Below are 57,671 nucleotides of genomic sequence, written 5' to 3'. Positions count from 1 at the left end.
ACGGGGCTTTCAATGAGTTCTGTTTTTTTGACTACACTTTGTAAATTCTTCTCCGCAGCATAGATATCTTCAATTGATATACAAGAGTTCGCTACATGAAAAATACTATTATTTTGCTTAAACATACATTACCTCCAATAATTTTGAATATAAAAAACTCGTCCTTGAATATATACAAGGACGAGTTATTACCCGCGGTACCACCTTATTTGCAAAGCTATGCCTCTTCAGTTCTATCAAACCTAAGCCCAATAACGTGGCTAACCCGGCATTTCTTACTAATGTTCAGAAATACAGTTCCGGAGGGATCTTCCTCCACCGCTCATTGTCGACTTTCACCATGTGCCGACTCTCTGAAAATTTGCAAGTGGTCTACTTACTCCGTCATTACTCTTCTCCATTATGCTTTGAAATGAATTCTACCATTTTACCTTTACTAATGTCAATATTTTTTTATTATTTACGGTATTTTTGTAACCTTATTCTCAATGTGTTTTATACAATAAAACATTTGTTTTTATATAATGGTTATCCCTGTGCTAATAAAACTTCTAGTTCATCCAATAACTGACTGAATTTAGCTAAGGTGATTTCAATCGGCTGAGGAGTGGACATATCAACACCAGCATTTTTTAATATACGGATTGGTGTATCAGAACCGCCTTTTTTTAGAAAATGATTCGTATATCGTTCTTGGGCAGCTTCGCCTTCGGTTTGAAGCTGCTTAGCAAACGCCGTTGCAGCAGAGTATCCTGTAGCATATTGATAAACATAAAAATTTCGATAAAAATGTGGAATCCGGGCCCACTCAATATCAATTTCTTTATCTACGATCATTTCTGGGCCAAAGTACTTCACATTAAGATCATGGTAGATCTCCTCCATAAGATCTGCAGTTAAGGTCTCGCCCTCTTCACTTCGGTCATGAATCTCTTTTTCAAATTCAGCGAACATTGTCTGCCGGTACAGAGTCGTACGAATATTTTCTAAGTATTGGTTCAGCAAATACATCTTTTCTTTTTTATCCGCTGTTTTTGCTAACATATAATCAATAAGCAATATCTCGTTTGTAGTTGAGGCAGTTTCCGCTGTAAAGATGACATAATCTGCGGTGGGATACGGCTGGCTTTTAGCACTATAAAAGCTGTGCAATGCATGCCCCATCTCATGAGCAAGGGTAGATGCATCACTAAAATGTCCATTATAATTTAAAAATACAAAAGGATGAACGCCATATACCCCCCAAGAATAAGCACCTGAACGTTTCCCTTGATTCTCATACACATCAATCCAATGAGAGGAAATGCCCTTATTAAAGTCTGCTATATAGTCCTCACCGAGAGGAGCCAAAGCATTTTTTACAAGCTCCAAAGCCTCAGGATACGATATCCGAATTTCTACATCCTTTACCACCGGAGCATATAAGTCATACATATGTATCTCCTCTAGACCTAGTGCCTTCTTCTTAAGGGACACATAGCGATGCAGAGGAGTCAGGTTGCGATTTACTGTGGCTACAAGATTATCATATACTTCTACAGGGATATGATTCGGCATAAGAGCTGCCTCTTGTGACGATTTATAGTTATGGGCTTGAGCAAAAAAGACATGCTGCTTGACGTGTCCATTTAGTGTTGCTGCCAATGTATTGCGATATTGACTATAAGAACCTAAAATTCCGTCAAAAGCATCCTGACGAACACGACGATCAGAAGAACGTAGATAATTACTGTAGCGACCTTCACTTAATTGAACTTCTTGCCCTCGTTCATCCTGAATTGAGGGAAATTTGACTTCTGCGTTTGCTAAAACATTAAAGATGGTTGCTGGTGCGGCAGCTACTTCTCCCGCCCTAGATAACAATGCTTCTTCCCGCGGTGAAAGCACATGCTGTTTTTGCTGCATCAAACTTTGTAAATAGAATGAATATACACCTAATCCCTTTACCTGCTTTTGCATTTTTTCCAGTCTCTCTGCTGGTATTCCCACTATTTCAGGTTCAATAAAGGCTATTGCAGTATTGACTTCAATATTTAAAGACTGAGCCTTGCCAGTTAATGCCTGATATTTATTATCTGCTGTATTTTCATCTTGATGCATTCGAGCATAAGGATATAGCTTTCCTGTAATCTTGGTGATATCATCTCTAAGCATAAGACAGGCTAACAGATTTTTTCCGGAACTATCCAGCTTCCCCTTATATTCACCGACCTTAGGCAACATTTTTTTCACCTTATTATAGTCAGTCTGCCACTCCTCGTCGCTTCCATATAAATCTTCAAGATGCCATTTATACTCAGCTGCAATTTCCTCACGACCGGGAATTTGGAACGACTCCACTTCTGCTCCCATAGCACTCGAAGTAGAAAATAGCATAAGGCTAAGAGCAAAAGGAACGAAATGAGGTTGTTTTGACATTAGCATACTCTCCTTTCATATCCGATCTAGTTTTTTTTACTACTTGAGCTCTGATCCACCCCCAGCCACTCCTGTCTGTTTTGACTCATATTCTTTGCATTGTGAATTAGAGCTTCAAGAGACGTCAAATCCCGCGTACTGCTTCCGTAACTGGCGGCAGTAACCATAGTACCATTCCCTACCTGGTATACGCGCTGCTCTAAGGTAATATAACTTGTATCTTTCTCATTTTTAATTTTATATGCTTGGATCTCAGGCACTACTACCAAATCACAGCTTGCAGCAACTGCTTTTTGAAAAATATCTTCATTTCCATCTTCTGTATCTAGTACATATCCTGGTAACGTATTTCGATATTCATCGTATAGAGCTTCCTTCATATAGGTAAATTCACTCTGCAGCTCTTTAGGCAATTGATTTTGTATCGGTGCAACATATACTCTTGCCTTACCAGGAGTCATCATTGTTTCATTTGGTATTGACAATTCTCCAGCTAATACAGCTTGTTCTCTTTTTTGATAATAATTTTTAATCGCTAAATCCAGATATAAGGCAATTTGATGCGGATCAGCATTTTGGTTACTTGGAGTCTGCCAGCGAATTTCTCTCCCAAACTGTTCATATCCTCCCACTAGCTTCTGCAGTGCTCCAGTAACAGGATCACCAGTAGTCACAACGCGAGTAAGATGCAAGGCAGGTTCAAACTTATCTCGAAATGCCTTATTGCCCACTGCTGGCGCACCAAAGGTAATCACCTCCACCTGCTCTGGTTTTACGCCCATATCAAGGAGCCTGGCTCCCCCAATGGTAGCTCCAGCACCACCTAAACTATGACCTACTAAATATACTTTCTTTTCCTTGTCTTCCAGCAGCATTTCCAGCAATGATTTATCGGAATTACTGTCTACAGCGAGCACTTCCCTATTTAATCCGGCTTGGACATATTGATTAAACCCTTTGTGCACCTTCGGAGCCGTATCTGGAATATTTCTAAGAAGGGAATTAGCAGTAAACTCTTCAGGGGTTCTTCCCGAAAAATAAACTTTACTTACACGCAGATCAACTTTTACATCTTTTACATTTTCAGTCCCCACTACAGAAAGCATATACGAAGGTACTGTATTCCCCTGCTGAATCTTTCTAGCTACCAAAAAACGAACATCTGCCTGAGCGGTTTTTTCGCGATACGACTCTATTTTCCAGCCATTCTGCTCCAGCGCATCCCGAGCAATATTTCCTTCACGATCACTATATGCAGCCGTACAGGCAACAGCAGCTAAATATAGATTCCTGGCCTCTTCATATTCTTCTAGTGCCCCTGCACTGCCAATAACAGGCTCAGAAAGCAGCAGCATACTAATTATATATAAACAACATATTATTTTTTTTAAACGCTCGTTTCCCACTACTACTAACCTCCTCTTTGTTTAACAATGGCAGCACTAAACTTAATGCCTATTGTTCAACATTATTATAAGGGTCCCATTCCGTCATCGTTGATAAATGCCCGATCGCTTTCTGACTATCAGCTAGTAATTTTTCTTTATCTTGTGGAAGTGTGCCTGCTAAAGCTACGTAATTGGATATATGATTGCTGCGAAAAAGGCAATGAGATTCAATCGGTAAATCAATTCCATGAATCAGTTCATACAATTCACCCATTATTTCAACTGGCGATAAAATTTCAAATTCTCCGCGCTCAAATTCTGCACGCAATTCACTTCCCCGGTACATCATCAACGTTAAAGCACTAAGCATTGTCGGTCGAATAGCATTTACTGCCTGAGCAGTATGATAAGCATGCTGCCTTGAGCCCACCTTTCCTCCAAGGCCAATTATGACCATTAGAGATAACTTAATGCCGGCAGCCACCACCTTCTGCCCCGCCTCAATGGATTGCTGTGCAGTAACCCCTTTATTCACATGACGTAATACTTCATCATCCCCCGACTCCATGCCATAATACACCAGTTTTAGTCCGGCTTTTGATAAATCTTGCAGTTCTTCAGGTGTTTTTCTTAAAATATCATTGGGTCCTGCATAACAGGATACTCTGCGCAATTTTGGAAAACTCTCTCTCAACAATTTTAAAATTTCCAAAAGTATATCGGTCGACAAAACAAGAGCATTGCCATCTGCTAAGAAGATACGGCGAATAAAATCCTTATATTGCTTGGCATGGTTAATTTGCTCCATAATTTCATCCATCGTTCTCGTACGGAAATTGACACTTCTGTACATATTACAATAGGTGCAGCGATTATGCGAACACCCAATAGTTACTCTTAAAATAAAACTTTCCGCCTCACTAGGCGGACGAAATACAGGCCCTCCCGCAGTATCAAAATACATACACTTTCCTCCATAATAAAAACATATAAAGTAGGACCTACAATACGATCTCCACTTTATCCCCGATTATAATTTCATCCTCACTGACTAAGGAGTCATACGCAAGCAGTGTAACTCCTTTTTGAGCGGCAAGTCGTAAAGCTGCAGCAAATCCCGGATCAGTTTTACAATTAGGACTAAAGCTTTTTACCTCTTTCATCTGAACCAGGAAAAAAATATATCCCTTATAGCCCTCTTCCACTGCCTTTACCATTTCAAGCACGTGTTTAGTCCCTCGGAGAGTAGGGGCATCAGGAAACATTACCAGACCATCCTCTTCTAACGTGACACCTTTTACTTCAATAAAACCTCGGCAATCAGCCGACTCAAAATAAAGATCAAATCTAGACTTTCCATAGGTTACTTCTCTTTTCACCATTTTTATATTTGTGATTTCCAAAATTCCTTTAGCCTGCAATGCTTCAAAAACAACAGCGTTGGGAACTTGCGAATCAATATTAATCAAACGATTTTCTTTGTAGATGCCAATAATCGAAAATCTGGTTTTTCGCTCCGGATTTTTGGCTCGCTCCAGTATTACGATCCTTCCAGCAATAAAAAGCTCTCGACATCTGCCTGTATTTTTGACGTGAACCACTTCTTCGATTCCATCAACTAGCACATGGGCAATAAATCGATTGACACGTTTTATAAAAATACCTTGCACAATATCACTATATTTCATGAATACCTGCCATTTATTTCTCCTTATTAAACAGTGGAACAAATTGCCCATATCCTGCTTTTTCTAACTCTTCTTTAGGGACAAAACGCAGCGCCGCCGAATTAATACAATAGCGTAATTTGCGAGGTGCAGGACCATCATTAAACACATGCCCTAAATGGGAATCTCCCTTCTTACTGCGTACTTCGGTACGAACCATGAAATGACTGACATCTTGTTCTTCTCTGATGACCTCTTCCATAATAGGCTTGGTAAAGCTAGGCCATCCGCAGCCAGAATCAAATTTGTCTAAAGAAGTAAACAAAGGCTCTCCCGATACAACATCCACATAAATACCATGCTGGGTATGATTCCAAAATTCATTTTGGAAAGCAGGTTCAGTTGCTTGATTTTGTGTTACCTCGTATTGAATTTGGGTGAGTGTACGCTTTAGTTCTTCCTTATCTTTCATTCATAACACTCCTCTTTTCAAATGCTGTCTTTCGTAATATCCTACCCTACTTTCATGAATTTAACCTATGTCTTTTATACCATACTATCAGGAACTACACAACCCTTGTTTTTAAACAAGAAGTCCCGCAACATCTTTATAATAAACTGCTGAAGGACTATCGTGTTATGTTCTTATTTTTTTATAATGTGACGAAGGTTACATGCTGCTTCATAAGGATCAGCAGAAGCAATAATCGCTGATACAACGGCTGCTCCATCTGCGCCAGCCTCCATTACATGCTTGATATTATCCTTAAGAATGCCGCCAATGGCAACAACCGGCACCGAGACTCCCTCTTTTATACTTCGAAAACCTGCTAAACTCACATGATCAGCATCACTTTTTGTCCTGGTAGGAAATACGGCGCCAACTCCTAAATAGTCTGCCCCTTCATCCTGAGCTTTCACAGCCTCTTCCAAAGTAGAGGCTGATACACCAATGATTTTAGTAGGACCGAGTAATTTTCGTGCTACAGTTAAAGGCATATCTTTTTGTCCGATATGTACACCGTCCGCATCAACCGCTAAAGCAATGTCAATCCGATCATTGATGATGAAAGGAACCTTATATTTTCCGGTAATCTGTTTTACTGCCAGGGCTAACTCAAAAAAATCTAAGGTAGATATATTCTTCTCACGAATTTGTACTAAAGTAGTACCTCCTTTAATAGCCTCTTCTACTGTTGCCGCTAAATCCTTGTTCCCCAGCAACTCTCGATCCGTTACTAAATATAAAGAATAATCAACAGCTTTTTTATCCATTAGAAATGATACCGCCTTCCTTAATAAGCTCAGGTGTCATAGTCCAAACAGCATCAAATAGCCGCATCCGAAACGTACCGATCCCTTCTCCTGCCTGCAAAGACTGCTGTGCCAATTCTCCGGCTAACCCCATAGTCATAATGCCAGCTGCCGCTCCTACAAACCAATCCTCATTTGCACCACAAAAAGAAGCAACCAATGATGTAGCCATGCATCCAGTACCTGTAACTTGAGATAAAATAGGATGCCCATTATCAATCAAGCAAACTTGATCTCCCTTAGCAATAATATCCTGCTTTCCGGTAATTGCAATTACACAATTAAGCTTTTTAGAAAGAATTTTAGCTACTCTTATTCCATCTTCTTCATCCGCAGTCGAATCAACGCCCTTAATCTGCGCATCCAATCCAGCCAAAATCTTTATTTCCGACATATTGCCGCGAATAACGGATGGCCCCACTTCTTCGATAATTCGCTTAGCAGTAGCAGTTCGAAGACTGGTTGCTCCCACTCCCACGGGATCAAAAACAATAGGAATCCCTCGTTCTCTCGCTTTTTTTCCAACCGCCAGCATGGACTCAATACTCCTCGAATTTAAAGTCCCAATATTTAACACCAAAGAAGACGCAAAGGAAACCATTTCATCTACTTCGCCTATATCATCTGCCATAACAGGAGAAGCGCCAATGGTCAGAGTTATATTGGCACAATCGTTCACTGTTACATAGTTTGTAATATGATGCACCAAAGGTTTTTTATTTTTTAGAGCGATGAGGCTGTCGGATATTTTTTGCAGGATTTCCATTCTTTTGTGTACCTCCAAGTGATTTTATAAAGTAACGACGTTAAGAGTAGAACCGGTATCGTTGCTCCCAGTACAAACTCCATGGTAATAAACTGATGATACATAATAACTCCTAAGACCCAAACTGCTAGAGCGCTCCAATTTACAAGCAGGTCGGGACGCAATTGCCTATTTTTAATAATAAAATACTCAGTTAATAATACCGCAAATAATGGAGCAAAAACAGATCCAATAGCAAGGAGAAAATTTTCGTACTGCTCAATATTCACCCATAAAGCGATACCCGTTCCAATCACCGTCATAACTAAAGCAATTCTCTTCTCATCTAGCTTTGGAAAAATGTTAGCGAGACTAACGCCAGCAGAATAAGCATCTAGAAAGGTAGTTGTCACTGTTGCCAGTACAACAATCCCTAAAGCTGATAAACCTAAATTAGCAGCCAGCATCATGGCGGAAGGTTCAGGATTTTCTGCAATAATAGCAGCGCCTAAGCCAATCAAATACATCCAGCAGCTGCCTATAAAATAGCCTAACCCGCTGCCCAAGGCTGCACTTGTTTTATCCTTGGCAAAGCGTGTATAGTCAGCAATCAGCGGCAGCCATGATAATGGCATAATAACACTTAATTCTAATGCCTCGCCAAAAGACATCCCTCCAATAGGTGGTGCACTTAAAGCAGTACTATCTTTAAATACGACATTGCTTAATAGTACCGTAATACCAAACAGCAAAAATACGGCCAGCATATTCATTTTTTTTAAGCCGCCTTCTCTGCCAAGAGCGATCCACAGGAGAACCAAGCCGCCAATCCCTATACTCCAAAGAGAAAGCTGATCCATTCCCCACAGCATTTTGCTGATTTCATTCGCTGACCGGGCAGCCGCAATAATCATGACTGCTGTCCACCCTACAAGCTGCAGCACATTTAACACTGAAAATATATAAGATCCATATATGCCAAAAGAAATGCGAGTAGAAACGATAGCAGGTATCCGTTCCTGGGTACCAATGATACCTCCTAACACCAAGATGATTGTTCCAACCATATGACCAATCACGATAGCCATCACTCCGGTTTGAAATCCAAGAGGAGCCAATAGTCCTCCTGTTAAGATTTCAGCTATGGATACTGCCGCACCAAACCACAAGAACAGAAAATGATTAAAACCTAATGTATTCTGATTTGTTTCATTAGTCATTTAACATACCCGCACCTTTGTATAAATTATAAAAATGATGAACGGGACCAACACCCTTGCCAATGGCAAAGGAGTGTTCAATCGCCGTATGAATATATTCTTTTCCCTGTGAAACCGCCTCTTGCGCAGAATATCCCTTAGCCAAATTGGCAGCAATTGCAGCCGACAACGTGCAGCCTGTACCATGGGTATTTTTTGTAGCAATTCGCGCTGTGCTCAAGTGCTGATAGCTTTCTCCATCAAATAAAATATCGGTAGCATCCTCTTCCCTATGCCCGCCCTTTAGCAATACATACTTCGGTCCTAACTGATGAATCACTGCAGCGGCTTTTTCCATATCTTTTAAGCTATCAATTTTTATACCAGTGATTTCTTCTGCCTCAGGAATGTTGGGCGTCACTACCGTTGCCAAGGGCATCAAATAGGAAATTAAAGCCTCTACCGCTTCAGGATGCAACAAATAGTAACCGCTTTTCGAGATCATTACAGGATCTACCACAATATTTTGAGCATAATATTTTTTAAGACCATTTGCGATAGCTTTAATCGTTTCCGTGCGAGATACCATGCCTATTTTCACAGCATCTACTGCAATATCATCAAAAATCGCTTCAATCTGTTTATCAATCACAGCTACATCAATATCCTGTACAGCAAATACACCTTGTGTATTTTGTGCTGTCACTGCTGTAATCACACTCATGCCAAATACTCCATGTGCCGAAAAAGCCTTCAAATCCGCTTGAATTCCAGCCCCGCCGCTTGAATCAGAGCCAGCTATCGTTAATACTTTCTTCATATAAATTCCCCCCTAAATCGTATTTAAAACATAAGTTCTTCTTTTGATATTCTCCTCATCGCTACTTTTAATTTTAAGCTGCGAATATATAAAAATAGCACATCCATAAGGATGCGCTATCACATATACAAAGACTCTATCGCTATCCCTCCGCTGGCATTACCCAGATCAGGTTAAAGGGTCATAGATTTCAGATCTATCTCTCAGCCGGCTCATCCAGCTCCCCTTGAAATAAAATATTCATTTTAGGCTCATCGTACCATATCTTACTACACTTTTCAACCAAAGTATTTGCAGTTGACTTATCCTTTAGCCATTTGTTGCTAAAAACCCGTTTACCAAAAGCGAGCTCTTTTTCTCGATCAAATACGTCCTAGATGGTAAAGAGACTAAGATTCAAATGAATCTTAGTCTCTTTACCATCTATTTTGCAAGACTTTTTACATTAAGAAACGTCAATCTCTTTTTTATGCTTCTTAAATTTTTGAATGGATCCTACCCCCCGCTCAATCAGAACAAAAAGTACAGGAATTAAGAATATTCCCAGGATGGTTGCTGCCAGCATGCCGCCAACAACTGCTGTCCCCATAGAATTTCTGGCGCCTGCACCAGCACCTGTAGCAACTACAAGAGGCAAGCATCCAATAATGAATGCTAATGACGTCATTATGATCGGACGTAACCTCAATTTAGCTGCCTCAATAGCTGCTGCAACAGGGTCCATTCCCTTATCAACCCTAACTTTTGCATATTCTACAATTAGAATTGCATTCTTAGCCGCTAATCCAATGAGCATAACCATCCCAATTTGCATATATACATCATTTTGCAGATTACGAACATATTGGAAGAAAAATGCTCCAAAGATGCCTGTAGGAACTGAGAACAGAACTGCAAAAGGGATACCAAAACTTTCGTAAAGAGCTGCTAAACATAAGAATACAAACAGCAGCGCAAAACCAAAGACATAAGGAGCACGACCAGCTGAAATTTTTTCCTCACGGCTCTGATCGGTCCATTCATAACCAAAATCCTTAGGTAATGTCTGTGCTGCCACTTCTTCCAATGCTGCTAACACTTGCCCTGAGCTATAACCAGCTGCTGGATTTCCCCCTACCTGAATAGCTCGATAACCATTAAAGCGTTTAATGGAAGAAGGAGCAGTGATTACTTGTGGTTTTAATAAGGTATTGAGCGGCACCATCACTCCAGAAGAGCTACGAACAAAGAAGAAACGAGTACCATCTACATCATTGCGGAATTTTTGTTCAGCTTGCATGACAACTTTATAGGATCGACCAAAGCGATTAAAATCATTGACCTGCACGCCGCCAAGAAATGTCTGTAATGCAGTAAATACACTGTTTACCGGAACACCTAACTGCTCTGCCTTTTCCCGATCCACTTCAAACCGATACCCAGGAGTATCAATGTTAAACGTAGAATAAATCATACCAATTTCTGGACGTTTTCTGGCAGCAGCCATAAACTCTTTGGATATTCGATCCATTTCCTCAATGGTATTACCGCCTTTATCCTCAATCATTATGGTAAATCCGCCTACTGTACCAATACCAGGCAATGAAGGAGCATTAAAGGAAGTAACCCTTGCTTCAGGTACATGAGCACTATTTGCTAACGTCTTCATAACTTGATCTTGAACACCCAAACCAGGTGCCTTTCGTTCATCCCAATCCGCAAGTTTTGTAAAAATAATTGCGGAATTGGCTTTAGCAGCACCAGCTAAAATATCATAACCTTGAATGACAATGGCATCCGATACGCCTTGCTGAGCACGCATATCATCAGCTATTTTATTCGCTACAGTAGCAGTACGATTCGCACTTGCAGCCTCCGGTAAGCTTACACTGGTAATAAAGTATCCTTGATCTTCACTAGGAACAAAGGAAGATGGCACCAATTGAAATAGCTTACCCGTTACAAGTAAGAGCACCGCCAAGAAAACAACACCTAAAATAGATCGTTTAATTAGTTTTCCTAAACCACTTCCATATTTCTCTACGGTTGCCTCAAATACATTATTAAATTTGTTAAAGAATCGTTCCAGCATACCTGAGTGAGCATTAGGATCATGAGGTTTTAGCACTAATGCACAAAGGGCTGGTGTCAAAGACAAAGCTACAATGGCAGACAAAGCCATGGATACAGCAATGGTCAAAGCAAACTGTTTGTATAAAACACCTGTAGTTCCGCCAAAGAAGGCTACAGGAATGAATACAGATGCCAATACAAAGGCAATGGCAACAACAGGGCCCGACACTTCGCTCATGGCCAATTTCGTTGCTTCTTTTGGACTAAGTCCCGTATAGCGCATATGATATTCAACTGCTTCAATTACAATGATCGCATCATCAACTACCAGCCCAATAGCCAATACCATGGCAAAAAGAGTCAGCGTATTGATCGAAAAGCCCATCACCATAAATGCAGCAAAGGTCCCAATCAAAGAAACGGGAATAGCGAGCATCGGAATCAGAGTAGCACGCCAGCTTTGCAAAAACAAAAATACGACTAGGAGTACTAGTACCAGCGCCTCTGCAAAGGTTTTAGCAACCTCTTTCATGGATTCACGTACATATTTGGTATTATCAACAATGGAATAATAAGCAACATCAGATGGAAATTTCTTTGATGCCGCTTCTAAGGTTTCCTGTACTTTTGTAATGGTTTCTAATGCATTTGCATCAGTAGTAAGCTGAACTGCAAAGGCTACTGATTCATGACCATTCAGGAAACTTTGAAAACCATAATCTTTAGCCCCCATCTCAACTTTGGCAATATCTTTTATACGGATAAAGTTGTTATCTTTAGAGCTGACAATAATGTTTTCAAATTCCTTAGGCTCAGTCAAACGACCTTGTACTCTTGCAGAATATTGAAATTCCTGCTGAGAAGAAGAGGGTCTTTGACCAATGGTTCCTGCTGGAGCCTGTACGTTTTGGGTAGTAATAGCACTAGAAATATCGCTTCCTGTGAGGCTTAACTGCGCCATTTTATCTGGCTGCAGCCAGATTCTCATCCCATAATCAGCGCCATATTCCATAATATTCCCTACACCCTTGATTCTTTTCAAGTCTTCAACAAGATAGATACTGCCATAGTTTTTCAAAAATGCACTATCATAACTTCCCTTAGGAGACCACAAGGAAAAAATCAAAGAATTATCAGGTGAAACCTTGCGGGTTGTAATACCTGTTGCAGTAACCTCGCTAGGCAGTGACGCATTGGCTTGCGCTACCCTATTTTGGGTTTGTACGGTTGCCATATCAGCATTTTTACTTAAATCAAACTTTGCTGTTAAAGAATATGATCCCGAATCAGAACTTGTTGACTGCATAGAAACCATATCCTCAGTTCCATTGACTTGCAGCTCAATCAATTGGGCCATTGTTTGTTCTACAACTTCAGCATTAGCACCAGTATAACTACCACTGACACTAACTTGTGGCGGCGTAATCTGCGGATATTGGGCTACTGGCAGATTAAATGCTGAGATTAAGCCAACTAATGTTATAACAATCGATAATACGATCGCAAAAATGGGACGTTCTATAAAAAACTTAGCCACCAGATTACCTCCTATTGCTTAGCCGGAGTTTGTAACTCATCCGGGCCGATCATAATTACAGATACAGGTGTTCCTGGCGGAGCTTTCAAAAAGCCTTCTACAACAATACGGTCGTTTTCAGTAACGCCCTCATCTACCACCCACATATTGCCCACTTTGGTACCCATCTTAACTACCCTTGTTTCTGCTTTATCACCTTCACCGACTACAGTTACAAGAGTCTTATCCAGCATCTGCTGAACGGCTCTTTGCGGAATTAAGAAAGCCCCTGGGCGCACTTCACTCTGTACCGCAATGCGAGCAAACATACCGGGAACCAGAAGCTTATCAGGATTGGCAAAAGATGCTTTAAAACTTAATGTACCTGTGCCAGTTGCTAAGCCCCTGTCGACTTGCTCAATTGTTCCAGTGAGAGGATAAGTAGATCCATCGCTGAGTATCAGCTTTAAATCTCGTCCCCATTCAGCTGGAGAAGCCCCTTTATTTTTAGCAAATTGTAAATATTCATTTTCACTCATACTAAACTTCACCATGACTGGATCAACAGAAGAAATCGTAGCCATAATGGTTGATCCTGCTGATACAAAGCTGCCAATACTTAAATCATTAATATCAATCCTGCCATTCAAAGGAGAAAGAATCGTTGTGTCCTCAATATCTTCTTGTGCTTGCTGCACCTTAGCCCAATTGGCATTGGCGGCAGCGGCATTTTGTCTTTCTTCTGCAACTGCATTATCTAATGTCTGCTGGGAAATAGCACCTTGAGATGCAAGCTGATTATACCTGCCAACATCTTTGCGAGATTTCGCCAGCAAGGCTTCTGACTGAGCAGCTGTTGCTTGATTTGTTAATAGTGCAGAATTATATTGACGGCTGTCAATGCGGAATAATGGCTGCCCTTCTAAAACTTCAGCTCCACCGACTACCATTTTATCCACAATATTGCCAGAAACCTTAGCCCTTACTTGGACTTCATTTTTTGCTTCTACGGTACCGACAAATTCATGTGCAATTAAAGTATCTTTTTTAACTACCTGCATTGCTTTTACTTCTACAGCCTGCGGTGCTGGTGCAGCCTGCTTGCTGCAGCCGCTTATTATCACCATACTAAAAATGATTAATGCCATATAATTGCGCCATCTTACTTTTGAACTAATACGAACCAAATTATTTACCTCCCTTAACTCTGCTAACCATAATTTTTACCTGCTTGTTACTCCACTGTTGTATTCATAGCATAAACACTTCTATGGAATATACCTTATGTAAGGTAGAAATTCCCTATATAGATCGAAATCACTCCTTTGCAAAATGACTATTCAGTCAATCTTATTTTTATTCGACGAATCTATTACAATCCCTTCCTGGAAATCATTTTTTTTATTTTTATATCGGTCTTTTTTTAAAGTTGAAGAGTCAAAAAAGATGTCAAACAAGACACCTTTTTCTGATTATTCTCCCATTAGAATTTTCTCATGAATTTTTAGTATCATTTGCCCATATGTCTTCCCAGGAACAGCCCATTTGCCATTTAAATCTGTCCAAGTAAAAGATTGCCCGAACTTATCTGTACTTTTCACCAGATTATATCGAGGATCAACAATCTCTAATGCTGGCGCCCTTGTTGTAGTGTAAGCCAATAAATGTTGAATCTGCGCCCTAACTCCAATTTGCGCCGAAGGGAACCATGCTCCCTTGACGCCATTACCTGTTGTTCCCAGCCCACAGTAGTTATTCTGCAATGGTATCACATCGCCACCATAGCGAAAATTGCCCGTTTCATGTAACGCTTGTGCAAAGGCCAAATCTGGACGTATTCCTTCTAAGCCTGCTTCCAGATAATAGTACTCAACCAATTGCTTAGGAGTAGTTGTAAGTAAAGGTAAGGGATTTCGCTTTTGAAGATACTTTACACATTGTTCCTGCGTTGCAATTGCTGATCCCATAATCGTAAAATCAACTACAACTTCACTCTGTAAATAATTTTTTTTGACCGTTGTAGGTTGGAAAAAAGCTAAGGCATTGGACATGGGGATTATCCAAAGGAACATTAACCCGAAACATATTTTAATAAAACTAAACTTCCTCACTTTCTACCTCCCATAAATCACATTCCTTCCATAATAGAACTATTTTACAAAGATCCATATAATCCTGCTGCCATCACTTCTTTTATTGTTCTAACCGAATCGTTAAAGAATCATGCTCGATCTCCTGCGCCTTTTTTCCCATAAGAGAAAAAGCCCATTGAACGGAAGGCCCCAAAGTCAAAGCGATAATGATGGTACCAATACCAATCGGCCCCCCTAGAAAATAGCCTAAAATTGCAATACTACTTTCAATGACAGTTCTAACTTTCCATACTGGATAACCAGTTTTAGTAACCGCTCCCACCATAAAGCTATCTCTAGGACCAGCTCCCAAAGCAGCAGAAAGATAAAAAAAACTTCCCCAGCCAATAATCAAGATACCTGCCAGCAAAAATCCTCCTTGAAATACCCAGTGGATGGGATCAGGAATCCACTTATTATCTATAATTACATCCATAAACAAACCGATGAAATACATATTAGCAATGGTCCCCCAACCTGGCTTCATTCCTAAAAAATAACTGATAACAATCACTATAACCCCTGTTAACTGTGATACTTGCCCTAAAGTCAATGGCAGATAGCGTATCAGCCCTATATGAAGAGCATCCCATGGTGAAGTTCCTAAATTGCTTTTAATCGTCATTACAATTCCAAAAGCAAAAAGAAACAATCCCCAAAGTAAAAAAATAAATCTTTTTATCATGCAACGATTTCCTCCTGTTACCGTCTCAACTCTACAAATTAAGCTCAATGCTATCATGTCAAATGCCGTACAAAAGTTATCAAACATGATGAGCTTCTTGCTTCAAGGTCTGCTGCTACGTAATTTATGAAATAAAAAAGCATTGCTGATTTTAATGAACAATGCTTCTTTGTATTTCTTATTTTCTTATCTTACTTCATGATTTGCTCAAGATCAAGAATAATATCTTAAAGATCTTTAACGCCAGCAGATAATACATTCCATCCGAAAACTAATATCAGTTAAAGCATACTCTTTTAGTAACCGATCCAGTCGCCTTTCCCCCCAACAACAACTGAATCAAGCATTAAAACGAATGAATTTTAAATATATACTTATGATGATTCTCCCAGTATCATAAGCTTTTTCTCCAGCCATTCTTGAGCCCAGCCCATAGCAATAACCATTCTCCAGTAAAATACGGCTAGAGTAAGAAAATAGGGCATAAAAAAATTTTTACTATATTGTATATCTTCTTCTCTTAAAGGAGATCCTATTTCCTTGTCGAAGTAAATAAAAATAGTTCCACCTATTTCCATCAAGACGCACAGCGCTTGGTGATTTACTAAATAACTAAAGGAGTGAGCACCTTGGCTAAACAGGAGCAGTTTCAAGTACAGATTGGCGACACAGAGAGAAATATCGAAGAAATCATCGACAGCATCCGTAAGTCCGACTTACCGATTACCCAAATAAAACAAACATCTGCTTCACCTAATCAAACAGGGCGCGGAGCAACACTTACTTTGCAGACAGCATCAGATACACTCAGTCAGGAGGACTTAAAGCGGCAATTAAATGAGCAAGGCGGCTGCATGTATCAAATCGAATCGGTTACAAAATCAACTAAATAAAGCATTACATAAAAATAACCGCTTCCTTAAAAGAAGCGGTTATTTTTATGTAATGCTTTATTTGTTCTTATATCATCAAATTTTTAAAATGCAAAATCTCCATTTTTAAATACTGGAATTTCTTTTCCATTTGCTGTTGTTCCAATGATTTCGAGATCTTTGGTCCCGATCATAAAATCTACATGTACCAAAGAATCATTAACTCCTAAAGCTTCTAATTCTTCTTTAGCCAAGTTTTCACCATTTTTAATGCACACAGGATAAGCTTTTCCTATAGCTAAGTGACATGAAGCGTTTTCATCAAACAACGTATTAAAATACAGGATATTAGAATTAGATATCGGTGAATTGTATGGTACCAAGGCCACTTCACCAAGATAATAAGACCCCTCATCTGTCTCAATTAACCCTTTTAGAATTTCATATCCCTGTTCGGCAGTAAAATCAACAATCTTCCCGTCTTTAAAAGTAAGAGAAAAATGATCAATGACATTGCCGTTATAATTTAGTGGTTTTGAACTCACTACTGTTCCTTGAATACCTGTTTTTTTAGGTAAGGTAAATACTTCTTCTGTTGGCATATTTGCGACAAATTCCAATCCTTCTGGAGTATATTCCGAACCCCCAAGCCATATATGATCTTCTGGAAGTTCAATCTTCAAGTCTGTACCTACTGAATTTTTATACTGCAGATATTGAAATTGATTGGAATTTAAGAAATCTGAACTTTTCTTTAAATTTTTCTTGTGCTCTTCCCAAGCTGCTACTGGATCTTGTGTATCGACTCTCACCGTTTTAAGAATAGCATCCCAGAGCTTGGCAACCGCTTCCTCCTCTGATAATTCGGAGAAAACTTTTTTAGCCCAAGATTTAGTAGGTATGGATACAACACACCAGGTATTTTTATTACTCATTAATCTTTCCCTATATTCTTTGAGTGCCGTGTTGCTTGCTTTCTGTACCTTTACTAATCGTCCTGGATTCACATCCTTAAGAAGTTCAGGATCATTAGCGGCAATGCTAACAAAAGCAGCTCCTTGCTTTACATACGACAAATAAAATTCTTTCTGCCATTCAGGAAATTCTTCAAACACCTCTTCTGGTGCCTGCAAGAATCGAATCTTTGACAATAACTCATCTTTCCAGGTAACAACAACATCCCTTGCGCCCTCTTCATAAGCATACTGGGCTATCATTCTGGCAAAAGAAGCACATTCAATGGGCGAAGCAATCACCAAAGTTTGCCCTTTTTGAATATTAACCCCTGTTTTTACGATAAGACGTGCATATTTTTCCAACATTGTATGATCCATCGTTTTCCGAAGCCAACTTCTATCTAATGCTAATCCTATAGGTATAATCGATAGAAATTGCTGCGTTTCACTCCCTTCTTCTTATGAATCCTGTGATGCCAGTAGTCCACCAAACCTAAATCCATGGTGTTCTTATCGCGCTATTTCTCGCCCAGCTTCGTTATCGTGACCTTACATATGCCCGATATGCGCAGCTCCTCCGCCTTGCTGGACGAAAAATCTCACACAATTCATTCCATAGCTTTAGTCTTGCGGACTACTAGTCATTTCTTATAAAACATTCCTCTTTGTAACTGCAAAAAAAATAATCTTCTACAGCATAAATAGCGGAAGGAACTTCATATTTTCCTTATTGTAACATTCTATGAAAGATGTAACAACTATTCCACAAAAACAATCATCATTCATAAGGCTGAACCTCTAATAATTCTGCAATGGTAACAAATGTATATCCTTGTTTTTTTAACTCTTCAATTATAACAGGCAAGGCTTCTACACTGCCGCCTAAATGCGGATTGACTCCATTGTGCTGTAAAATGATATAGCCATTTTTCACTTTAGGTATTACTCGCTCTTTAATCGTTGCAGCATTCGGCCCCTGCCAGTCATCTGTGTCCAATGACCATAAAATTATTTTATTATTCCTGGAGTAAATTGCTGTATCTGCTATTTCGTTATGAAAACCAAAAGGCGGACGCACTAGTGCAGGTGTTTTCCCAATGATGCGATTAATTACCAGCGCACATTCTGCGATTTCGTTTTTTACACTCGGAGCATTCAACTTTGTTAGGTCAGCATGATCAAAGGTATGATTACCAATAATATGCCCGTTTTCATCAATTTTCCTTACCATCTCTGGATATGCTTGCGCTTGCCTGCCAATCACGAAAAAAGTTGCCTTTACCTGCTGTTCTTTTAAAATAGCCAGAATTTTAGGCGTCCATTCATTCTCTGGTCCATCATCAAAGGTTAAGGCAATCTTTTTATCCTGAGCACTCCCCGCCCAATATAACTTTCCAGGAATGTTATGCCCTCTCTTATATTTATCCATATCAGCTGGAATTGTCTCTTGCCTCATCTCAGGATTTACCTGGGTTTCTGGTTTTTTCGCAGGAGTACAAGACGTTACTAAAAAAATGATACTAAGCAAAAAACAAATCAGTAAACGTTTTTGTTTGTTCATAGTTTCCCCCTTGTTAGCTTAGCTTAACACAGCCATCTGTCTTTTATACAACCAATTGCATCAACAGCTGCCAGAAAAGGATATAAAAAGAAGACTCCATCGGCGAATGAGTCTTCTTTTTATATCGTAAGTCACTCAATAAGATGATTGACTGTCTTCACTTGTTTTCTTTTTCCGTTGTAATCGCACTTTCCAATGTATGCCATGATAAAACTGCACACTTCACTCTTGCAGGCATATTGGAAATATTCTGTAAGGCAACTGCCTCATCTAATATTTCCAATTGGTCCTCCTCGGTAATCTCTCGCTTAATCATGCCTAAAAAAGTATCAATCAATATTTGTGCTTTTTCAATGGTTTGTCCGCGAACCAAATCAATCATCATCGACGTAGAAGCTTGAGAAATCGCGCAGCCAACCCCTGTAAACGAAGCATCTTGTATAATTCCCTTCTCTACCTTTAAGGCAAGTTCTATTTCATCGCCGCAGCTTGGATTCCTGCCCTTTAGAACCACTGTGGGATTTTCCATCTGTTTTTTATTTCGCTTTGATTTATTATGCTCTGCAATAATTTCCGTATAAATCTCACTAAGATCCATAACCAAGCACTCCCCTGACACGTCCTAGAGCATGAATCAATGCATCTACGTCTTCACGTGTATTATAAAAATAAAAACTAGCACGACACGTTGCATTCACTCCAAGATATTGCATTAAGGGATGGGCACAATGATGACCAGCTCGTATAGCAACCCCATCGGCATCCAAAATAGAAGATACATCATGAGGATGAATATCTTCGACATTAAAAGATATTACGCCAGTCTTTTTCGAAAGATCATTGCATCCATAAAGAGTAATAAAAGGGAGTTGTTGAAGCTTCGGTATCGCATAATGAATTAAATCTTCTTCAATCTGTTCTATATTGGAAAAACCGACCTTCTCAATATAATCTATGGCTGCTGAAAGTCCTAAAACGCCTCCCACATTTTGAGTACCCGCTTCAAATTTAGCTGGCAGTGGTGCAAAAGACGTATCCTGCTCCCATACATACTCAATCATATCGCCGCCGCTCAAGAAAGGCGGCATTTTATCCAGCAAATGCTCTTTGCCATATAGCACACCGACTCCCATAGGAGCCAGCATTTTATGTCCTGAAAAGACTAAGAAATCAACGTCCAATGCCCGCACATCCACAGCAAAGTGAGGAACACTTTGCGCGCCATCAACAATCACAACAGCCCCCACGCTATGCGCCTTACGTACAATCTTTTCAATAGGGTTGATAATACCAAGCACATTTGATACTTGAGTAACCGCTACTATTTTGGTTTTGGTGCTAATTTTCTTTTCGATTTCCTCGTCCGTCAGAATGCCTGCTTCATTCACATACAAATATTGTAACGTAGCACCCTTCGCTTTAGCTACCTGCTGCCAAGGTACAATATTACTGTGATGCTCAGCAATGGAAATAACAATTTCATCACCGGGATTAATGAAGGTCATACCATAGCTATAAGCCAATAAATTTAAAGATTCGGTGGCATTCTTAGTGAAAATAATTTCACTTGTTTTTTTTGCCCCCAAGAATTTTCTGGCCTTCTCTCGAGCATCTTCATAAATTTGAGTAGCCTTAACACTTAACTCGTAAGCACCTCGATGAGGATTGGCATTAAAGGCTGCATAATATTCTTGAACGGCATTGATGACTGAAAGAGGTTTTTGAGTGGTAGCTCCATTATCAAGATAAACCAGTCGTTTTCCATTCATCGTTTTTTGCAAAATAGGAAAATCATTGACGTAGATATTAGACATGATTTAGCCGCCTCCTTAAATAAGTAGAGATTGTATCTCTTAACTCAGTCACCGGTATTTTATTCAGAATTGGCTGAAATTCAGCTTCGATAATTAATTTTTTAGCCTCTACGTCACTAAGCCCTCTACTCATCAGATAAAAGAGTTTATTTTCATCCATCTTGCCTGTGCTGACAGCATGCTGTCCTTCAACTGCATCTTCTCCACACAGCATCAGTGGTATGGATCGATTTCGTACAGTTGGACTTAATAGTACCGTATATTCCTCTTCTTTGCCCTTAGAGCCGCTAGACCCCTTAATAAAATCCAATGTACCTTTAAAGACTTTTTGGCTGTGATCTAAAAGTACACCTCGTGCTTCTATGCTGCTCAAAGATTCACGTCCCTGATGAGTCTGCACATAATTCATATCGATTTTACGATTCTGATCACCAAAATAAAGAGAATGAATCGTTCCAGTGCTGTTTTTCCCTACCAATTTTGTTTTACAGCTTGTAATGGTTTGCAAAGCACCTAGTTCTACCAAGGTGAAATCAATCTGCCCGCTTTCATCAATAATTGCACTAATAGCATCGACATGAGTATCTTGATCAGCCATCATTTGCACTTTAATTAAATGAACAACAGCTCCTCTCTGGGCAAGCACTTTCGTCACGCCACTGTGAAACCCATTTTTAGTACAGGAAGATGTATAGTTGATGATAATCGTTACCTCACTATTTTCATGAGCAAGGATAAAATGGTCATCTACTAGGGTTGGATTTTCCTCATCTAAGTCATATTGAAGGATAATAGGAGTTCCTATTTTCTTCCCTTCTTCTATTTCAATGAAATAACCGCTGTTTTGATTCTTCTTAACAAAGTCTCTCATTGCCTCACTTACACCAGAATCCATTTTCTTTTCCATAAATTGAACGGTTTCTCTATGCAGGCGAATATCTGTAATGGTTACGCCCTTTTCTGATCCTTCCGTTACAGGCTGCTTGGAGTAACCCGCTATAGCAGGAATATCAGCTTCAAGGACAGTATCATTAACACCTAGCCACTTCCAGGTTCTCACTGGAATCGGATTCATATTCTGCTGTAGTTTTTCCATCTCATCATCCCCTATCCAATGGTGCCTTCCAATTCTATATTAATTAAATTATTCATTTCCACAGCATATTCCAAGGGAAGCTCCTTGGCAATCGGTTCTGCAAACCCTCTTACAATCATAGCCTTAGCTTCCTGCTCACTTATACCCCGGCTCATAAGATAAAAGATGGCCTCCTCACTGATTCTGCCAATTTTTGCTTCATGACCAATATCAACCTCATCATTTTGAATATCGATGACCGGCAGGGTATCTGAACGAGAAAGATCATCCAGCATTAAGGATTCGCAGCTTACCAAGGATTTGCAATGGTGAGCATTAGGCGCTACTTTTACCGCACCACGATAAACAGCAACTCCCCCCCCTTTAGAAATAGACCGGGAGTTAATATTGGAAGAGGTATATGGTGCTGCATGAATCACAGCCGCCCCTGTATCCAGCACCTGACCGCCAGCCGCAAAAGTCACACCGTTAAACTCCGCTCGTGCTCCTTCTCCTTTGAGAATACTTCGGGGGTACAGCATGGAAATCTTAGATCCAAAAGAACCAGAGACCCATTCAATGCTGCCATTCTTTTCAACCAAAGCACGCTTGGTATTTAAGTTCAGCATATTTCTCGACCAGTTTTCGATGGTAGAGTAGCGCAGGCTAGCATCTTCTTTTATGTATAACTCGACGCATCCTGCATGTAAATTGGTAACATTATATTTAGGAGCAGAACAGCCTTCAATAAAATGCAGCTTCGCTCCCTTGTCTACGATAATTAATGTATGCTCAAACTGTCCTGCCCCTGGAGAATTTAAACGAAAATAAGACTGAAGCGGTATATCCACATGAACGCCAGGCGGAACATAAACAAAAGAACCACCTGACCAAACAGCTCCGTGCAGGGCTACAAATTTATGATCATTTGGTGTAACAAGTTTCATGAAATATTCCTGAATCATAGGTTCATACTCTCTTAGAGCACTTTCCATGTCAGTATAAACTACCCCTTGCTTGACCAGTTCTTCTTTGACACTGTGATATACTACTTCAGAATCATACTGAGCTCCTACACCTGCTAATGATTCTCGTTCAGCCTGAGGAATACCCAAACGCTCAAAAGTATCTTTAATATCCTCAGGGACCTCTTGCCACTTCCCCTTCATTTCTGTGTCTGGACGAACATAGGTAACAATATCATCCATATCCAGTTCGTGCAAAGAAGGTCCCCATGTGGGCAGCGGCATTTGATTATAAATTTCTAAAGAACGAAGGCGAAAATCCCGCATCCATTCTGGATCATTTTTTTCTTTGGAAATAGCTAGCACAATCTGAGAAGTCAATCCTTTTGATGCTTTATAACGATAGCGGTCTTTATTTTTAATATCGTAAAGACCTCGATCAATCTCCTCAACAACAGTTTTTTTCTTATCCATGAAGCATATTCACCTCGCCTGAATCTGGAGTCTCTCCTCCCAAATGTAGAAAACCATTCTCATTAATTTGGGATATTAAGGAAGCGTCCCCCGTCTGAAGAATTTTCCCATTCATTAAGATGTGAACATAATCTACGTCTAATTGCTCAAGAATTTTGGTATTATGGGTGATAATTAAAATTGCATTCTGCTCATTTTTAAAGTGCTTTACTCCTGAGGAAACGATACGAACAGCATCAATATCTAAACCTGAATCCGTTTCATCCAGCATTGCCAATTGCGGATTGAGCATCATCATTTGTAGTATTTCATTTCTTTTCTTTTCTCCGCCTGAAAATCCAACGTTTACATGCCTTGATGCATATGTATTATCTATTTTCAAAGTCTCCATCGCTTGTTTCAGCTCTTTCTTAAAAGCCATAATTTTTACATTTTCGCCAGTTATGGCATTTTTGGCTGTCCGTAATAAATGTTCTACCGTTATCCCTGGTATTTCTTCAGGATTTTGAAAAGATAGAAAGATTCCGTTTCTGGCTCTTTCATAAGTCTTTAAAGCTGTAATGTCTTCTCCCTCAAAAGCAATGGACCCAGCAGTTATTTCATACTTTGGATGGCCCATAATCAAATTCACTAATGTCGATTTTCCGGAACCATTAGGCCCCATAATAACATGAACTTCGCCCTTATTGATTTCAAGATCCAGTCCTTTTAAAATTTCTTTGCCTTCAACGGCTGCATGCAACCCATGAATTGCTAAGAGTTTTTCTGCCATTTTTTCACCTCATTATTACTATCCATCATTTATTATAATCTATTTTTCAGGGTTTAATCCCTAGTATTCATAGTGAATTGCTGGGAATTAAATTTATTTTATTCTTTTTTCTACAGCATGTCAAGCCATACAGGATTTGTAAAAATATTCAGTAAAACACATAAAAAAACACAGAGGCACAGAGAATGCAGAGAAAAGATAGTAGAGTAAAAATCCTCTATTATCCTCTCTGTGGCCTCTGTGCTCCCTGTGGTTCTAACAAATGTTCTCTGCGTTATTTTTTATTTAGCAGCTAATGCTATACCAAGTTCAAGTGCACGTTTATTAATATCTTCTGTTCCCTTGGGAACTCTGTGAAGAATTGCTGTTGTAATAGATTCTACACTCACTGCTTTTGTTGTGGCTACAATCGCTCCTAAAGCAACAATATTAGCAAACAATGCCTTTCCAAGTTCAGCTGTAACCTTTTCCGTAATTGGAAGATGATATACGTTCTTTAAGTGTTCTGGCACACTTTTAACAAAGGTTGTATCAATCATCAATATGCCGTCAGCAGGTAAATCCTTTGAATACTTATCCACTGCTTCTTGGGTCATTGCCAAAACAAGATTCGGGTTAGTTACCTTTGGATAATGGATTGCTTTTTCTGAAATAATAACTTCGGATTTGCTAGCACCACCTCTTGCCTCTGGTCCATATGACTGAGACTGAATAGCCATCTTGCCATCAAGCAAGGCTGCTTCTGCTAAAATAATACCTGCCAAAATTAATCCCTGTCCGCCAGAGCCAGATAAACGCATTTCAATCATATTATTTAGCTCCTTTCTGTGCTCTATCAATAATTCCTTGGTATTGTTTTGTATATTCTGGTGCCTCACTTTGATGCAGCACACCGATCTTGAATTTTCCTTCCAGTTGCTCCGGACTTAATTTCTTAGCTGCTTCTACAGTAACCGCATGATCACGCTGGGTTTTCAGCATTGTAGATGCATCACCTTTTTTGTTTTGACGACCAAAATAGATCGGACATTGGGTAACAGCCTCAATCAAAGAAAATCCATCATGGCTAATGCCTTTGGCAATCACATCCACTAGCATGTTGGCATGAAAAGCCGTACCACGAGCTACGTAGGTAGCACCAGCAGCCTTTGCCAATTCTGCTATATCAAAAGCACGTTCTAAGGTGCCATAAGGTGCAGTTGTTGCTTTACTATCGGTTGGCGTCAGTGGTGAATATTGACCGCCTGTCATGCCATAAATGTTGTTATTAAATAAGATAACCGTTAAATTAATGTTACGGCGAGCAGTGTGAATGAAATGATTTCCTCCAATAGCAGTACCGTCTCCATCACCAGTAATAACAATTACATTTAATTCAGGATCAGCTAGTTTAATCCCCGTAGCTACAGGCAAAGCACGGCCATGCAGCGAATGAACCGTATCAAAATTCAAATAGCCTGATGCTCTTGAAGAACAGCCGATACCGGAGACTATTACAGTCTTATCCTGGTCAAGTCCTAGTTTATCAATCGCTTTTATAATAGAACTGGTAACAATACCATTGCCACAGCCTGGACACCAAATATGCGGCAAGCGAGGGCGATAGTATTTTTCAATTAATTTTTCCAATCTATTGTACCTCCCTAAATTAAAGATTTTTCACAAATGCTAATAATTCTTTTGGTGAAATTGGCTCAGAGTCATATTTGGACATTGGTTTTACTGGCACTTTGCCTTCCGCAGCTTTTTTGACTTCCCCCACCATTTGACCGTAGTTCAGCTCAGGAACAACAATCACTTTCACTTTTTCAGCTAATTGCGCAATTTCTTTTTCAGGGAAAGGCCATACGGAAATTAGACGGAACATGCCAACCTTAATACCTTCTTCACGAGCCATATCAATTGCTGCATATGCAGAACGCGCTGTTCCCCCATAGGTCACAATCGCAATTTCGGCATCATCCAATTTATATTCTTCATACATCGTGATTTTATCAATATCACGTTCTACCTTGTCATGCAGCCTTTTAAGAAGCTTTTCTGTAGCTGCGGCAGACCCATTAGGGAAACCTGTTTCATCATGTACTAAACCAGTTACATGATAGCGATAGCCTGTACCGAAATCCGCCATAGGAGGAACTCCATCACTATCGGGCTCATAGGCTTTAAACTCACTAGGTCCAACTCTTGGACCCTTGCGGACAGGTTTTTCAATAGTATCATAATCAGGAATCTCTATTTTTTCACGCATGTGCCCAATGATTTCATCTAGCATTAATAGGACAGGCATGCGATATTTTTCTGATAGTTCATAAGCCTTAATGGTCAAAGTAAAGCACTCTGGCACACTTGCTGGAGTCAAGGCAATCACAGGATGATCCCCATGAGTTCCCCATCTTGCCTGCATCATATCTCCTTGAGCAGGGGCTGTCGGTTGTCCCGTACTTGGACCTACCCGCTGTACATTAGCGATTACAATCGGAACTTCTGCAATCGTTGCATATCCAATAAATTCTTGCTTTAAAGAAAAACCAGGACCGCTTGTAGCAGTCAACACTTTTTTGCCAGTCAGAGAAGCCCCAACAATTGCTCCAATACCTGCAATCTCATCTTCCATTTGAATAAATTTGCCGCCAACTTCTGGCAGGCGTTTTGCCATTATCTCAGCAATTTCCGTTGATGGTGTAATCGGATAACCTGCGAAAAACGTAACACCCGCAGCGATCGCACCTTCAGCACAAGCTTGATTTCCTTGCAAGAGCAGTACCTTTGCCACTTATAAATCACTCCCCTATTTTTTTTCTACAAATATTGCATAGTCAGGACAACGCATTTCACATTGTTTACAGGTAATACATTTTGATTCATCGACAATTGTAATTTTTCCTAGAGCATCTAACCCTAATACTTGCTTAGGACAGAAAGTTACACAAACTCCACAGCCTTTACAATGCTTTCCAATGGTTTTTATAGCCATACCTTTCACCTCCATCATTCTCTTCTATTATACTAGAGATACTTAGATAATTGCGTTACAAGGGTATAAGACATAATATATATGAAATATGTAAAACTGTAAAGGCAAGACATACGCCAAAAACCAATGTATTCGCCATTTTTAGCAAATAACGCTGCAATTGTATTTAGCCATACCTATATTTCTACATATCTGCTGGAAAGGCGATGCCGATTTGCTTTCTGCACTCATCTATGACTTCCATTACATCTAAGGATAGCTGCAAGGAATTAATATTTGACTCTATTTTATGTTTGTTTATTAAATGGATAAATTCTTTTACCTCATAATACATAAAATCATTGCACTGTTCTTGTCCAATATCCTCACTTGAGCCGTTGTTATAAAAGATCTTTACCATTTTGGGTGTCGATATTTTATCAATTACAATGCTGCCTTCTTCTCCCTGTATTTCATTGCTGACTTGGGAATTGGTAATCTTCGAATGAGATATGATAACTTCCTTATCAGAATAATGAAGAACAATACTGCCTGCACCATCAACACCAGAGTCTAACAGTATCCCATTCGCTATTACCTTCTTTGGCTTGCCGAAAAGATAGATAGCAGGATAAATACAGTAAACACCAATATCCATGATCGATCCATTCGATAGCACAGGATTAAAAGCATTTGGTATTTCTCCCATTTTATAGGCATCATATCTGGATGAATATTGACAAAAGTTTGAGAAGAATTTTCTCACTGCACCGATTTTATGGAGATTTTGTTTAACAGCCTGAAAATTTGGCAAAAAAGTGCTTTTCATTGCCTCCATTAATAATACCTGATGATGCCTTGCAGACTCTACCATCATGGATAATTCCCTGCGGTTAGACGCAATGGGTTTTTCACAAAGAACATGCTTGCCATAATACATGAATAGTACAGCCTGCTCAGCATGTAACGAATTAGGACTCGCTATGTATACTGCGTCAATCTGATCGCTCTGGGCCATCTCCTCTAAACTAATAAATCGATTTTTTATCCCATGACGTTCTGCGAAAATTCGCCCCTGCTCTTTTGTTCTGGAATAAACAGCATTCAAGGAAAATTCACTATGCAGCTTAGCACACCGAATGAATTCATCAACAATTCGACTCGTACCTACTACACCAAAGCGAACCATAATTATCCTCCTTCTGATACCGCATCTTCTTTTGTCATTGCGAACAGAGTGAAGCAATCTCTAAAAAAGGATTGCTTCACTCTGTTCGCAATGACAGAAATGTTGGAATTTTATACTTTCTCCACTTATTTAAGAAAAGATTTGATTTGTGCCAAGCTGTTAAATACCTACATTAATATACATTCTTCCTTCATTTCTAATCCCCTGCCTGTTTTATATAGAAGTCAAAATTTTAATTTAAGCAATTTAATAGTAATATCATTATAATACCCGCTATTCAAATCACCTTCTTAAAACATCAAATACTCTTAAAAAATTTGCATATTTTTATCATCTTAGGAAAATCTATAGATAATCTACTGTAATGACAATGGGAGGTTCTTATGAAAAGTATGCAAGATCGAAAATGGATCAATCTTACTATAGGCTTATTCCTATCAGCGGCATTTTTTCTGGGAGGATGCACAAATCTTAACCCAGTTACTCCTGTTGATCCCACTCCCTCTCCAACGACTCCTGCAGCTCCAACAACGCCACCATCTCCTACAAAACCAGTAAACGACCTGAAAGATATTAAGGTTGTCTATAACTACAATGATAATGAAAAAGTACAGTTATCTGCTAATAATTTAATGTTAAAGGTAGGGCAAAAATTAATCCTTGAACCAGCACCAGGTCTTACTCAGAATACACGATTTACCTCATCAGGTGAATACTTCTTTGGAGATATACTAAAACAAGAAACAGGTGGTCCAGAGACGGGTAAAGCTATATTTACAGCTATAGCTCCAGGCAAAGGTAAACTTACCATAATTCCCAACACCACAGAAATAAAACGAGCTAGTGAACTCTGGGTAACAGTTCAATAATAAAAACATTTCCCATCTGCTGTTGCCTGCAATAGCAGATGAGGTTACTTTCATCAAATAAAATAAGCGGAGAAAATCGTAAAACGATTTTCTCCGCTTATTTTATTAAATAGAGTACTCATTTTGCCTGATCTAATGCTATTTTTACAGCTTCAATAAATTGCTTATGAGAAACAGTTGCCCCGGAAATAGAATCTACACGATCCACATTTTGCGTTTCGATCAGCTTAGGTCCATAGGTCGCTGCCCCTTTTACTCCTTGCTGCGCTTTTTGATAGAATTCAGGATTTTCAATTTTCCCGCTTGTCTTTCCGTAATCTATATCCTTAACCTTACCATCTTTTTGAATTCCTCGATAGTCGGCCTTGGCGATTTTTCCCTGTTGAATCGTAAGAGTTATTTCACCTACTGCTCCTCGCTCATCAGGGCTGCTTTTAGCCGTATAGGTGCCATCCTTATAACTGTGGTTATGCTCACTATGATTACTGTCACTGTGCACATTATTTGCTTTTTGACTACTGCAGCCAGCAAGGAGAAGGCCAACTAAGGCACCTGCTGCTGCTATGGACAACCATCTTTTTTTCATGAAACTTCTTCCTCCCTGCACACAATTCTACGATCCTTCCGATTTGCTATGCGGCCATGCTCCAAGACGATGCACCGTTCAGCCAGCTCGGCAACTTTCGGATCATGAGTAACCATAATAATGGTGTGCCCTTCACGATGAAGCTGCTGAAAGAATTCTAATACAAGTTTGGCATTGGTTTCATCCAAATTACCCGTTGGTTCATCAGCTAGAATCAACATAGGATAGTTAATTAGAGCGCGAGCAATACATACCCTTTGCTGTTCGCCGCCGGAAAGCTGACTAGGCAAATGACGAGCCCTTTCTTTAAGTCCTACTCGCTCTAAAGCCAATAACGCTTCTTGTTCGTCAGGCATACTGTGATAATATTGAGCTACCATTAAATTTTCTACTGCTGTTAAATAAGGAATCAGATGAAACTGCTGAAACACCAGTCCAATTTTATCTCTCCTGAGCATTGTCAAGTTCCCTGCAGTAACATCGGTAAAGTCTACACCATCTAAAACAATAGATCCCGTTGACGCTTTATCCATACAACCGATTATATTCATTAGGGTCGTTTTACCAGACCCGGATGGTCCCATCAGTGCCAGCCATTCGCCTTTTTCTACTGTTAAATCAATTCCTTGAAGAGCTTTCACACTCCCATAAATCATCGATACATCATGCAATTCTAGTAAACTCATATCCATTAACCTCCTCTACTCGCCTCTAAGTACAATCGCTGGTTCAACTTCCGTTGCAATTTTTACTGGGACTAGGCATGCTAATCCAGTAACTGCTATAGAAACAACCAATGCTAAAAGCGCAATCAATGGCTGAAATGAAATCATCCTGCCAAAAACGTTGACACTTACCGCTTGAGCAAAAAAGAATCCTAACACAGTCCCCAGCAGGCCGCCTAAGGCTCCTAATGCTAAACCTTCCCCTAAAAACTCAAAGATAATACTGCGATTTTCCGCCCCCAGTGCTTTCTTCAAACCAATCTCTTTACGGCGCTCTGTAACAACTGCCATCATCGTTGTAGCTACGCAAATTAAAGTAAGCAGCAATACTACAATTGTTACTAAATAAACCAGCGCTTGCAGTTTTCCAAGAACGGTCTGTTCCGATTGAGTCACTTGTTTCACTAGGCGCGGCTCCATACCGGGAACCTTCTCCCCAATTTGCTGTGTTAGAGTGTTTAGCTCTGTCTCATTAGCCGTAATACTGACCTGAGCAATGCTAATCACACCTTCCTTCTTTAACATTTGTTGAAGCAAGGTAAGATCAAGAAAAATAAAATTTTCTTCCGATCCTCCTGTTCGCAGAATACCAGCAACTTTCACCTTTTTCTCAGCTTCGCTGCCAGCTACAGCCAGAGTCACTTGCTGCCCCGGCTCAATTTCTAATCGTTCTGCCACTTCCGCACCAATCACGATATCTTCAGACTGATCTGCTGGCCACTCACCACGAATCTGCCAATATGGACTTACTTTCTTTACCGCCTGGAAACTCGTACCTGCAACTAGAAAAGGCTGCTCATTCAGTTTAATTCGGTCATACAAATACGGTGCAATGCCAATTAGCTTATCGGACGGCAAAAGCGCAGTTGCATTGGCAACCAGGTTTTGCATCATCACTTGCTGATCACCAGCAGGTGTTAACAATAAATTAGCACCATAGGAGCGAAACTCCCTGCCCATTTGCCTAGGAACATCGTAATAAATAGTAACAAGACCAGATACAACCGTCGCGCCAATTGCTACAGCCAATAACGCAATCAACATGCGAGATCGCCGACGAAGTAAGGCGTTCCATATCATCTTCGTGTACATTGAATATTTTGTCATCTTTGTCACCTGCCATGAAGTACTGCTGCCGGACGCAGCGATAAAAGCATTCGCATAGCCGGAAGGCTACCGACCAAAGTAATCAGAATTACTGAAATAATGACCCAAGGAATAACCATCGCATTAATTGCAACTGCTGTGCCAAATACATTATGACCAATAATTTGGGCAAATCCTAAGCCTAAGAAATAGCCAGCAATACCACCAAATAAGCCAGTCGTCATAATTTCCGTGAGAGTTAGCAATAAAACATCTCGATCTGTTGCACCAAGTGCTTTCAGCAAACCAAACTCCCGACTGCGTTCCATAATATTAGCCATTAAAAGATTGGAGATTCCGAGGGCTGATCCAGCTAAGCTAAGCCCTGTGATCAGCAGCATTAACAGCTGAGTCTTTTGCAGAATGGTTCCCTCTGATTCAGCTACCTGTCGTACTGGCTTGGCACGAGAATCGCCAACGGCTTCTTCAATTTGATAAGCAATTGAGCTTACATAAGCTGTACAATACCAGGTTTCCCATTCTTTCAATGAAAGACTTTTGGGATCATGGGCAGCTTTGCGGGCTAATTCATTTTCTGGTGTTGTGATAGCGCTTACTTCTATTTTGCCAATTTTACCTGGCAGATTTAGTCCTTGCTGGACAAAAGGCAGGGTCACAAAGATTTGATCATCTTCAGCACCACCGCTATTAAAAATACCTTGCACAGTTAAAGTCTCTCGCTGAACACCTCCAGGCAAGGCAACCTCGACTGAATCACCGATACGAAGATTTAATTTCCGAGCTAAAGTAGACCCAACCATTGCTCCCTTAATGTCAGCATCATTAATCCAATTCCCCTCAACTGTCCACCAGGATTTCAGCTCTTTGATCCCTGTTGCCACAACTTCCCCCGTAGGCAGTTCCAATTGTCGATTAAACCAGGTACCTACTACGGTTATGTCATCAGAACCAACGGTAGCCTTGGTTTCGAGTAAAGGAGAAAATGCAACAATATTATTAGCCCAAAAAATTGTTTTTAACTTACCAACATCAGCTTCCTGCAGATACTGCCCTGTTTTTCCAGAGCTGGCTTCTATTCCATAAACATCGCGTAAGACTGATGCTGCCCGAGGAATCACTGTAATGTTTGCTCCATACGCTTTCAGTTCCCGATTTACCTTATCGCCTACATCAAGCATTACATTCAGCATGGCTGTTGTCAACGAAACGCCCAATGCTATGGTAAGAGCTACCATGAACATTTTTCGGCTCTGCCTAACAAGAGCTCCTTTCAGCATCTCCCAAAACATGATACATCCTCCTTTACTTAAATCGTCCCTTTTCTTGCTCTAAAGCCTCTAAAGGTACGATCATTTTTCCTTCACTTACCTTGTATGCCAGCGGAATTGGATTACACCCGCCTTTAAAACCAATAGTTGCTGTATTCATTACAACATCGCATAACATGCAAATCACCTGATTATCCCGTTCAAAATAACCTGTTGGTCCGCAAATTTCACAAGCATCCAATCCAACACCGTACGCCGAACCACTCTTTTTGATCACGATAAACCGTACGATTTCACCTGTTGATGAACGATAAGAAAAGCGGTGCAAATGGCCATCATCAACTTTTTCCAAGGGAATACGGACTTGCTCACCTTCGGCGACTACCGCTACAGCCGGAACAATTTCAACTTTTTCATCGGCATAAGCCATACCAACGGTTGAAAGCAGAAACATGGTACATACACCTAAAGCTAATGCTCCGCTCCAGCGCATCTTTTTGCGAGTCTGCATTAGTATTTTTCTATATTGAGCAGGATTAAGCCCCATAGGCTTCTCCGGCTTGCGCTGCAAAATCAACACCGCTGTCAAAAGCAATGTAACTGTAAGCAGTGCATATAAGAACCAAACCTGATGATTAATTAAGGGCCCTATAATCGGTGTCATTTGTTTCGTGGTCAAGAAGATTTTTCTTACGGCCATGATTTGGACGACAATAAGAGCTTGCTTTGCCATAACCACTAAAAGTTGTGCCGCAAAAATAGCAATAATCTTCTGGGCAGACAAAAGACTTGCAGCCCGGACAATTGCCAGTCCAGTCAACCAGGTCAAAAGCCCTCCTAATAAAAATCCAATCATTTTCATAAGGAACTCTAAGCTGATTATCTCATTTGTAAAGGTAATCATCTCAATCGGAAAAAGAATAAAATCCAATCCATGATACAGCAGCAGGGCAGCAGCAACAATACAAGAAGCACTACCTGCCAACTTATATTTATCAACAGAAATCCCTTGTCTAACATTCCACCAAAGAAAGCTCAGCAGTGACATTTCGCCAATTAGCCCCAGCACAAGAACTAAACCTTCATACACTTCCCGTTTTACGGCTTTTGTGCCTAACTTGACAGTTGCGATAAAAGCGGCCCCCATGATTCCCCAAAAGATCCCGCGCCTAACCAACTTTTTAAAAGTTCCCGTCTCATCTTTACTAGCCAAAGCCAACAGCATGGCTAAGGGGATAAAAGCAATGGCTAAATTTTGCATAGCCGGGATCATGTTTTGCAGTATACTTTGCAGCATATTTTTCTCCTTTCATTTTAGTTTTCTAAACAGACTAAAAAGAATAGCTTTAGCATTCCTTGTAACTATAAAGTGACAAAGCACACCCTAGAATATTTTCTCTGTGTGCAAAAATAGGAAGACCATGAAATTCTTAAACTATAAAACGGTCCGGGAAATCATCCCGGACCGCTAGTCTTTTATTTACCAACTTCTAGGAATATAATCGAAATCCCAATGTAGAACTACTGGTTTGGTCCAGAAACGTCCTTCAACACCTGTTTCTTTATCCACATGCAGCAAGTAATTTTGGCGATTTGGACTCTCAATTGTAAAGGCTGCATCGTATGTACCGGCACCCTTCATTTTGATGTTTGCACCATAATGTGGTCCATCACTAGCATTCATCGGCATAAGAGTACCTTCAATCACTTCGCCAGTGCTCTTTTTAGTTAATTTATAATGTACAGTTAAGTTAGGAATAAATTCAGCAACGCCATAACCGGTATTATTTCCTTCAATAGCAGCAATATCTGTTTCCAGATGAATATCTGACTTATCAGGAGTCAATCCCATACCTGCTGGTTCCATTGCTACTGGCTGAAAATAAACTAGAGCCACTTTAAACCCTGCTTCCGGTACTTCGATATCATCACCGATAGGATATTCCTGGAACCCAGCTGCAAAAGATTGTCCTACTGTTAACACCAATACTGCTAAGCTAACAAAAGTCATTGATAAAAACTTTTTCAAATTCATGATACGACCTCCCTAATTTTTTTTCTTTTTTGATACATGACATTTCCAGCAACCATTAATATAAGAAAGAGTTGTGGTAATAGAGTCTCTACAGTCGGATAGATTCCCAAAAGATCAAACATGGGCATCCCCTCAAGAAGCGTAACCCCAATTAAACCTCCTTCCTGTAGTTCTTTCACTCCACCACCAGCAAAACTAATTGCTAAAATAAACATTAAAATACTAGTTCCCTGAAAAAAAGGTTTCAATGGAATTCTCACACTACCATAGCGGACCACTGCAAAAATTACTACTAAAGCAAGACATCCTGCACCAAATCCTAACCAAATCATTTGCATATCATCACCGGCATCATTAAATAATGCCTGATAAAACAAAACGACTTCAGCCCCCTCACGATATACAGCTAAAAAAGCAGCAACTCCCAAGGAAAAAGTGTTGTTTTTGGTCAAAGAACTTTGAACCTTGCCTTCAATATAATTGCCCCATGATTTTTCATCCGACTTACTGCTCATCCAATGTCCAACAGACAAAAGTACAAACACCGCTACCAGCATCGTCATACCTTCCATAATTTCTTGGCTGGCACCACTGAGATTAATCACAGAGCGGAATAAAATAGCTGTTAAAAAACTCGCTACGATAGCAGCTCCAGAGTAATTATAAATGACTTGTGTTTTTTCACTATTTCCAGACTTAATCAGATAAGCAATAATAGCACCAATAACCAAAATTGCTTCCGCGCCTTCACGAACCATGATCAGAAAGGCTGGCCAAAAAGTTGCCATAGAACTGCTTTGTTTACCACCGCCGTCCATTTGAGCAATGTCTTCACGCATCATCCCAATTAGCTCTTTCATCTGCTTTTTGACATCTGCTTCAGGCGCTTGATTGGTCATTAATTTTTTAATAGTGCTGAACTTATATTCCGTTAAGTTGGCCCTTTTAGCGGAAACAGTTGAATTTACTGCCTTCTCCAAGCCATCTTTTTCATACATCCCATAATACGCATCATTTACTATTTTTTTCGCCCCAGCTGTGTCTCCACTTTTATATACGGTTAGAGACTGATCCATCGTTTTTTCTATTTTATCAACGACAGCATCCCACTTAGGTGCTGCAAAAACCATTCCCTGACTAACTACTATAAATGCCATAATAACAACGAGTAACCATTTACGCATATTTTCACCTCCTTCTATCATCATTTTATTAGTCGATAATAAAATCCATTATCATTTAATAAAATGAAACATTCTACAATGAATTAAAGTTTAGCGATCTCAAATACGAAATATGGAAATATTTTCAACGATGATATATATAATCATTCTCACTTGAAAATAATACTGCTAAATATACGTATTGTCAAGATGTGGATTTTCGTAAAGTCACTATTCTATTGCAAAGGGAATTGTTAATATGGTAAGACAAACGATTGGCTTTCCTTCATTATCTTTTGCAGGTTCAAATTTCCATTTCTTAGCTGCGGCGATTGCAGCGTCATTAATACTTTTATAGCCAGACGGAACTGCGATTGCCACTTTGCCTGGCAATCCATTCTTTAAAATCTGCATGCGCAGCACAACATTAACCTTACGTCCAACTTCTTTCATCTCTGGAGGATTCACAGGATCAACTTTAACTAATACAATTGGCGGTGTTCCAAATCCAGTTTTTTTTCCACCTGAATTTGCTTGATCAGGCGAAATAACAGCCCCTTCTTTCGCATCTGGTATCTTGATAGGTTCTACTACTTTTTCTGCTATATCATCTTCAACAATTGGAGGCTGGGGCTCTGGAGGAATCTCCGGTTCAATCGGAATCTCCGGCAGAGGCGCTGCTGCTGCAATCTGCGGCTCCGCCTCTGCCGTATCATCACCAGGGACATCGATTAAACTTAATTCCATCACCTTTTCATCAGCAAAAGGAACATCTTGCTCTCGAAAAGCCAAATAACCCGTTGTTACCCAAAGAAAGATATGTAAAAAAATAGATAAAGCAATTGCTTTATTCCAACTACTCTTATAAGACATTATCAAATTTATACCTCACTTTCCGTTTAGTCATAAATACATATCATAACGGAATTTTTTTATTTTTATAATGATAATCAAGTTCATTTAACATTGAATTTAATCCCGATTTATAAATCTCGCAATTATAACCTTTTGTATTTTCATTGTATTGAAAATGAAAATTGTTATCTTTAATATTATGATACTCTCTTCTTATTGTAAATACCTTCCTACTATTTTTTTGATTTTATTTTGTTTTTTTAACATGTAACGTTATTTTTATTTTCTAGAAATAATAGGATGATATTCCTATAGCATCATACCTCCTCATTACCTGCTAGTCCACAGACTTCTTACCTTTAATACCTCTCTTTGCACTCTTTAGAGGATTTGTTATTTTCCATCCTTTTCAAACGCTCTTAGTTATTCCGCCTTCTGTAATAAGAAGGAAAAAGGATTATGGGGAAAAAACAAGAATTAAAATTTTATGATATTTCATTAAAAAGGCAAACATAACGCCGAAGGGGGCTACATGAAAGATTGGATAGCATCACATAAGCGACTCACATTCATCACACTAAGTATAATTTGCACATTGCTTGTTCTTTGGCAGGTATTTGCGGTTAAAATTAGGCAGGATATACAAGACACCCTTCTTTTGCGAGTCAGCCAGCAACTCAACGGGCAGTTGACTGTAGGAAGCGTCGATTTGTCATTGTCTGGGCGTATAAAAATTCAAGATGTCTCTCTCTATGATCAACAGGGTGTTCTTTTAGCCCAGGTACCAGTCATCAAAATGCAATATCGCTGGTCTGACTTGACCGGAGGCAGCCTAGGACTTCCTAAAATTGAAACAGTAACATTAGAACGTGGGGAACTATGGCTCAAACAAGCGAATAACCATTTTAACTGGGATGATTTATTAAAAAAGGAACAAGATGAGTCAACGTCCTTTCGCAGTAAAGTTGAGTTAGAAGACGGAAAAATACATATTGAAACGGCCTTATTTTCTCAGGTATTAGAAAATGCAACGGGTATCATTGACTGGCAGAACAGCCCAGAAATGACAATTTCTCTAAAAGGCAAAGCGGATCAAAGCCAAGTAAACGTAAATGGACAGTGGGGAGAAAACCTTCCCGGAGATTTTAACATCCAAATTGATACTCTTGATGTAGTTAAATTTAAAGAGCTTTTTGCCGATACATCCTATTCTCTGGAAGCAGGCACAATACAGCCATTACAGATTACCGTAAAACAGGACACTAAAGGAACCCTCCACTATCAGGCAGAAGGCAGTTTTTCTGATCTGAAATTAAATGGTAAAGTGGGAATTCAACAAGGCCATGGAAAGTTCAGCAGTAATGAAACAGGAATGCGTTTCGAAGATGTAAGCCTATTGATTTCTGGTCAGCCGGCACAAGGTCAAGGCACTATTTCCTGGGTTGATGGTATGGCCGTCCTTGATTTTTCTTTGACTTTACCGGATGCTGATCCCGCCGCTTTTGTCTCGGGAATAACTGCAATGCGTCCGCTAGCCTTGCAAGTGCAAATTGCCGGATCCGTTGCACAACCGCAAATCACAGGCAATTTCAGCCTACCTCAGATTAGTTTCAGCAGTATGGCAGTCAACGGCATTACAGGAAACTTTCGTTATACTGACGCTAAAGTATTGCTGCAGCAGGTACAAGGCACAGTCTATCAGGGAAATATAGCTGCTAGTGGAACGGTAATGACAGAAGATCAAAGTTATGAACTAGATGTAAACGGACAAGGCCTTACTAGTTCACAATTAACAGATAAAGATGTTCAAGGTCCTCTCGCTTTTAACGGTCACGTCAGCGGTAAAGGTGATACGGCAGTTACTAGAGGAAACTTTAGTATCTACGATGGCAAAACCTACGGCATCGCCTTTCAGAAGATGACAGGCTTATTTGTAAAGAAAGGAACGACTACGGATATTTCTGGAATTGCAATTCAAACGGCTTATGGAACTATCTATCCCGAACAGCTTAGCCAAGAAGCGTTAGAAAGACTGAAACAACAGGATATTCCTGTTTCCAAGGAAGAACTAAAGCAAGCGGTAACGAATAAACTCCTCGAAAAACTAATGCGCTGAGTTTAAGGCCAGAGAGCACAGAAAATGCTGAGAAGAGATAGATAAAGCCCTCCCACAGTGTCCTCTGTGCTCTCTTGTTCAACATTCCCGCTGCCATTTATACGTTACTTCGTATCATTCTTTGCTTCATACGCTACCGCTTATTTTTTGTAGCAATATCTACCCAAACAGCTAGTATCAATATCGACCCTTTCACAATAAACTGCCAAAAGGTTTCGATATTTAACATACTCATGCCATTATCTAGGCTTGCCATTACCAGCGCACCAACAATCGCACCACCGACGCTGCCTACACCGCCCATTAGACTGGCTCCCCCAATGACACAAGCCGCAATAGCATCCATTTCAGCATTTTGCCCAGCTGCTACCGAAGCTGCATTCAAGCGAGAACAAAGCAGTATTCCGGCAATGGAAACCAATAAACCATTAATGGCAAATATACTCAATGTCATTTTCGTAACATTGACACCCGATAATTTAGCCGCCTCTGCATTGCCGCCAATTGCATACACTCGGCGGCCAAATACGGTTTTAGTCAAAACGTAAGAAAAGGCCACAGCCATGATTGCCAGAATGAGTACTGGCACGGGGAACCCTTGGTAAGAGTTAAGAATAGTAACAAGTATACCAATTATTACGGCGGAAAAAACAATTTTTACTATTTCAGCAGACATTGGCGGAATTGCCAAACCGTATTGAGCATGAAGTTTTCGAACGGAAAGAGCGTTATAAATAAGAACGGCAACTGCGATTATACCTAATAAAAATCCAATTTCATTAGCTAGATATGCATTCCCCGCAAAGCGAATACTTGGATCAAGAGACGCAACGGTAGTTCCTTTCGTCATACCTACTAATATACCTCTAAATACCAGCATGCCTCCTAGAGTGACAATAAACGCTGGTATTTTTTTGTAAGCAATTAGCCAGCCATTAAAAATACCAATTAACAAACCAAGGATGAGAGTAATCCCAATCGCTAAAATTCCATCCATTTTGAGCCAGACATTAAGAACGGCTGTAATACCTCCTAATAGTCCCATAAGCGACCCAACGGACAGATCAATATGTCCAGCAATGATAATAAAAACCATACCGATAGATAAAATACCCGTAATGGACATTTGCCGAAATAAGTTAGACAAGTTTCTAGAGGTTAGAAAATCTCCGTTTGTCGTCATGCTAAATATAACCCAAATCGACACTAATGCTAAAATCATAGTATATGTCTTTACGTCAAAATGAAACATGGACGTAAAGGATATTTTTTTTTCACTGCTCATCCCAACTGCCTTTTTCTTCAGCTCCGCTGCCACGCAGTAACCCCTCCTACAGCACAATGCATTATTTGTTCCTGATCCAAATTTTCATGGTTCAAAAATTCACCTTTTATCCGCCCTTCATTCATGACCAGTATTCGATCAGATATTCCCAGGACTTCCGGCAAATCCGAAGAGATCATAATAATACCAATGCCATCTGCAGCCAATCGGTTCATCAGGTTATAAATTTCATATTTTGCACCAACATCAATGCCGCGGGTTGGCTCATCCAAGATCAGTACTTTCAATTTACGCAGCAAATATTTTGCCAGCACAACCTTTTGCTGATTACCGCCACTTAGGTTTTTAATACAAGTATCCAGGCCGGATGTTTTTATCTTTAGCTTTGCCATATAATCGTTTACATCGCTTAGTTCCTGACCATCATCAATACGATCCATAGCCAACCGATATTTCTCAATAGTAGCCAGTGTCATATTTTCCCTAACAGACATGATCTCAATGATACCATGGCGCTTACGATCTTCAGGCAGCATGGCAATGCCTTGCTGCAATGAATCATTAGGATGGTGAATGGATAAACGATTCCCTTCCAAATAAACCTCACCATCACATTTTCCATCATAAAAACCATAGATTGATGATACTAGTTCCGTACGGCCGGCACCTACCAAACCGGCAAATCCTAAAATTTCACCTCGTTTTAAAGAAAAATTAGCATTATCGACTAACTTTCTACTTGGATCACTTACATCATAAACCGTATAATTTCTAACCGCAAAAATCTCTTGCTCTGTACTGTGTACCTCCTTGGGATATAAATCAGTAATTTCCCGCCCTACCATCATTTCTACAATCTTTTCCTTCGTTAGCGTAGAAGCTGCTTTAGAACCTATTGAACGTCCATCACGAATAACGGTCACTGTATCCGCTAGCTGGAGGACCTCATCTAATTTATGCGATATGTAAATACAAGTAACACCCTTAACCTTCAAGCGTCCCAAAATATCCATGAGAATCTCTACTTCTCCCTCGGATAAGGAAGCGGTAGGCTCATCTAAAATAAGCAAAGTAGCATTTTTCGCTAACGCTTTGACAATTTCAATCAATTGCTGCTGCCCTGTTCCCAATTGTTTTATCAGTGTGTAAGGATTGACATCCAGCCTCATTTCACTTAAAAGTTCTTGCGTTTTTGACAGCATTGCCGGTATATGAATGCGCCCGTAAGAGCTAATTTCGTTACCAATAAAAATATTTTCATATACGGGAAGTTCCTTAAATAAAGCCAATTCTTGATGAATGATTGCAATACCGGCTCTTTCCGCATCAGCTATGTTACGAATTATCATCTTTTCCTGATCAAAAATAATATCACCCTGATAAGAGCCGTGGGGGTACACACCGCTCAATATTTTCATTAATGTCGATTTACCGGCACCATTTTCACCACATAAAGCATGTATCTCACCCTTTTTTACAGCAAAAGATACCTCATTTAGCGCTCTAACACCCGAAAATTCTTTGATAATTCCCTTCATCTCTAAAATCAAATCGTCCATTTTTATCCCCTCATATTTAAATTGAGCAGGTGGGATACAGCCCCACCTGCAATTTGAGTGATTACTTAGGCCATTTGTCTTTAGGAACGTTTTTGTATACATCCTCCAATTTATTATAAGCGTCTTTAATAACCGTATCTGCCATATTTTTGGCATCGACAGCTATAGGCGTCAAGAGAATAGAGGGAACATCTTTACTGCCGTTATTGACTACGCCATCTGTTTTGATCTGATCTCCTTTGACAATTTTCACCGCAATTTCCGCTGCTGAAGGTGCTAGAAGTTTAATAGGTTTGTAGACGGTCATGGTCTGTGTTCCTTCTACGATTCTCTGGCAGCTAGCCAATTCAGCATCCTGTCCGGATATAGGCACTTTCCCTGCTAAATTTTGTGCACCTAGAGCCTGCACAGCACCGCCAGCAGTACTGTCATTAGAAGCCACCACAGCATCAATCTTATTATTGTTAGCCGTCAATGCATTCTCCATGATCTTAAGAGCTTCTTCCGGCAGCCAATCTTTTACCCACTGATCACCAATGATCAGGATATCTCCTTTAGCGATGAATGGTTTGAGAATATTCATTTGACCCTCACGAAAAAGTTTTGCATTATTGTCAACAGGAGAACCGCCCATTAAAAAATATTTGCCTTTTGGTACCAGCTCAGTAATCGCTTTAGCCTGCAATTCACCGACCTTTACATTGTCAAAAGAAATATAGTAATCTACATCAGACTTTGTAATTAGGCGGTCATAACTTAGCACTTTAATGCCAGCCTTATGAGCCTGTTCAATAATAGGCGCCAGAACATCCCCATTGTGCGGAATAATGACTAAGATATCTACTCCTTGAGATATTAAATTCTCGCATTGTGAAAATTGGGTCTGATCGTCTCCATTAGCTGACTGGACAACCACTTCTGCACCCAGTTCTTTGGCTTTGGCAACAAACATATCTCTGTCATGCTGCCATCTTTCCAGCCGTAAATCATCCATACTAAGACCAATTTTCACAGACTTGTTCTTCTGAGAAGAATCTTTGGAAGCTGGCGTTTCTTGCTTGGTACATCCGACCATCATGAATAAAGAAGCAATGCAGACCAATACCGTAATTAATAATCTTACACTATTTTTCTTAAACACAATCAATTCCCTCCTATTATTAAGATCTCCCCAATTCTCCGAACATTACACTTCTAATAGATACTGATTTAAGATTCCTTTGATTTTTTCCTGACGGCCCGATTGATTCACGATCGGCTTATTTTGCAATGCATAGGCTTCTAGCATATGCAGATCAGCCTTGCCTTCTATAATCGCAAGACCTATTCCCTCCTTAAAGCTGCTGTATCGTTCCCCAAGTATATTTTCAAATATCTGATCTTCCCTTAGTTTAGCAGCAACTTTTAATCCTCTGGCGAAAGTATCCATTCCGGCTATATGGGCATAAAATAGATCATCCGGTTCAAAGGATTCCCTACGTGGCTTAGCATCGAAATTCAAACCGCCCTTACCCAACCCCCCGTTTTCCAGAATCTCATACATCACCAGCGTAGTTTCATACAAGTCTGTGGGAAATTCATCTGTATCCCAGCCTAGTAGCATATCTCCCTGATTAGCATCAACGGATCCCAGCATACCGTTGATCCGGCTAATCCTTAATTCATGCTGGAAGGTGTGGCCGGCAAGCGTAGCATGATTTGCTTCAATATTCATCTTAAAATCGTCTTGTAAATTATAATTTCGTAAAAATGCCATGGCCGTTTGCGCATCAAAATCATATTGATGTTTTGTTGGTTCTTTCGGTTTAGGTTCAATTAGGAATTGACCGGTAAAGCCGATTTCTTTGGCATATGTCACCGCCATATAGAAAAATCGCGCCAAATTATCCAGTTCCAGTTTTAAATCCGTATTCAATAAGGTTACGTAGCCTTCGCGTCCGCCCCAAAATACGTAGTTTTCTGCTCCCAACTCCTTACCCGTTTCCAGCCCTTTTTTCACCTGAGCAGCTGCGTAAGCAAATACATCTGCATTGCAAGTGGTAGCCGCACCATGAAGAAAACGGGGGTGGGTAAACATATTTGCCGTATTCCAGAGCAATTTGGCCTTACTTGTCTTCAAATATTCTTTTATCATAGCAATGATCTGATCTAAATTCGCATTTGTTTCCTTAAGTGTCGCACCTTCCGGAGCAATATCCCGGTCATGGAATGCAAAGAAAGGAACATCCAGTTTGTCAAACAATTCAAAGGCTGCTTCCACTCGTGCCTTGGCTCTATCCATTCCTCTATAGTTGTCCCAAGGTCTTAGCATCGTGGAACTGCCGAATGGATCGGAACCATCATGAGTAAATGTATGCCAATAAGCAACTGAAAACCGCAAGTGCTCTTCCATGGTTTTGCCCGCCACCAATTCTTGCGGATTGTAATACTTAAAAGCCAGCGGATTTTTAGATCTAGCTCCCTCATAGGTAATTTTTTTTATCCCGTTAAAATACTCCATCGTTTCTCCTCCTATTGTTATATACAGGTATGCAGCTGCCCCCCTTAGATTACACTGAGTTTTTCGAAGGAATCTTGAAGGGCACTATACAATTGACGGTAAACCCCATATAAAGAATTATATTTTTCTAAATTAGCTGCAATTGGCTCTGTTTGTTCCATGGCTTTAATCATCACACTGCACGCCTCCTCCATATCGGAAAATGCCCCAACCCCCACTGCAGCCAATATGGCAGCGCCGAAGGCAGGTCCTTCTGCCGAATTTACCACATGAATGGGCAGTGCCAAAATATCAGCCAGTATTTGACGCCATAAAACACTTTTGGCTCCACCTCCGCTCAAACGAACCTCATAAATAGGAATATGCTGTTCGCGAATAATCTCCAAGGAATCACGCAGGCCAAAACCAACACCTTCCAAAATAGCTCGAGTCATATGACCTCGACCATGAGTCATACTCAGCCCGATAAAAGTCCCTCTAGCATTTGGATTACTATACGGAGTGCGTTCTCCCATCAGATATGGCAAAAAAAGCAATCCTTCACTCCCAGCTGGAACGGTTGCTGCTTCTTGCAGCAACACAGCATAACCAGCATCATCGAATTGGCAAACCTCTTCTACCCACCATTTTAAGCAAGAAGCAGCAGATAGCATGACTCCCATGACATGCCATTTTCCATTGGCATGACAAAAAGAGTGCAGATGATTTTCGCTGTCAACAGAATAATTCTCCTGACAGGCAAAGACCACGCCCGAGGTGCCTAATGCCACCGACACCGTACCAGCCGTTACCACACCTGTACCTACCGCACCACTCGCCTGATCACCACCGCCACCGACAACGATAGTGCCACTATGAAGTCCGGTTTCCTGTGCAGCTTGCTCTGTTACGCTGCCCGTGATTTCATAAGATTCATAGCATGTAGGCAAATTTTCCTCTGATAACCCCAAAATATCCAGCATTTCTGATGACCAACAGCGATGAGCCACATCAAAAAACAAGGTTCCTGATGCGTCAGATGTATCGGTTGCATATTCTCCTGTCAATTTCCAGCGTATGTAGTCTTTAGGCAATAAAACGTGCTCGATCTGCTCATAAATCTCTGGGCGATTCTTTCTGACCCATAAAACTTTAGGGGCAGTAAATCCCGTCAACGCCTTATTACCTGTATATTCCGACAATTTATCCCCTAATCTTTCACTGAGTTCTTCACACTCTTTCTGAGTACGTTGGTCACACCATAATAAGGCCGGCATCAGCACATGATTGTCTTTATCAAGCAGAACCAAGCCATGCATCTGCCCACTTAAGCCAATGCCCTCCACTTTACTTAGTATGTTTTGAGGCTCAGTCAAAATTTCTTGGATTCCCTCACGGACAGCATTCCACCAATCCATAGGACTTTGTTCCGCCCAACCGACCTTAGGATAATAGACAGGATACTCTTTTGATACTGTTCGTAATACACTTCCCGCTTTATTTAGTAATAGCAGTTTTACAGAAGATGTGCCTAAATCAACTCCTAAAAAGCTCATTCCGCCTTATCCCCCCTTTGATCATTCGACAACTTTTTCCTTACTTCTACATAAGTTGGTTGCTTGGATAAACTAACCAAGTAAAAAAATATAGCGAAATGGTATCACCTCTCTTACATTCACACTATTATCTTTATTGTTTGTTGGTCAGATAAACTAATTCGATATTTACATGCATATTCCTGCTAACTAAAATTAAATATTTTAGTTAGCAGCTGCCAAAAGTATATTCACGAAACCGGTGACGCATAGAGTCTGGAAATGACCAATGCAGCTGCCCCCATTGCGCAAGCATGCATATTAAGCTGAGAAGGCAGGATTTTCACCGAAAAATATTTAGAAGCAAAACAGCGTTTCTCAGCCTCTCTCCTCAATTCATTCATCAAAATATCACCGACTAAAGGCAGGCTATTTCCAATGATGACAAGTTGAGGATTGAAAGCATTTATCAGATTTGCCACGCCAATACCAAGGCATTTACCTACGTACTCAAATGCCTTCCGAGACACCTCGTCCCCTGCAATCGCATTATCGATAATATTAAAAATTGTCAATTCTTCCACACATGCATACTCTTTCATATAGCGAAATAAGGCTTTTTCCGACGCATATTCTTCTAAGCAGCCTGCATTACCGCAAGAGCAAGGTATCCCGTCGAGAGAGACTGTCATATGCCCAATTTCACCTGACAGTCCCTTTGACCCTCGATAAAGTTCATTATTAATAATAATTCCTGCTCCAATTCCCGTGCCTGCACTAATGTATAAGAACTCATCTGCTCTTTTTCCTGCGCCAAACCATTTTTCCCCAATGGCACCCGCATTTGCTTCATTATCAATAAATACCGGGATACCAAATTTCTGCTCAATCATTGACCTAAGTTCAATATTTTCCCACCCTAAATTAGGTGCCGATAAAATGAGTCCCTGCTCATAATTTACAATACCCGGAACGCCAATTCCAATGCCAATAATACCCCGAACCGTCTGAGATGCACTCACTATCATTTCTTCTATTAAGGTTTGCAAATCGGCAATTCTTTGCCCTGGTGAGTTATGGGCATGCTGTAAATCAATGCGCTTTTCCCAAATAATTTCTCCTGCAAAGTTTGTCATAATGCTTAAGATGTAATTGACTCCTAAATCGATACCAATAATATTGCCAACCTCTTTATTAATAGAGAGATTAACGGGCCTTCGCCCGCCTTGTGATTCACCTGCTCCCATTTCTAAAACCAGCTCTTCCGTAAGCAGTTCATCCACTAATGCAGATACTGTTGACTTATTAAGCCCGGTAACTTTGGCGATTTCGGCTCTAGATATGGGTCTTTTTTTATAAATGGTATTCAAGACAATCATTTTATTAATTTGTTTTACTAACACTTGATCAGCTGTTTTCATATTTATCCTCTATCATGTTTCTATATTTAGAACAATTAGTTTATCGAATAAACAAACTAATTGTTCTTCTTTCGTTGCACCTGGTTTAGATTCCTGCTCACTATTTTCATTTTTCATAAATTTTATAAAATACACGAAGAAAACAGATTTGACCTACTATTAACTTTTTGTCTGCTCAAAAGCACCTACATAACTGAGAGTAGGCTTTTATAAGCCTACTCCATTATATTGATACCAAATTGCTTTTCCACGTAAAACGTTGCCGCCTTCTCCTTTTGCAACACCAGGTATATACCACAAATCCCATCGCTCCCAACTAAAACCAGGCCCATATTTGCCATCAGGATAACCATTACTTTCATAGCCTGGATTAAGGCCATCAAGATTGTTCGCTGCTTCTGCATGAGTCATCACACGATAAATATCGATTGTCAAATCCAATGCCTTACACAGCACAGCGATCACTTGACTCATGGATTCGATTTGCAATGCTGTCGGCGGTTCACTGCCAAGATTATCTGGCGTGGCACCGTAACCGCAAGCTAAACAAATACCAATGGATGCTGTATTTCTTTTATAGGTATGAGATTTTATTTGTGAGAAATCATTCGTGGTAACGTGGATACTGCCATCCTGATCAATATTAATATGATACTCATCAAAGAATTGACCATAATATCCTGCTGACCAGTGCAGATATAGTTTTACATCCCGATTTATGCCGTCAGCTGCTGACCAAAGATTTTTTTTACTTTGTAAGGCCAGTTGCTTCAGCTCTGTCAGTGTTACTTGTCTTGTGTCTGCTCGACTGGATGCATCGATGTCTTGCTGCATTTTACGAATATCAGCAACTTCCATGTCAGTAACCCAGCCAATGAGTATTGATGGAATCACAAATCTTTTCCATCCCAATGTTTCATTTATTCGCTGTATAGCTCGATTTCGTTTTTCACTGTTTTCTATATTATCTGCAAGCGCATCCAGCTCCAAAATGATCCTTCGGATCACTCCTTTTAGTTTGCTTTCGGATAACTTCGCAAATAGCACAAAGAATGCCATCATCGATATATTGGCCGCCAGAAGAGATCCTAAAACCCAGAAAAACAGTTGTAACTCACTTGGTATCATCATAAAAAGAGCCCTCCTTTCTGATTTTCAAATCCCATCCCTAGCTCTCTCTTTTCTATTCTATGTAAGATTGCAAAACAAGGTGACAATGTCTTATTTCTAAAAAAATACAACCTTAGCCAAATGTATGACTAAGGTTACTATAGGCCCATTATTCTGCTGTGCAGCAAGAAAGGCTTGGAATTATGCCTGATTTCTACTGTTTTGCGATGGAGTCTGCAACACATATACTTTCACTGGTTTAATGCCAAATCGATAGGCTTCTTTCACAGTCCATTTTGCAATGTCAATACGGTGCCCTTTAATTGCTCCGCCCGTATCCTCTGCTACCGCATACTCTTTTGTTCCATCAGGATACTTTATCATAACCCGAGAACCAAGGGGGATTATTTTGGGATCTACCGCAATTACTCCTGGTCTGACTTGTGTCCCCATATGAGTCTTATTCCCCCACTGATCGTTATCATGAGGTCCTGGAGCATATGCAGTCGCTGTAATGTTTAAAACCTGTTTTGCCCCAGCTTCTTCTGACGGTTGAGCTTGTGCAAGCTGGTCGGCTTGCTGAGGTAAAGCTTCTTGCGTAACAGGTGATGCCTCTGGCGCGGTTCCGGAAAATGGGAGAATTGCCGCTATGCCAGGAATAATGGAAGCCGCGACAACAGCAGCACTGCCAATCGCAGCAGCAATTTTCTTATAATGGCGCTTCGATTTGCAATGTTTTTTCTCTTTCATACGATCCCCTCCTAATGATTAGTATTTACCAAAGACGAATGTAAATATTAAAAACATATAAAAATGATTTGAAGCAAAAACATAAGAAATACATAAAAGCACTGGAAAGCCCAGTGCTTTTATGTCAGCTAGTATTCGTTATTTTTTGATAAGAATTTTAGTAACTTCTGCGATATATAAGGTATGATGATCCTTATCTGGGTACCATTTTTCATCAAGATCTTTTTCAATAAAGCATTCAGGCTTATATTCCTGTGCATATAACTTTTTGCAAAGAATCGCTATACTTGCTTCTTCAAAGAGTGGAATGCCATCTGCATGAAGAACCGTCAGATTCGAATTGCCAATTTTATCTTCATCCCTGCCAGATTTTGCTCCAAGATAACTTAACGTTTTTCTGAAACTTTCATCAAAAAAAGTGAGGGAGAAAGTATCGGATTGATCGATAAATTCTTTAGTAAAGCGTTGTGGGCGAATTACAATGTAAGCAACATTTTTTGCCCACATAACACCAAATCCCCCCCAAGAAGCAGTCATGGTATTCTGCTTTCCGTCTTTTTCGGCAGTAACCAACATCCAGTCTTTTCCTATCAATTTAAAAGGGCTTTGTTGAAATTCCTCAGGTTTAATTTCATTAAATATAGCCATAACTATGATCTCCTTTATTCTTCATTTTGTCTTACAAGCTTTTTATGTATATATAATAATATAAATATATAAAGAAGTACAGTATGCACCTTTTCGTGCTCTACTATCTAAAAAGAAAGTATTGCGTAGAATACTCTCATAACAAAGGACTATCTCTTCTGATGAAAAAAGAGTGGCCTTAACGCTTCCACCATATATAGCCGATCCAGAGTATTCCCCAGAGTGACGTTATACCTTGATACTCCTGAATTGTTTTAAAGGTTGCTAATATATATATCAGGCCGGCAAGCACCCCCAAAGCAAATAAATCATATGCAATTTGCCATACTTTAGATCTCTTGGCTGCTGTCTTCTTAGGAACTATTGATTTATACCATGGCTCAGGCGCAGCAATCATGATTTGATGTTTAGCATTATAACCATGCAGTATTGCTTCACTGACAATAGGCAATGGCTGCGTATCACCTAAATATTCTTTTAATTTCTGACCACAGTAACGACAGTATTTTGCATTATAAGAAGGTTTCTTACCACAAAAATCACAATACATGATTACCCCACATACTCATTTTTTCTATAGGATTCCCAATATTTATAATTTTTCTTCATTGAGACGAAAATGTAACAATAATGTCTTGAAACTCTCTCTTTGAGTTCTTCAGAAGCTTATTTAGCTTTTAGAATAATAAAAGCTGATTATCTCCATACCCCTTTTTATAGCTTTTGATAATATCATTCATTTTATAAAGAATCCCAAATTGACTGCATTGTCTTTGAAACAAGTGCCACAGCGGCTTTGCGTTTGGTGAATGGCACTCATATTCGTTGCCAAACTGATGAATGTATTTTTGCCGAAGCGCAGGAAAGTGCTCATCAAGCTTTTGATAATACCATTCCCTCTGATTCTGCCTTAAGGTTACTCCAAACAAAGGATATATAAACTTAGCTCCATTTTCATGTGCTAAACGAATCATCTCACTAATATTGTACTCGTCATCTTCTAAAAACGGAAGGATAGGCATAAGTAATATCCCTGTAAAAATTCCATTCTCTGCAAGTTCTCTAATAACAGAAAACCTCCTGGAGGAGCTTGCCACATTAGGCTCTATTTTACCGCAAAGTATATCATTCACAGTGGTAATGGTAATCTTGACAATCACTGGCGAGTGCTTTTGTATGGACTTTAATAAATCTATATCTCTTAGGATCAAGTCGCTTTTGGTAGCAATCGAAATACCAAAACCATTAGCATGAATTAACTCTATCGCTCCTCTTGTTAAACCATATTTCTTTTCAAAAGGATTGTATGGATCGCTCATTGCACCGGTTCCTACCACACCAGTCCTGCGTTTAGATTGCAACTCAGATGAAATTAAAGCAAGAGCATTATCTTTTGCTCTTACCTCATCAAAATTTTCCACCTGATAACAGTTACTGCGGCTGTCACAGTAGATGCAACCATGGCAGCAGCCTTTATAAATATTCATCGTATAATTTTTTCCAAACCAACTATCACCAGTATTATAACTAGATATAATTGTTTTTGCAGGTATAAATTTCATTTTATAAAATCACTTTCAACAACAAAAAAATTGACCATGCTTAATTTTATCATTAAGCAACTTCTTGGGCAAGACTTCCAGTCAGACATTTGAGCTCTTACGGCTTACCGGATAAGCTTTGTGCGCTGGTATTCATCTGATATTCAATCAATTCTTTATATCTCTTTCCAATATCCGAGATAGGACTAACAAAGACCTGCGAGGGTTTGCCTTCTTCCACGATGCGTCCATGATCCATAAGCACAATTCGATCAGCCACCCGCAAGGCAAAAGGCAATTCGTGAGTTACTACAATCATGGTACTGGAACGAAAACGGGCCAATTCCTCCATTACTACTAATACTTCACGTACAAGGATTGGGTCTAATGACGCTGTAGGCTCGTCCCACAACATAAGCTCCGGCTCATAAGCCAGTGCTCTAGCAATTCCCACACGCTGCTGCTGGCCGCCTGACAATTGATCTGGCTTATGATCCAAATGGTTATCTAAACCTACCTTACACAATGAATCCGCTGCCCGACTTTCGGCATTTTTCCGTTCCACGCCACTCATTACCAATCCTAGCATAACATTTTCAAGGGCGCTTAAACGTCCAATAAGATTAAAATGCTGAAATACAAACCCAATCCGCTTGCGAGCCTGCCGTAATTCATCCGGCTCCATTGCAATAATATTGGAGTCATTAAGCATGATAGATCCGCGATCCGGCTCTATTAAACGGTTAATTGTGCGAATGGCAGTTGATTTACCGCATCCAGAAGGTCCCATTAGTACAACGGTCTCCCCGGTCTCTACCCTAAGATTAAATTCATTAACAGCTACTAAACTGCCAAATTGTTTATAAAGATCTTGAATAACAAGCATTTTAGTCACCCAGCTTATTTAAACTTCATTTTACGGCGATTCATGGTTTGCAAGAGTCCTGGACGCCCACTGGGTATAACAATCTCTCGCATTACCTCATCAAAAGATAGTCCAAGTGACTCTCCAGCAGTCAATTCATCAATGATAATTGGACTAATTTTTTCTGTATTATTGGCAAGTAATAACCCCATAGCCGCTCCTAGGAAAGGGACTCCAATCCATGGCAAATTGGGAATCCCACCACCAGATAAAACAAACATTGCCGTAAGCAATAGTGCACCAATTCCCATACCATAGATACATTCCGGTGCAGTAAAACTATTTTTTACACCTTGCACGATTCGCCTGATCCCCTTGACCCGAGGTGTTTGATTAATAGTCGATTTTCGTCGAATGACGGTCATAATAGCTGTATGGTCAAGGGTCAGGAATATCATTACAGCAATCAGCGAAACCATGCCGGCTAAAATCGCTTTCACTTGCATCAAAATCGTCATAACTTCGGCCCGGGGATCAGGCTCAATAATCCCCACGGCGGAAGTATATAATGATACATTGTTATGCCCTACTACCCGATAGATAATAGGTCCTGCAAAGTCTGTTGTAATAGTGCTTTTGGTTAGGATTTGAATACGCTGGCTAGGAATTACCTGCCCTGCAATAAACCGATCCATTAAATTGGCTGAGCGCGTGATTTCCTCATCTTTCAAATTCGGAACAGCTGCTCCTAAGTACTTCAACTGCTCTGCAATAAGAGGTGTATTAAATTGCTGCAATCTAGTAATCCCAGTACCAGTTTCATTAAGAGATTGACGAGCTTTATCCACATCAAAGGTACGTAAATTAGTGACCATATTATTGCCATTGGCTACTATTCCATCAATAGCTGCCCGCGCTCGGCGGGCATCAGCTGCTACATTATCAACTGCGCTCAATGTATCTTGCAGAGTGACTAAATTTTGCTGTGTTGCAGTTAGTTGGTTAATAGAAGATGATACCTCAGGATTTAATAGTCGGATGATTTGCAAAGTGCTGACAAGGCTGCCCATCGCACGTGAAGAATTCGTCAATTGCAGCTGTATGGCACTGGTATCAAGCTTTGCTAAACCGCTTGTTGCTGCTTCAATCGTAGTTTCTGCTTTAGCCAAGCTGCTTAATGTCTCTTCTACCGCAGCAATGCTGCCACTATAGCTATTCAGCGCATTATTGGCAACGCCAGTCATATTTTGAGCATCTTGAGCAATCTTAGGAATTTGAAGAACCAAGCTCGAAGTCTCATTCAAAGCATTTCCTAATTGAGTGCGAGGATTGTGAAAAATGGCTGTACCCATAAGATTTCCAATATTATTATTGACAACCGCATGTCCTTGCCCATTGGCAGCTTGGGTTCCATCACCTTGTATAACCATTCCTTCAGCGGAGCCGCCACTCTTTACCATAGTTACCTTTACTAACACGTTTGCAGAATCCAGGGGTTCACCAGTAACAAGTTCATTGGCAGCAGCTCCCTGAAATGCAATCGTATCACCAAGCATAAACGTAACTCCAGCTGCTGGAGTAATAGCAGCTTTGGTAGCAAAGGCAGTTAAAAAACGTTTTAGTTCAATCATCGAACTCACTAAATACACCATATCACTGCTTTTGCTGTCCACAGAAACGCTTTCAGCATAGCCAACTGCCTTTTCCTCTCGTATTGCATTGGCAATCTGCTCACCTAAGCGCATAGAGTTCTCAGGCTCATTACCAACTGTAAATGCAATATCAATTGTATGATACTGACCAAGTAATTTTTCAATCTCCGCGTTGACAGAAGCTGATTTACCAATGGATTGAATAATAACAGTAACAGACCCGCCATCGCGAAAAGCAAATAATACGCCATCAATCTGCATAATTTGTTCAATGATTGTATTTTTGGCCCCTTCAGGCACCGCCTTTAAGGTTACTCGTGGTTCCGTCATAATACTAATCCCCGAGCGGCCTGGAACACTACCAAAAATAGTATCAACGCTTTCATACGTTTGTTTTGTTTTATTTACTGCTGGCAAGCCCACTAAAAAACTAGTCAATCCATTTAAGGTTGGACCCTCTTTTAGCTTTCCTCCAGGAAAAACTTGTTCAATTACTTTTTCGATCTGAGCTTGGCCATTTTGTTTCATCTCTTCTCTTACATTGATCAGCAGATCAAATTCTCCATAATCACCAACAAGAGTAGATATCGTTGCAGAAAAGTATGTATTTGCTGACATGGCGATTAAATTCGCCAAGGAAGACCCAATTACAATACTAACAATCAAGAGAATCACAATATCCCGGTTAAAAGAGTTGGAAAAGAAAGTACGCACAAATGTTTTACGTGCTTTAGCTAATACAGCTGCCACCTATGCTCCCTCCTCATAACTTCCCCTGCAATTAGCACAGATTAAACATTTTATTTGCAATAAAGATAATCTGCTATTATGTAAGAGTATCTGCAAGTTCGTCTTTTCTTACTCATCGAAGAAGAAATTTTAATGGCTGGTTTTGGCTGCGGTGGTATCCGGCTAATATAATAAAAGATCTTGGTACGCATTTTTTAAGCACTAAGGTTTATGGAACCGGGCTTGGTGTTCCTACTTGTTATAACATTGCAACACATCATAATGCTACGATTACGATTAATTTAAATGAAAAGGAACTACTTTTTATATTCAATTTCCAACTGTCAACGATAAGTACTACAAACTTTAATAGCAAGCATAAGTATAGAAATGACTTGAGCCAGTATTTAAAACATAAATACTGGCTCAAGTCATTTTATTTTATCCTGCGTAAAGCATTTCTCACGCAGTAAGCAGTCAAAACCAGCCCCAAATAGGCAAAGCATTCATCAAATTCCTCCATATTTTGAAGATGTAAATGCCTTTCACCTAACTCTGCAGCGATAAATGCTAGAACTGTAATGATCAGCTCTGAAACAGGGAAACGCCCTTCTTGCAGCAGCCTATACGGAACTTTAAATAATTCATATTTAATAACTGCCCATAACCAAATGATGATAATCACTGCAAGTGCCGGATTGACAAATGGGCCATAAGGCAATTGGGACAGCGGAAGAAACGAAGGTCCATCAATCGCATGAAAGCCGCTAGGATAAAAGACTCTCCCCCAACTTAATTCTCTTCCAATCATCAATAACCACAACGGTATCGCCCAAATCAGAAAGCGAGCAGCCGGACGATCTCCTGCTGAACGGGCTTCCTGCCACCATACGCAGGTTAAAAATAGACCTAGAGCTAATATGACAACCTGCAGCCATTCTAGCAGACTATTTTCCCACCCCCATGAAACAGGCAAATAAGGAGCAATGAAATATGACAATAAAACACCAACAAGTAAGATCCATTTACAATATTTCAATATAAAACCTCCGCCCAAAAATTAAACCAAATGACTATTTAGTCAATTAATATAATACGACCACTACCATTTGAACTAATAGCATGTTTAATTTTACCACCTAGCAATACTTTTCACAATACTAAATCGGGCACTCGATCTCAATGTAATCTTAACAAGTAATCTGCTACATTCCTTTCACTGCCATGTTAGATTTCAGCACAATAATCCAGCCGAATATCGCTAAAAAAGTAGCTCCTGTCGTTATTAAGCCTAATCCTATTACTATATTGCTCCAATTCAATGCTCCCAATAGCATGCCAAGACTCCCAAAAAGCGTATTTACTGAATTAATTAAAGCACTGACCGACCCAGTATCTGCTTCTTGCTGATCGAATAAAAGGCTCGTACTTAATGGGCGAATAGCGCCTTCAATCAGTGTAAAAGGCAAAAATGCAATAAAAAATAACCAGGGTGAATAAGGGCCTGCTATTATTAAACATCCTCCACTAATAAGCGCTGTGACAAAACAACCATGAGTGAATTTCTTAGGGGTAACTCGACCTACCATTTTAAGATAAAGTATAGGGCCTACTATCGCAAACAAAGAATTGACCGCAAAAAAGTAACTATACATTTGCTCACTCAACTGAAAATAACGAATGTACACAAAAGAAGATATTGCTACATAAGCCATATATGGTGCCATGAATAAGGAAAAGATAATAAGCATACTGGTAAAATTCATATTTTTGCTTACGACAAATAAACGAACTAAAGAACCTGTTATCGTGCCTTTATAGCGCTCCCTAACGCTTAATGTTTCTTGAAACCCTAAGGCAATGATTAAGGTTACAATACCAATGATAGTAAGTACCCAAAATGTTTCCCGCCAAGTGGCGAATTGTAAAATAATAGCACCTATAACTGGCGCGACCGCAGGAGCAACCACAGACATGCCTTGCACTAAGGCCAATATAATGTCTCTAGCTTTGCCGCTAAAGCAATCTTTTATTAATGCAAGAGATACGGCAATAATACTCCCCGCTCCTAATGCCTGTATAACACGAAATCCAATTAATTGATAGATTGTGCTGGATACTGCACAAAAACCACTTGCAATCCCATAAATTAGAATTCCAGCAAGCAAAATGGGTTTACGTCCATATTTATCACTAAGAGGTCCAAAAAGAAGAATCCCAAGGGCAAAAAAACAGAAAAAGAAAACCAATGTTAAGTTCACAAGAGATGCTGATACTTGGAAGTATTCTCCCATGGCTGGTAATGCTGGCAAATATAGATCGATGGATAAAGGAATAAGCATATTCATAATGGCAATAAATAGAATTAGACCTTTGCCTCCTAAATATTTCTGCTCTTTATCAGTAATATGTTGAATTGTACTTGTCATGATATTCCCTCCAATAAATTAAAAATAAAAAAGGGGCTGTCTCAATAAGAAATTGAGATAGTCCCTTATATGTATTAAAAATACAAGAGGCAGGTTCCGAAGAACCTGCCTCTTGGTGTAGAATTAAACTGCTATGAAAAACTTTACACATATAAATCCTACAACAAAAACAAATTCATATCAACTAGTTTTACCGCTTCCTATCGAAATCCTCATACCAGAAAACGATTCGGTCAGGCTGTTAAGTAAGATAATGGATCAACTTGATTATTCGCTGTTATACAAAGCGTATTCTCGTAAAGGCAGAAAATCAGTAGTCTCACCTAAAATGCTTTTCAAAATTATCGTTTATGGTTATATGAATAATCTCTACA

General features: G+C 39.9%; 52 protein-coding genes, 1 pseudogene, 1 riboswitch and 1 other annotated feature (1 of these 55 running past the window's edge). Of the genes and pseudogenes, 4 read left to right on the top strand and 49 right to left on the bottom strand.

Annotated features, from left to right (window positions below; all coding sequences use genetic code 11):
* From ilvA to BMZ99_RS15940, 14 genes are all read right to left on the bottom strand, one after another.
* Positions 1-125 carry the start of a threonine ammonia-lyase gene (ilvA, locus tag BMZ99_RS16005; RefSeq protein WP_090939400.1) on the bottom strand. Its footprint begins 1,120 nt before the window's first position, so 125 of the gene's 1,245 nt are visible here — the first part of the coding sequence; its start codon is at positions 123-125; the stop codon falls past the left edge of the window.
* 48 nt (positions 126-173) lie between these two features.
* Positions 174-397 (bottom strand) — a binding site (T-box leader).
* A 131-nt stretch (positions 398-528) separates the two neighbouring features.
* Positions 529-2,418, bottom strand: coding sequence for an oligoendopeptidase F (gene pepF, locus BMZ99_RS16000; RefSeq protein ID WP_090939396.1), 1,890 nt, complete (start codon positions 2,416-2,418; stop codon positions 529-531).
* Positions 2,419-2,444: 26 nt separating this feature from the next.
* A complete protein-coding gene (locus BMZ99_RS15995) occupies positions 2,445-3,824 on the bottom strand; it encodes a lipase family protein (RefSeq protein ID WP_090939393.1) in 1,380 nt (459 codons plus the stop codon).
* Between the two features lie 49 nt (positions 3,825-3,873).
* On the bottom strand, positions 3,874-4,770 hold the full coding sequence (locus tag BMZ99_RS15990) for a radical SAM protein (RefSeq protein ID WP_090939390.1): 897 nt from the start codon (positions 4,768-4,770) through the stop codon (positions 3,874-3,876).
* Positions 4,771-4,807: 37 nt separating this feature from the next.
* A complete protein-coding gene (gene sfsA / locus BMZ99_RS15985) occupies positions 4,808-5,494 on the bottom strand; it encodes a DNA/RNA nuclease SfsA (RefSeq protein ID WP_090939387.1) in 687 nt (228 codons plus the stop codon).
* Positions 5,495-5,507: 13 nt separating this feature from the next.
* Positions 5,508-5,945 carry a peptide-methionine (R)-S-oxide reductase MsrB gene (msrB, locus tag BMZ99_RS15980; RefSeq protein ID WP_090939384.1) on the bottom strand — a complete coding sequence of 146 codons (438 nt, stop codon included), beginning with the start codon at positions 5,943-5,945 and terminating at the stop codon, positions 5,508-5,510.
* 173 nt (positions 5,946-6,118) lie between these two features.
* The gene (gene thiE, locus BMZ99_RS15975) at positions 6,119-6,748 is read right to left on the bottom strand and encodes a thiamine phosphate synthase (protein ID WP_090939381.1); all 630 of its coding nucleotides are present in this window, start codon (positions 6,746-6,748) and stop codon (positions 6,119-6,121) included.
* On the bottom strand, positions 6,741-7,553 hold the full coding sequence (thiM, locus tag BMZ99_RS15970; protein WP_090939378.1) for a hydroxyethylthiazole kinase: 813 nt from the start codon (positions 7,551-7,553) through the stop codon (positions 6,741-6,743). The genes thiE and thiM overlap by 8 nt, the downstream gene beginning before the upstream one ends.
* Positions 7,511-8,752 carry a putative hydroxymethylpyrimidine transporter CytX gene (gene cytX, locus BMZ99_RS15965; RefSeq protein WP_090939373.1) on the bottom strand — a complete coding sequence of 414 codons (1,242 nt, stop codon included), beginning with the start codon at positions 8,750-8,752 and terminating at the stop codon, positions 7,511-7,513. The genes thiM and cytX overlap by 43 nt, the downstream gene beginning before the upstream one ends.
* A complete protein-coding gene (gene thiD / locus BMZ99_RS15960) occupies positions 8,745-9,551 on the bottom strand; it encodes a bifunctional hydroxymethylpyrimidine kinase/phosphomethylpyrimidine kinase (RefSeq protein WP_090939370.1) in 807 nt (268 codons plus the stop codon). The genes cytX and thiD overlap by 8 nt, the downstream gene beginning before the upstream one ends.
* Positions 9,552-9,678: 127 nt before the next feature.
* Positions 9,679-9,788: riboswitch (TPP riboswitch) on the bottom strand.
* Positions 9,789-9,996: 208 nt separating this feature from the next.
* Positions 9,997-13,140 (bottom strand): efflux RND transporter permease subunit, encoded by a 3,144-nt coding sequence (locus BMZ99_RS15955; RefSeq protein WP_090939367.1) that lies wholly within the window; start codon positions 13,138-13,140, stop codon positions 9,997-9,999.
* Between the two features lie 11 nt (positions 13,141-13,151).
* On the bottom strand, positions 13,152-14,306 hold the full coding sequence (locus BMZ99_RS15950; protein ID WP_090939363.1) for an efflux RND transporter periplasmic adaptor subunit: 1,155 nt from the start codon (positions 14,304-14,306) through the stop codon (positions 13,152-13,154).
* Positions 14,307-14,591: 285 nt separating this feature from the next.
* Positions 14,592-15,230 carry a glucosaminidase domain-containing protein gene (locus tag BMZ99_RS15945; protein ID WP_090939359.1) on the bottom strand — a complete coding sequence of 213 codons (639 nt, stop codon included), beginning with the start codon at positions 15,228-15,230 and terminating at the stop codon, positions 14,592-14,594.
* Between the two features lie 82 nt (positions 15,231-15,312).
* Positions 15,313-15,936, bottom strand: a complete 624-nt coding sequence (locus BMZ99_RS15940; RefSeq protein WP_090939356.1) for a YczE/YyaS/YitT family protein — start codon at positions 15,934-15,936, stop codon at positions 15,313-15,315.
* A gap of 629 nt (positions 15,937-16,565) precedes the next feature.
* Between BMZ99_RS15940 and BMZ99_RS15930 the strand changes: the two genes are divergently transcribed.
* Positions 16,566-16,829 carry a hypothetical protein gene (locus BMZ99_RS15930; RefSeq protein WP_090939352.1) on the top strand — a complete coding sequence of 88 codons (264 nt, stop codon included), beginning with the start codon at positions 16,566-16,568 and terminating at the stop codon, positions 16,827-16,829.
* A gap of 83 nt (positions 16,830-16,912) precedes the next feature.
* Here the strand turns inward: BMZ99_RS15930 and BMZ99_RS15925 are convergent, their stop codons facing one another.
* The 12 genes from BMZ99_RS15925 to BMZ99_RS15870 all read right to left on the bottom strand — a co-directional run bounded on the left by BMZ99_RS15925 (position 16,913) and on the right by BMZ99_RS15870 (position 28,570).
* Positions 16,913-18,142 carry an aminopeptidase gene (locus tag BMZ99_RS15925; RefSeq protein WP_090939349.1) on the bottom strand — a complete coding sequence of 410 codons (1,230 nt, stop codon included), beginning with the start codon at positions 18,140-18,142 and terminating at the stop codon, positions 16,913-16,915.
* A gap of 400 nt (positions 18,143-18,542) precedes the next feature.
* Positions 18,543-19,325, bottom strand: coding sequence for a polysaccharide deacetylase family protein (locus tag BMZ99_RS15920; RefSeq protein WP_090939346.1), 783 nt, complete (start codon positions 19,323-19,325; stop codon positions 18,543-18,545).
* A 157-nt stretch (positions 19,326-19,482) separates the two neighbouring features.
* On the bottom strand, positions 19,483-19,923 hold the full coding sequence (gene sufU, locus BMZ99_RS15915; RefSeq protein ID WP_090939343.1) for a Fe-S cluster assembly sulfur transfer protein SufU: 441 nt from the start codon (positions 19,921-19,923) through the stop codon (positions 19,483-19,485).
* Positions 19,913-21,139, bottom strand: coding sequence for a cysteine desulfurase (locus BMZ99_RS15910; RefSeq protein WP_090939340.1), 1,227 nt, complete (start codon positions 21,137-21,139; stop codon positions 19,913-19,915). Before BMZ99_RS15910 ends, sufU begins: the two co-directional genes overlap by 11 nt.
* A complete protein-coding gene (locus tag BMZ99_RS15905) occupies positions 21,132-22,235 on the bottom strand; it encodes a SufD family Fe-S cluster assembly protein (protein WP_090939336.1) in 1,104 nt (367 codons plus the stop codon). The genes BMZ99_RS15910 and BMZ99_RS15905 overlap by 8 nt, the downstream gene beginning before the upstream one ends.
* An 11-nt stretch (positions 22,236-22,246) precedes the next feature.
* Positions 22,247-23,653, bottom strand: a complete 1,407-nt coding sequence (gene sufB / locus BMZ99_RS15900) for a Fe-S cluster assembly protein SufB (protein WP_090939333.1) — start codon at positions 23,651-23,653, stop codon at positions 22,247-22,249.
* A complete protein-coding gene (gene sufC, locus BMZ99_RS15895; RefSeq protein ID WP_090939330.1) occupies positions 23,646-24,425 on the bottom strand; it encodes a Fe-S cluster assembly ATPase SufC in 780 nt (259 codons plus the stop codon). The genes sufB and sufC overlap by 8 nt, the downstream gene beginning before the upstream one ends.
* 281 nt (positions 24,426-24,706) lie before the next feature.
* Complete coding sequence (locus tag BMZ99_RS15890; protein ID WP_090939328.1) at positions 24,707-25,234, bottom strand: 2-oxoacid:acceptor oxidoreductase family protein; 528 nt, start codon at positions 25,232-25,234, stop codon at positions 24,707-24,709.
* A gap of 1 nt (position 25,235) precedes the next feature.
* Positions 25,236-26,054, bottom strand: a complete 819-nt coding sequence (locus tag BMZ99_RS15885) for a 2-oxoacid:ferredoxin oxidoreductase subunit beta (RefSeq protein WP_090939325.1) — start codon at positions 26,052-26,054, stop codon at positions 25,236-25,238.
* A gap of 19 nt (positions 26,055-26,073) precedes the next feature.
* Positions 26,074-27,201: a 2-oxoacid:acceptor oxidoreductase subunit alpha gene (locus BMZ99_RS15880; protein ID WP_090939322.1), complete on the bottom strand. Its 1,128-nt coding sequence runs from the start codon at positions 27,199-27,201 to the stop codon at positions 26,074-26,076.
* Between the two features lie 15 nt (positions 27,202-27,216).
* A complete protein-coding gene (locus BMZ99_RS15875) occupies positions 27,217-27,402 on the bottom strand; it encodes a 4Fe-4S binding protein (RefSeq protein ID WP_090939319.1) in 186 nt (61 codons plus the stop codon).
* 184 nt (positions 27,403-27,586) lie between these two features.
* Positions 27,587-28,570 carry a Gfo/Idh/MocA family protein gene (locus BMZ99_RS15870; protein ID WP_090939316.1) on the bottom strand — a complete coding sequence of 328 codons (984 nt, stop codon included), beginning with the start codon at positions 28,568-28,570 and terminating at the stop codon, positions 27,587-27,589.
* A gap of 383 nt (positions 28,571-28,953) precedes the next feature.
* Between BMZ99_RS15870 and BMZ99_RS15865 the strand changes: the two genes are divergently transcribed.
* A complete protein-coding gene (locus BMZ99_RS15865) occupies positions 28,954-29,439 on the top strand; it encodes a hypothetical protein (RefSeq protein WP_090939313.1) in 486 nt (161 codons plus the stop codon).
* 118 nt (positions 29,440-29,557) lie between these two features.
* On the opposite strand, the gene BMZ99_RS15860 is transcribed toward BMZ99_RS15865, so the two are convergent.
* The 8 genes from BMZ99_RS15860 to BMZ99_RS15825 form a co-directional block, all read right to left on the bottom strand.
* On the bottom strand, positions 29,558-30,025 hold the full coding sequence (locus tag BMZ99_RS15860; RefSeq protein WP_090939311.1) for an FMN-binding protein: 468 nt from the start codon (positions 30,023-30,025) through the stop codon (positions 29,558-29,560).
* Positions 30,022-30,711 carry an ABC transporter ATP-binding protein gene (locus tag BMZ99_RS15855; RefSeq protein ID WP_090939308.1) on the bottom strand — a complete coding sequence of 230 codons (690 nt, stop codon included), beginning with the start codon at positions 30,709-30,711 and terminating at the stop codon, positions 30,022-30,024. Before BMZ99_RS15855 ends, BMZ99_RS15860 begins: the two co-directional genes overlap by 4 nt.
* 15 nt (positions 30,712-30,726) lie before the next feature.
* Positions 30,727-31,866 carry an ABC transporter permease gene (locus BMZ99_RS15850; RefSeq protein ID WP_090939305.1) on the bottom strand — a complete coding sequence of 380 codons (1,140 nt, stop codon included), beginning with the start codon at positions 31,864-31,866 and terminating at the stop codon, positions 30,727-30,729.
* Positions 31,863-33,146 carry an ABC transporter permease gene (locus tag BMZ99_RS15845; protein ID WP_090939301.1) on the bottom strand — a complete coding sequence of 428 codons (1,284 nt, stop codon included), beginning with the start codon at positions 33,144-33,146 and terminating at the stop codon, positions 31,863-31,865. The genes BMZ99_RS15850 and BMZ99_RS15845 overlap by 4 nt, the downstream gene beginning before the upstream one ends.
* A 13-nt stretch (positions 33,147-33,159) precedes the next feature.
* Positions 33,160-34,422 (bottom strand): DUF2318 domain-containing protein, encoded by a 1,263-nt coding sequence (locus BMZ99_RS15840; protein WP_090939298.1) that lies wholly within the window; start codon positions 34,420-34,422, stop codon positions 33,160-33,162.
* 183 nt (positions 34,423-34,605) lie between these two features.
* Complete coding sequence (locus tag BMZ99_RS15835; RefSeq protein WP_090939296.1) at positions 34,606-35,160, bottom strand: iron transporter; 555 nt, start codon at positions 35,158-35,160, stop codon at positions 34,606-34,608.
* A complete protein-coding gene (locus BMZ99_RS15830) occupies positions 35,157-36,344 on the bottom strand; it encodes an FTR1 family iron permease (protein ID WP_090939294.1) in 1,188 nt (395 codons plus the stop codon). The genes BMZ99_RS15835 and BMZ99_RS15830 overlap by 4 nt, the downstream gene beginning before the upstream one ends.
* Before the next feature lie 210 nt (positions 36,345-36,554).
* Positions 36,555-37,196 carry a TonB family protein gene (locus BMZ99_RS15825; protein WP_245755007.1) on the bottom strand — a complete coding sequence of 214 codons (642 nt, stop codon included), beginning with the start codon at positions 37,194-37,196 and terminating at the stop codon, positions 36,555-36,557.
* Between the two features lie 514 nt (positions 37,197-37,710).
* Here BMZ99_RS15825 and BMZ99_RS15820 point away from each other — a divergent pair.
* A complete protein-coding gene (locus BMZ99_RS15820) occupies positions 37,711-39,294 on the top strand; it encodes an AsmA family protein (RefSeq protein WP_090939291.1) in 1,584 nt (527 codons plus the stop codon).
* A gap of 133 nt (positions 39,295-39,427) precedes the next feature.
* Here the strand turns inward: BMZ99_RS15820 and BMZ99_RS15815 are convergent, their stop codons facing one another.
* The 15 genes from BMZ99_RS15815 to BMZ99_RS15740 form a co-directional block, all read right to left on the bottom strand.
* Entirely contained in the window at positions 39,428-40,612 is a 1,185-nt protein-coding gene (locus tag BMZ99_RS15815; protein ID WP_090939288.1) for a sugar ABC transporter permease, read from the bottom strand.
* Positions 40,597-42,138 (bottom strand): xylose ABC transporter ATP-binding protein, encoded by a 1,542-nt coding sequence (locus tag BMZ99_RS15810; protein ID WP_090939285.1) that lies wholly within the window; start codon positions 42,136-42,138, stop codon positions 40,597-40,599. Before BMZ99_RS15810 ends, BMZ99_RS15815 begins: the two co-directional genes overlap by 16 nt.
* Positions 42,139-42,199: 61 nt before the next feature.
* Positions 42,200-43,279: a D-xylose ABC transporter substrate-binding protein gene (gene xylF / locus BMZ99_RS15805; protein WP_090939282.1), complete on the bottom strand. Its 1,080-nt coding sequence runs from the start codon at positions 43,277-43,279 to the stop codon at positions 42,200-42,202.
* 45 nt (positions 43,280-43,324) lie between these two features.
* Positions 43,325-44,638 carry a xylose isomerase gene (gene xylA, locus BMZ99_RS15800; protein WP_090939279.1) on the bottom strand — a complete coding sequence of 438 codons (1,314 nt, stop codon included), beginning with the start codon at positions 44,636-44,638 and terminating at the stop codon, positions 43,325-43,327.
* 44 nt (positions 44,639-44,682) lie between these two features.
* Positions 44,683-46,173: a xylulokinase gene (gene xylB, locus BMZ99_RS15795; protein WP_090939276.1), complete on the bottom strand. Its 1,491-nt coding sequence runs from the start codon at positions 46,171-46,173 to the stop codon at positions 44,683-44,685.
* Between the two features lie 230 nt (positions 46,174-46,403).
* A complete protein-coding gene (locus BMZ99_RS15790) occupies positions 46,404-47,573 on the bottom strand; it encodes an ROK family transcriptional regulator (protein WP_090939273.1) in 1,170 nt (389 codons plus the stop codon).
* A gap of 207 nt (positions 47,574-47,780) precedes the next feature.
* Positions 47,781-48,704 (bottom strand): peptidoglycan recognition protein family protein, encoded by a 924-nt coding sequence (locus BMZ99_RS15785; protein WP_090939270.1) that lies wholly within the window; start codon positions 48,702-48,704, stop codon positions 47,781-47,783.
* Positions 48,705-48,884: 180 nt separating this feature from the next.
* Positions 48,885-49,433 carry a 3D domain-containing protein gene (locus tag BMZ99_RS15780; RefSeq protein ID WP_090939267.1) on the bottom strand — a complete coding sequence of 183 codons (549 nt, stop codon included), beginning with the start codon at positions 49,431-49,433 and terminating at the stop codon, positions 48,885-48,887.
* 138 nt (positions 49,434-49,571) lie between these two features.
* Positions 49,572-50,081 carry a flavin reductase gene (locus BMZ99_RS15775; protein WP_090939264.1) on the bottom strand — a complete coding sequence of 170 codons (510 nt, stop codon included), beginning with the start codon at positions 50,079-50,081 and terminating at the stop codon, positions 49,572-49,574.
* A gap of 178 nt (positions 50,082-50,259) precedes the next feature.
* On the bottom strand, positions 50,260-50,631 hold the full coding sequence (locus BMZ99_RS15770) for a hypothetical protein (protein WP_090939262.1): 372 nt from the start codon (positions 50,629-50,631) through the stop codon (positions 50,260-50,262).
* 127 nt (positions 50,632-50,758) lie between these two features.
* A complete protein-coding gene (locus BMZ99_RS15765) occupies positions 50,759-51,643 on the bottom strand; it encodes an SPL family radical SAM protein (RefSeq protein ID WP_090939259.1) in 885 nt (294 codons plus the stop codon).
* 97 nt (positions 51,644-51,740) lie between these two features.
* A complete protein-coding gene (locus tag BMZ99_RS15760; RefSeq protein ID WP_090939256.1) occupies positions 51,741-52,508 on the bottom strand; it encodes an amino acid ABC transporter ATP-binding protein in 768 nt (255 codons plus the stop codon).
* Positions 52,509-52,522: 14 nt separating this feature from the next.
* Positions 52,523-54,889, bottom strand: a complete 2,367-nt coding sequence (locus BMZ99_RS15755) for a hypothetical protein (protein WP_090939252.1) — start codon at positions 54,887-54,889, stop codon at positions 52,523-52,525.
* A 415-nt stretch (positions 54,890-55,304) separates the two neighbouring features.
* Positions 55,305-55,907, bottom strand: coding sequence for a hypothetical protein (locus BMZ99_RS15745; RefSeq protein ID WP_245755006.1), 603 nt, complete (start codon positions 55,905-55,907; stop codon positions 55,305-55,307).
* 166 nt (positions 55,908-56,073) lie between these two features.
* Entirely contained in the window at positions 56,074-57,297 is a 1,224-nt protein-coding gene (locus BMZ99_RS15740) for a multidrug effflux MFS transporter (RefSeq protein ID WP_090939249.1), read from the bottom strand.
* A gap of 133 nt (positions 57,298-57,430) precedes the next feature.
* On the opposite strand from BMZ99_RS15740, the pseudogene BMZ99_RS26760 reads away from it, so the two are divergent.
* Positions 57,431-57,671, top strand: a pseudogene (locus BMZ99_RS26760) (hypothetical protein); the annotation flags it as partial.

Source organism: Pelosinus propionicus DSM 13327 (assembly GCF_900114615.1).
Taxonomy (GTDB): Bacteria; Bacillota; Negativicutes; order DSM-13327; family DSM-13327; genus Pelosinus; species Pelosinus propionicus.
The sequence above is the reverse complement of the archived record's forward strand: the minus strand, read 5'-3'. Positions and strand labels throughout refer to the sequence as shown.

Excerpts from the sequence above, each read along its gene's own strand:
- pepF (WP_090939396.1), bottom strand. The coding sequence starts at position 2,418 with ATGTCAAAACAACCTCATTTCGTTCCTTTTGCTCTTAGCCTTATGCTA.
- BMZ99_RS15990 (WP_090939390.1), bottom strand. The coding sequence starts at position 4,770 with ATGTATTTTGATACTGCGGGAGGGCCTGTATTTCGTCCGCCTAGTGAG.
- sfsA (WP_090939387.1), bottom strand. The coding sequence starts at position 5,494 with ATGAAATATAGTGATATTGTGCAAGGTATTTTTATAAAACGTGTCAAT.
- msrB (WP_090939384.1), bottom strand. The coding sequence starts at position 5,945 with ATGAAAGATAAGGAAGAACTAAAGCGTACACTCACCCAAATTCAATAC.
- thiE (WP_090939381.1), bottom strand. The coding sequence starts at position 6,748 with ATGGATAAAAAAGCTGTTGATTATTCTTTATATTTAGTAACGGATCGA.
- thiM (WP_090939378.1), bottom strand. The coding sequence starts at position 7,553 with ATGGAAATCCTGCAAAAAATATCCGACAGCCTCATCGCTCTAAAAAAT.
- cytX (WP_090939373.1), bottom strand. The coding sequence starts at position 8,752 with ATGACTAATGAAACAAATCAGAATACATTAGGTTTTAATCATTTTCTG.
- thiD (WP_090939370.1), bottom strand. The coding sequence starts at position 9,551 with ATGAAGAAAGTATTAACGATAGCTGGCTCTGATTCAAGCGGCGGGGCT.
- BMZ99_RS15940 (WP_090939356.1), bottom strand. The coding sequence starts at position 15,936 with ATGATAAAAAGATTTATTTTTTTACTTTGGGGATTGTTTCTTTTTGCT.
- BMZ99_RS15925 (WP_090939349.1), bottom strand. The coding sequence starts at position 18,142 with ATGGATCATACAATGTTGGAAAAATATGCACGTCTTATCGTAAAAACA.
- BMZ99_RS15920 (WP_090939346.1), bottom strand. The coding sequence starts at position 19,325 with ATGAACAAACAAAAACGTTTACTGATTTGTTTTTTGCTTAGTATCATT.
- sufU (WP_090939343.1), bottom strand. The coding sequence starts at position 19,923 with ATGGATCTTAGTGAGATTTATACGGAAATTATTGCAGAGCATAATAAA.
- BMZ99_RS15910 (WP_090939340.1), bottom strand. The coding sequence starts at position 21,139 with ATGTCTAATATCTACGTCAATGATTTTCCTATTTTGCAAAAAACGATG.
- BMZ99_RS15905 (WP_090939336.1), bottom strand. The coding sequence starts at position 22,235 with ATGGAAAAACTACAGCAGAATATGAATCCGATTCCAGTGAGAACCTGG.
- sufB (WP_090939333.1), bottom strand. The coding sequence starts at position 23,653 with ATGGATAAGAAAAAAACTGTTGTTGAGGAGATTGATCGAGGTCTTTAC.
- sufC (WP_090939330.1), bottom strand. The coding sequence starts at position 24,425 with ATGGCAGAAAAACTCTTAGCAATTCATGGGTTGCATGCAGCCGTTGAA.
- BMZ99_RS15890 (WP_090939328.1), bottom strand. The coding sequence starts at position 25,234 with ATGATTGAAATGCGTTTATCTGGCTCTGGCGGACAGGGATTAATTTTG.
- BMZ99_RS15875 (WP_090939319.1), bottom strand. The coding sequence starts at position 27,402 with ATGGCTATAAAAACCATTGGAAAGCATTGTAAAGGCTGTGGAGTTTGT.
- BMZ99_RS15870 (WP_090939316.1), bottom strand. The coding sequence starts at position 28,570 with ATGGTTCGCTTTGGTGTAGTAGGTACGAGTCGAATTGTTGATGAATTC.
- BMZ99_RS15865 (WP_090939313.1), top strand. The coding sequence starts at position 28,954 with ATGAAAAGTATGCAAGATCGAAAATGGATCAATCTTACTATAGGCTTA.
- BMZ99_RS15860 (WP_090939311.1), bottom strand. The coding sequence starts at position 30,025 with ATGAAAAAAAGATGGTTGTCCATAGCAGCAGCAGGTGCCTTAGTTGGC.
- BMZ99_RS15855 (WP_090939308.1), bottom strand. The coding sequence starts at position 30,711 with ATGAGTTTACTAGAATTGCATGATGTATCGATGATTTATGGGAGTGTG.
- BMZ99_RS15845 (WP_090939301.1), bottom strand. The coding sequence starts at position 33,146 with ATGTTTTGGGAGATGCTGAAAGGAGCTCTTGTTAGGCAGAGCCGAAAA.
- BMZ99_RS15840 (WP_090939298.1), bottom strand. The coding sequence starts at position 34,422 with ATGCTGCAAAGTATACTGCAAAACATGATCCCGGCTATGCAAAATTTA.
- BMZ99_RS15835 (WP_090939296.1), bottom strand. The coding sequence starts at position 35,160 with ATGAATTTGAAAAAGTTTTTATCAATGACTTTTGTTAGCTTAGCAGTA.
- BMZ99_RS15830 (WP_090939294.1), bottom strand. The coding sequence starts at position 36,344 with ATGCGTAAATGGTTACTCGTTGTTATTATGGCATTTATAGTAGTTAGT.
- BMZ99_RS15825 (WP_245755007.1), bottom strand. The coding sequence starts at position 37,196 with ATGTCTTATAAGAGTAGTTGGAATAAAGCAATTGCTTTATCTATTTTT.
- BMZ99_RS15820 (WP_090939291.1), top strand. The coding sequence starts at position 37,711 with ATGAAAGATTGGATAGCATCACATAAGCGACTCACATTCATCACACTA.
- BMZ99_RS15810 (WP_090939285.1), bottom strand. The coding sequence starts at position 42,138 with ATGGACGATTTGATTTTAGAGATGAAGGGAATTATCAAAGAATTTTCG.
- xylA (WP_090939279.1), bottom strand. The coding sequence starts at position 44,638 with ATGGAGTATTTTAACGGGATAAAAAAAATTACCTATGAGGGAGCTAGA.
- xylB (WP_090939276.1), bottom strand. The coding sequence starts at position 46,173 with ATGAGCTTTTTAGGAGTTGATTTAGGCACATCTTCTGTAAAACTGCTA.
- BMZ99_RS15790 (WP_090939273.1), bottom strand. The coding sequence starts at position 47,573 with ATGAAAACAGCTGATCAAGTGTTAGTAAAACAAATTAATAAAATGATT.
- BMZ99_RS15785 (WP_090939270.1), bottom strand. The coding sequence starts at position 48,704 with ATGATGATACCAAGTGAGTTACAACTGTTTTTCTGGGTTTTAGGATCT.
- BMZ99_RS15780 (WP_090939267.1), bottom strand. The coding sequence starts at position 49,433 with ATGAAAGAGAAAAAACATTGCAAATCGAAGCGCCATTATAAGAAAATT.
- BMZ99_RS15775 (WP_090939264.1), bottom strand. The coding sequence starts at position 50,081 with ATGGCTATATTTAATGAAATTAAACCTGAGGAATTTCAACAAAGCCCT.
- BMZ99_RS15770 (WP_090939262.1), bottom strand. The coding sequence starts at position 50,631 with ATGTATTGTGATTTTTGTGGTAAGAAACCTTCTTATAATGCAAAATAC.
- BMZ99_RS15765 (WP_090939259.1), bottom strand. The coding sequence starts at position 51,643 with ATGAAATTTATACCTGCAAAAACAATTATATCTAGTTATAATACTGGT.
- BMZ99_RS15760 (WP_090939256.1), bottom strand. The coding sequence starts at position 52,508 with ATGCTTGTTATTCAAGATCTTTATAAACAATTTGGCAGTTTAGTAGCT.
- BMZ99_RS15740 (WP_090939249.1), bottom strand. The coding sequence starts at position 57,297 with ATGACAAGTACAATTCAACATATTACTGATAAAGAGCAGAAATATTTA.